Raw genomic sequence first — 55712 nt, 5'->3', positions numbered from 1 at the left:
CTGCTCCACGTTCTGGCGATCGGTCTCGTCCTGCTGCTGAGCTTCGAGGCGGTCGGGCGCTGGCTGCGCGACTACGTGACCCTGCGGGCCTCGACGCTGCTCCAGCTCCAGTTCACCCGCAACGTCGTCGGCCACGCCTTCCGGCTGCCGCTGAACTATTTCGAGCTGCGCCACCCCGGCGACTTCGTGGCCCGGGTCGACTCGATCGAGCACGTCAAGGCGTTCCTCGTCGGCGGGCTCGTCACGGCGTTCGCCGACAGCGCCACCTCGATCCTGATCATCGGGCTGATGCTCTACTACGCCCCCGCCATGGCGGTGGTGACGATGCTCACCCTCGTCGCCGTGATCGGGATGCGCTTCCTGACCTTCCCGAAGCTCAACCAGGCGACCTTCGGCTCGCTGGAGGCGCGCTCGGAGGAGCGCGCGCGGCTTCTCGACGGCCTGCGCCGCGTCGACAGCCTGAAGGCGCATAACGGCACCGAACTCTTCGCGATGCGCTGGTTCGAGAGCTTCTCGCGCTTCGCCAATCTCGACTTCCGGGCGCGCAAGGCGGGGATCGACGCCGAGCTGTTCATGCACCTCGTCATCGTCGCGAGCACGGTGGCGACCCTCTACATGGGCATCGTCGGCGTGATCGCGAACACGCTGACGATCGGCACGCTCTACGCCTTCTTCGCGCTCCGGACCGAGTTCTTCGAGCGCGTCAACCTGCTCACCAGCAACCTGATGCACCTCTCGGCGATGCGGGTGCATTTCCAGCGCCTCGACGACGTGCTCGGCCAGGAGCCGGAGGCCGGCCTGCAGGACGCGACCTTCCACCGGACGCTCAACCGCGAGGTGCGGCTGGAGAACGTCACCGTGCAGTTCGGCCGGGCCGACGAGCCGATCCTGCGCGACGTGAATCTGCGGATCGACCTCGCGGCCCACGAGACCGTGGCGATCGTCGGGGTCTCGGGCTCGGGCAAGTCCTCGCTGATGAAGATCCTCGCCAGCCTGCACGAGCCGGCGGACGGGCGCGTGCTGGTGGACGGCAGCCCGCTCGCGCAGTTCGGCAAGCGGGAGTACCGCAGCAATCTCGGCGTGGTCTTCGCCGACGACGGCCTGTTCGCCGGCACCGTGGCCGACAACCTCGCGCTGTTCGACCCGGCCGTCTCGCGGGCCGAGATGGAGGCAGCGCTCGTCTGCGTCGGCCTGCGCGACGAGATCGAGCGCCTGCCGCAGGGATACGCCACCCTGGTCTCGGAGGAAGGCGGCCTGCTCTCGACGGGTCAGCGCCGCCGCCTGCTGCTGGCCCGCGCGCTCTGCCGCCGCCCGCGCCTGCTGCTCCTTGACGAGGTCACCGCCAACCTCGACCCCACGACCGAGGCCGCGCTCGTCGAGAGCCTGAAGGGGATCCGGGCCGCCAAGGTCTTCATCACCCACAGCGAGCGCATGCTCGATCAGGTCGACCGCGTCCTGCGCATAGAGGGCGGCCGCCTCGTGGAGGATGCGCGGGCGCCGGGCGCCGGGCGGAGGATCCCGGCGCGGGCGTGAGACCGTTACCCATTGAAAGGATAGGGTCGAGCTCTCGCCAGGGTCGTTCCGGAGCGCCGTCGGCGAAGCCGGGGCGACGGCGCGGGACACGGCACCCGAGGGTCTCGATGAGGAGGGGTATGAGACGTCTTCCCGGCTCGCCTGCAGGTCCCCGGAATGAGGGCGCAGGCTCTGTCGCCGCCCGCACGGGAGAAGCCCTATCCTCGTCGGCATGATGGTGCGTGCCAAGCTCGCCACGATTGACCGGCAGGATCACCCGGACCCGACGCTGGCAACCTGCCGCAACCGGGATCTCCCTCGCCTCACTGCGTCAGGGCGACCCTGCCGGTGCGGCCGTAGGGCACGAGCCCGAAGCGCGCCTGCGCCGGCTCGTCGATCCGGCCGCGCAGGGTGAGCGCCGCCGGCTCCGGGCGCCCTCCCCCGGCGCCGCTCGCGAGCTTCACCGGCGCGGCCTCGCCGCCGCGCCGCAGGGCGGCGGTCGTCAGAGGGTCGCGCACCGCGGCGAGCGTCTCGAATCGGCGATCCGCCGACACGCTCAGGCCGACGTCGAGGAGATTCGCGGCGGCCGAGAGCTGGAGGCTCAACGCGTCGCGCTCCGTCAAGACGGCGGCGGCGGCAACCTCCGCGTCGGCAAGTTCCGCCCGCAGGTTCAGCTCGTCCAGCACGGTGCGGAAGCCCGCGCCCCGCTCCACCTCGAAGCCCCGGATCGTCGCGCGCAGGAAGGTCAGCCGCTCGGTCAGTCGCCGCAGCTGGTCCGCGATCGCCGCGCGCCTGGCAAAGGCGGTCCGGGCCGCGATGATCGTCGCCAGTTCCTGATCCTGCACTTCGTAGCCCCGCTGTCGGGCGAGCGCGGAGGCCTCGTCGATCTTCGGGAAGGCGCCGGGCTGGTAGAGAGGGATGCGCGCGACGACCCGGGCGGTGGTGTCGGTGATGCGGTCGAGCGTCGGGCTGTAGCCGAAGGTCGAGGCGTGGGTGACCTGCAGGTTCACCTGCGGCAGCACCGCGCTCACCGTCGCGCTCGCCTGGAAGGCCGCCGATTTCGCGTCGAGGCGCGCGGCGGCGAGCCCGGGATTGGCGCCGCGCACGAGTTCCGCATAGGCCAGCTCGTCGCGCGGGAGCCGGTCAGGGAAGCGCGGCGGCACCATCCGCTCCGGCTCGGTCTGGGTGACGCGCTTGAAGGCGAGGCGCGCCGCGGCGAGTTCCGCCCGCGCCCGGTCGTGGGCGGCCTCGGCCTCCTGCAGGCGCGACTGGGTCAGCGCCACGTCGGTGCGGGTGGCGTCATTGACCTCGAACTGGCGGGCGGTCGCGTCGCGGATGCGCCTGATCGCCCCGATCTGGGCCTCCCGGGCGGCGAGGATCCGCACGTCGCGCAGGACCGCGATGTAGGCGATTGCCGCATCGAGCAGAACCTGCTGACGCTGGCTCAGGGTGATGAAGCGGCCCGCATCGGTGAGCGCCTGGGCCGAGCGCAGGGTGTGCAGGCGCTGGAAGCCGTCGAAGAGCGGCAGGTCGGCGCTTATGCCGTACTGGCGGGGCGCTGCGCGCGGCGTGGAGTCGATGCCGATCTGCGTCGGCTCGACGCGCGGGCCATAGGTGAAGCGGCTGGAGAGCGGCTTGTCGCCGAGCAGCGACACGCTCGGCATGAAGGCGTCGAAGGCGCCGCGCTCGCGTGCCTCAGCGCCCTCCTGCCGCGCCCGGTCGGCGCGCAGAACGAAGCTGTTCTCCAGCGCCGCGCTGGCGGCCTGATCGAGCGTCTGGGCGCTGGCCGGCCCGGCGACGAGCGCGGCGGCGAGCCCCGCGAGCAGCACTCGCTCCCCGATCCGTGCTGTGACGATCCGACTCCGCATTCCCCGTCCCACGGCGGCAAAGCCTGAAGACCGCTCCGCTCCCCGGCCAACTTCTGTCGACCGGAGAGCATGGTCGTCTTTCATCGGGCATTAGGCTTAAAAATTCGCTGCCGCGGGCGGATCGAGTGGTGGATCGACGCGGATAATGGGTTCTGATGCACGACATGTCTGCATTCGGCGAACCCTCACGATCGGATGTAGCAGACCCCTGCGGGAATACGGCATTGCCCGACCGGCGACGCCCCTGCCCGCCCGCGGGGAGAGAGGGGCACTGCGGCCGGGAACAACGAGGCGCCGCCTCAGAGTACAGGCATCGCGCCCGCGACGGTGATCAGTGCGCCCGACGTGTAGCTGCTCTCCTCCGCGGCGAGCATGACGTAGGCCGAGGCGAGCTCCGCCGGCTGGCCGGGCCGGCCGAAGGGAACTTGGCTGCCGAAGCTCTTGACCGAATCCTCCTCCATCCCGGAGGGAATGAACGGCGTCCAGATCGGGCCCGGCAGCACGCCGTTCACTCGGATGCCCGTCTCCGCCAGGAGTTGCGCGAGGCTCAGCACGAGGTTGCTGAGCGCCCCCTTGGTGGCGCTGTAGGCCAGCAGCGACGGCATCGGGTGTTTCGAGTTCACCGACGAGGTGAAGATCACCGAGCCGCCGGGCTTGAGGTACGCGGTCGCGGCCTTCGTCACGTAGAAGGCGCCGAACACGTTGGTGCGGAAATGGTTCTCGAACACCGCGTCCTCGATCTGGTCGAGGCTTTGGTTCGGCTGCTGGAAGGCGCCGTTGTTCACCACCACGTCGAGCCGGCCGAAGGTCTCGGCAGTGCGCGCGACGATCTCGCGGGCGTAGGCCGCATCCTTGAGGTCGCCCGGCAGCAGCAGGGCGCGCCGGCCCGCCTTCTCGATCCAGGCGCCGACCGCCTCGGCATCCTTCTGCTCCTCGGGCAGGTAGGAGATCGCCACGTCCGCGCCCTCGCGCGCGTAGGCGATGGCGACCGCCCGTCCGATGCCCGAATCGCCGCCGGTGATCAGCGCCGCCTTGCCGGTGAGCTTCCCGGAGCCCCTGTAGCTCTCCTCGCCGTGGTCCGGTTCGGGTTTCATCCGGCCGGTCTTGCCGGGAAAGCTCTGCGGCTGGCCCTCGAAGGGTGGGCGCGGGTACTTGGTCAGCGGGTTGCTGTCGGTCATCGCATGTCTCCGGTTGAGTCGGGGTGCCAACCGGGGCCGCCGCGGGGCGTTCCGTGGGTTGCGGGCGTCGCAATGCCGCGAAGGTGATGCAGGGCGGCCGCGCCGGGAGCTCGATCCGGGCGGCGCGAACCGCGACAGGACGCGCCGGCGTCAGTCTCCGTGCGGCCAGGAGAAGCGGATGTTGCCGTCGCGCAGGCCGGCGAGAACCACCTCGACGCCGCCCGACCTCACCATCCATTCCAGCCGGTGGTCGCGGTACTCCCGGCGGCGGCCGCCCGTCGTGTAGTGCTCGGAGGCCGCCGCCATGCGTTCGGCCGCGGCGTCGAACTCCGCGAAGGTCTCGGCGACGGACGCGCGTTTGCGGAGGCGCGCGTGCCAGCGGGCGAGCGGGCTGCCCGCGGCCGGTCCGAGGCCGTAGTGGATGGAGCGGTTGACCACCGGGGCCGCCGCGGCATCCGCCCAGCCGAAATCGGAACCGCCGAACCACGGTGCCTCGCCGAGGCGCTCCGCCAGCCACGCCTGAAGCTCCCCGGTCTGGCGGGCGGCCCGAGCCTTCAGCCGCTCGGCCAGCGCGCCGGAGGCGCGGCGGAACCACAGCACCTCGCCGTAGCCCCAGTTCACCGCCTCGTACTGCGTGTCGCAGATGTCCTCGGTGAGCCGCGCCCGCGCGCGGGCGGCGGGGTCGGACGGCAGCAGCGGCGGCTCAGGCCAGCGTTCCTCGATGTATTCGAGGATCACCGTCGACTCGAACAGCGTCACCGCACCGTCGACGAGGACCGGGACCTCAGCTCGCGGATTGGCCTCGGCAAAGGGCCCGTCCCGCCGCCCGGTGCCAAAATCCACGGGCAGCTCCGCGGTGAAAGCGAGCCCCTTTTCGCGCAGCGCGATCTTGACCTTCTGCGCGTAGGACGAGAGCGGGTGCTCGTAGAGCAGCATGGCGCGGGTTCCGCTTGCGGGACCGGGCCGTCATCGGCGCGCCCGCTGCGGATGTCGAGCCCTGGCGCAGGACACGGATCGGTGATGCGGGAGAGCGTGCGGTGGATCTGGACAGGGACGCGGCGGCCTTCCTCGAGCGCATCGCCCGGCGGCGCACCCCGCCGATGAGCGAACTACCGGTCTCCGAAGCCCGCGCGATGTACCGGCGCCAGAGCCGGCATTTCGGCGGCCCGACGGTCGAGATGGCGTCTGTCGCGGACAGCGCGGCGGTAGGCCCGGCCGGACCGATCCCGCTCCGCCTCTACCGCCCGCAGGGGCTTGACCCCAAGCAGGCCCCTGCCCTCGTCTACCTGCACGGCGGTGGCTGGGTGGTGGGCGACCTCGAATCGCACGACAAGGTCTGCCGCCAGATCGCGGCGCGGGCCGGGATCGCGGTGGTGGCGGTCGATTACCGGCTGGCCCCAGAGCACCCGGCGCCGGCCTCAGCCGAGGACGCGGTCGCGGCTCTTCACTGGATCGCGGGCGAGGCCGCCGCGCTCGGCCTCGATCCGGCCCGGCTCGCGGTCGGCGGCGACAGCGCCGGGGGCAGCCTCGCGGCCGTCGCGGCGATCGCGGCGCGCGATTCCGGCCTTACCTTGCGCGGACAGGTGCTGATCTATCCGAGCACCGACAACCGCCTCGATCCGGACCTCTACCCGTCGCGGCGCCGCAACGCCGCGGTGCCGCCCCTGACCTGGGCGATGGTGCGCTACTTCCACGCCCGGCACCTGCCCGACCCGCGCCTCGCCCTGGATTGGCACGCCTCGCCGATCCTCGTCCCGGATGCGGCCGGCCTCGCACCCGCGCTGCTGGTCGGCGGCGCCCGCGACGTGCTGCACGACGAGGGGGAGGCCTACGCCGACCGTCTGGCGGCCGCCGGCGTGCCGGTGGAGCGGAAGACCTATCCGGGCATGGTGCACGGCTTCATCGAACTCGGCGGCGTGATCGCGGCCGCCGCCGACGCACTCGATCTGATCGCGGACTGGTTGCGCCGCCGGCTCTGAGATCAGCCGAACACGTCCCAGCGGATGAACATCGCCACCGAGACGATGGCGAAGATCGCGAGGAGGAGCGGGTTGCCGAGATAGAGCGCGGCGGCGAGCAGCCCCGCCCACGCGACCAGGATCCCGAGCATGACGGCGATGGCGACGGGGTTCATGGGCTCCATCCATGCCATTCCGGGCGGGAGACTTCCACGTCCATCTGGCATCGGTCACCCACCGGGTGGTCCGACCGTGCGCGGCAGCGGGCGGCTGACGAAGCGGGATCCCGCGAGCAGGAAGCGCCAGGGCGTCTCGACCGCCCGGGTGATCCCGATGCGCGGGCCCGCCGCCACCGTCACCGCCCCCACGCGCGGTTCGAGGCGGAAGGGCGCGCGGTCGAGCGGCAGCCCGTCCTGCACGCGCGAGACCGCGAGCGCCTGGCAGAGCCGGCCAGGCCCGGCGCAGAGCAGGCGCGGGCTCTCGGTGCCACGGCGCGCCCGCATGGACTCCAGCCCATCGGTCGGTTCCAGGGCACGAATCAGCACGGCGCTGCCCAACTCGCAGACGAGGTTGAGGCACCAGTGCATGCCGTAGGAGCGGTAGACGTAGGCGTGCCCTGGCGGCCCGAACATGCTGGCGTTGCGGGGCGTCGGTCCACCGAAACTGTGCGAGGCCGGATCGGTGCGATCGTAGGCTTCGGTCTCGACGATCAGCCCGCCGACGCCGTCGACGAGGAGCCGCCAGCCGATCAGCTCCGGCGCGACCGCGGCGGCGCTGCGCGTGAAGAAGTCGGGCACCATTGGCCGAGCTCGTGTTTCAGGGGGTGAGGTCGGCTGCCGTGAGCGTCACGACCCCGCCCTCGGCGCCGCTCCGCTCGTATCTGCGGATCGCGCCGTCGACCACCGCGTCCCGATGCGCGCGGAAGATCGTCATGGCGTTGCCGCCCGGCGGGCCGAAGGCGTCCTGAAGCGCCGCGTGCCCGACCCGGCAGGGAACCAGGATGTGACCGTCCGTGATCGTGAAGGTCAGGCAACCTGCCGCGCCCTCGTCCAGGCGCGGCTCCTCTCCGGACAGGCGCATCGGCATCTTGCTTCCTCCAGGCGGCGGTCGCGCGGGCGGCCGTTCCGAACAGCGCCGAACGGCGCCGCCGGGTTCCGCCGCCGGGTTCCGCCGCCGGGTTCCGCCGCCATGGGCGGCCGCATCGCCGCCCCGCCGGCCTGCAACCCGATGATCGGCCGCAGGGTTCGTTCCCTGACGGAGGTTCCCATGGACGACACGCGAGAAGGCACGAAGCCCGAGGATCAAACGCCCGACCGCCCGCGCCTGACCCCGCAGGGCCATGCGAGCGGCACGGAGACGGGCGAGGACAGTACCGACCCGGCTGGGGGCGCCAAGGAGGGCCAGGGCGACAAGGCCGAGGGCTGATCCGAACCGGAGCGCCTCCCGGGCCGTTTCCGGGCATGCCCGAGAGCCGTATCGCCTGGACCGCTTCTGACATCGCCGGTGTCCCGCTGCGCCGACTCGTCGGCAGACTTGGCCGGATCGAGGTCGGCTTCTGCGAGTACGACGGGTCGAACAGGCTCTGGACGTGGTGGAGCCCACTCGCCGAGGACGTCTGGGGCCATGCGCCGAGTGCCGAGGCCGCGCAGCAGCACTGCGAAATCTGGCTGCGGGAGTGGCTGGAGAACTTCCGGCCGTTCTTCGAGCGCGAATGATGTCGCGCCCGTCCGGGCGGTATCGCGGCCTACGATCCCGACCCGCTGTCGAGCCGCGCTGTCCCCGCCTGAGCAGGATCTGCCGCCGTCTCGCCCTCCGCGGCATCGACGCGCAGGACGGGGGCGCCGAGCGCCGTCATCAGCGTGCGCAACCCATCGATCCAGCGCTCCGCCTCGCCGAGTGAGGCAACCCCCTCGCGGCGAAACGTCTTGTCGGGCTCGATCGTGGCGGTGACGTCGAACAGGCCGTCAGGCCTATCAACGATCCGGCAGAAAACGCGGCGTGCCATGGGAGCATCGTACCACAACCTTCCCATGTCGGAAGGTTGTGCGCTCACTGATCGCGTCGCGGATGTTCGGGGAGCCCTGGCGCGGTGTCAGATCCGCGTCCCGTCGCTCTTCGGCGGACGGCCGCAGCGGAACTGCGTCACGCGCCAGCGCCCGTGGGCGTTCTGCCACGCCGCCATCTGCGGCTGTGCAACCGAGAGGCACTGCTGCGGTGTCTGCACCTCGTCGCTGAAGAGGTGGACCCGCGTGACGCAATGCCCCGGATTCTCGGCAAGGCAGGTGAGGAAGTAGAGCCCGTACAGCAAGACAAGTCTCCCTGAGCGTGACAGGGCGCCTCCTCCCGCAGCCGTTTCTGGTCTCCGCCAGCATTCCCGCAAGCGCCGTGCCAGTCGATGTTGGTACGAGCTTCGGCTACGGCTGAGCCGGTCGCGCCGTTCCGAGCCGGCCCCAGCAGGACGCCCCCGCATGACCGAGACTCCGCGCCGCCTCTGGATCCGCAACCCGCTCGCCATCCTGGCCGAAGGAGCGGGTGGCGGCATCGTGGTGGAGGGCACGCGCATCGCCGAGTGCCTGCCCGCCGGCGCTGAGCCGTCCGCGGCCGTCGACGCGGTCTTCGCGGCGGAACGTCACGTCGTCATCCCGGGCCTCGTGAATACCCACCATCATGCCTTCCAAACGCTCACGCGGGCGCATCCGAAGGCGATCAACAAGCCGCTCTTCCCCTGGCTGCAGGCGCTCTACCCGGTCTGGCAGCGGATCACCCCGGAAGCGTTCCGTCTGGCGACCCGGCTCGCCTACACAGAATTGCTGCTTTCCGGCTGCACCACGGCCGGCGACCATCACTACCTCTTCCCGAAGGGGCTCGAGGATTCGGTGGACGTGCAGGTCGCGGAGGCCCGCGCACTCGGCATCCGCGCCTGCGTCACCCGCGGCTCGATGAGCCTGTCGCAGGACCAGGGCGGCCTGCCGCCGGGCACGCTCGTGCAGGACGACGACACGGTCCTCTCCGACAGCGAGCGGGTCCTGAACCTGTTCCACGATGCCCGGCCGGGAGCCATGGTTCAGGTCGCGCTGGCGCCCTGCTCGCCCTTCGCGGTGACGAAGCGGCTGATGCGCGAGAGTGCCCGCCTTGCCGAGGCGCATGATTGCCGCCTGCACACCCATCTCGGCGAGACGCTGGACGAGGATGCCTACTGTCTGGAGCTGTTCGGCCAGCGCCCGGTCGCGTACCTCGAAGAGGTCGGCTGGCTCTCGCCACGCACTTGGCTCGCCCACGGTATCCACTTCGACGATGCCGAGGTGGCGCGCCTGGGGGCTGCGGGCGTCGGGATCTGCCACTGCCCGACCTCCAACATGGTGCTGGCATCCGGCCGCTGCCGGACCTGCGAGCTGGAGGCGGCGGGCAGCCCCGTGGGCCTCGGCGTCGACGGCTCGGCCTCGAACGACAGCTCGAACCTGATCGAGGGCGTGCGCCACGCCCTGATGCTGAACCGGCTGACCTACGGGGCCGAGGCGGTCACGCATCTCGACGCCCTTCGCTGGGCGACCATGGGCTCCGCCCGCTGCCTTGGCCGCGATGACATCGGCCGGATCGCACCGGGCCTGGAGGCGGACCTCGCCCTGTTCACCCTGGACGAGCTGCGCTTCTCCGGAGCGCATGATCCGCTCGCCGCCCTCGTCCTCTGTGGGGCGCACCGAGCCGACCGGGTGATGGTCGCGGGCGACTGGCGCGTGATCGACGGCGAGCCGGCCGGGGTCGATGTGCAGGCGCTGCGGGAGGCCCACGGTCGCGCCGCGCGGGAGCTGTTCGGAGAGATGTGATCGCGATCTCGGATCGCCTCGTCTCACGCCGGAACCGCACCATGCCCCCTCCCCCATAGGGAGAGGGAACCCGCGCCTGATCCGCCGAGGGTGTGGGCCTCGGTCGATGCAGTCCTGACGAGCAGGTTGAGGCATGAGTCCGCCGAGGGCCTTCTCCGTCCCCGTGCGAGCCCGCACCGGCCGAGATCTTCCACGCGCCGCCACGCTTGCAGTCCAACATCGACAGCGCATGATGAACATCGTTCACGACGCGAGTCCGACCGCTCCGGCAAGACCGCCGGCCCGCCCCGGATTTGACGCCGCCGCGCGCCCTGGTCCAACCATGGCGCAGACCGGGAGACCACCATGTTCCGTGCGTTGATGACCGCGCGGCGCTTCGCGCCGCTGTTCTGGTGCCAGTTCTTCTCGGCCTTCAACGACAATTTCCTGAAGAACGCGCTCGCATTCCTGATCCTGTTCAAGGTCGGCGAGGCTGCCGACGGCAATGCGGGGGTTCTCGTCACGCTGGCGAGCGCCGTGTTCATCGGTCCGTTCTTCATCCTGTCGGGGCTCGGCGGCGAACTCGCCGACCGCTACGACAAGGCCCTGATGGCGCGGCGGCTGAAGTTTGCCGAGATCTTCGCCGCGGGCGCCGCGGCGCTGGGCTTCGTGCTGCACTCCGTGCCGATCCTGTTCGTCGCGCTCGGCCTGTTCGGCGTGATCGCGGCGCTGTTCGGGCCGATCAAGTACGGCATCCTGCCCGACCATCTGCGCCGCGCGGAATTGCCGGCCGGCAACGCGCTCGTCGAGGGCGCGACCTTCCTGGCGATCCTGCTCGGCACCATGACGGCGGGGCTCGCCAGCGCCATGGGCGGCACGGGCCTCGCCTTCGCGGCCCTGATCATGATCTTCGCGGTGCTGTGCTGGCTCTCGGCCCGGCTGATCCCGAAGACCGGCGAGGGCGCGCCCGACCTCGCGATCGACCGCAACGTGCTGCGCTCGACCGTGGCGCTGCTGCGCGACATCTGGGGCGACACCCGCCTGTGGCGCGGCTCGGTCATCGTGAGCTGGTTCTGGCTCGTCGGCGTCGTGGTCCTGTCGCTGCTGCCGGTGCTGGTGAAAGAGCGCTTTCACGGCAGCGAGACCGTGGTCACGCTGCTCCTCGCCCTGTTCTCGGTCGGCATCGCGCTGGGCTCGGGGCTGGCGTCCTGGCTCGCCAGCGGCCGCATCGTGCTGCTTCCGACGCCGGTTGGCGCCGTGCTGATGGGCCTGTTCGGGCTCGACCTCGCCTGGACCGTCTCGCACCTGCCCCAGCCCTCGGGCGAGGCGCTCGACGCGCTCGGCTTCCTCGGCACCGCGGGGGGCCTGCGCGCGGCGATCGACTTCCTGGGTCTCGCGGTCGCGGGAGGCCTCTACATCGTGCCGCCCTTCGCGGCGGTGCAGGCCTGGACCGATAAGACCAAGCGCGCCCGGGTGATCGGCGCCGTCAACGTGCTCACCGCCGCCTTCATGGTGGCCGGCACGCTGGCGCTCGCCGCGCTCCAGGGCGCAGGCGTTTCGATCCCGAGCCTGCTGGCGATCGTGGCCGTCCTCAACCTGGCCGTTGGTGCCGTGGTCTTCGCGACCCTGCCGACGAGCCCCTTCCGCGACGCGCTCTCGATCCTGTTCCGGGCCTTCTACCGGCTGGAGGTGCGGGGCCTGGACAACGTGGAGAAGGCCGGCCCGAACGCCATCGTCGCGTTGAACCACGTCTCGTTCCTCGACGCGCCGCTCGCTCTCTCGCTCCTCGAGACGGAACCGGTCTTCGCCATCGATCACGGCATCGCGCAGCGCTGGTGGGTAAAGCCCTTCCTGAAGGTCACGAAGGCGATGCCGCTCGATCCGACCCGGCCGCTCGCCACACGCACGCTGATCAACGCGGTGAAGAGCGGCGAGACCCTGATCATCTTCCCCGAAGGCCGGCTCACCGTCACGGGCAGCCTGATGAAGGTCTATGACGGGGCGGGCCTCATCGCCGACAAGTCCAGCGCGATGGTGGTGCCGGTCCGCATCGAGGGGCTGGAGCGCACGGTGTTCTCGCGACTCGCCCGCGATCAGGTGCGCCGGCGCTGGTGGCCGAAAGTCGTCGTGACGATCGAGGAGCCGGTGCGCCTGGAGGTCGATCCCGCCCTCAAGGGGAAGGCGCGCCGGCAGGCGGCCGGGGCCGCCCTCTACGGCATCATGTCGAACCTCGTCTTCCGCACCACGGATTTCGACCGGGGCGCGATGGCCGCGCTCTGCGAGGCCGGCGAGCGCCACGGCTGGCGCCGCACGGCGGTGGAGGACCCGGTCACCGGCCGTCTCTCCTACGGGCGCCTCGTGATGGGCGCCAACATCCTGGCCCGCAAGCTGATGCCGCTCTGCCCGGAGGGCAAGGCGATCGGCGTGATGCTGCCGAACGCCAACGCGGCGGCCGCGACCTTCTTCGCGCTCAACTCCTCGGGCCGCGTGCCCGCAATGATCAACTTCTCGGCGGGCGCGGCCAACATCCTGGCCGCCTGCCGGGCAGCGGAAGTCACGCGGATCCTCACCTCCCGCGCCTTCATCGAGAAGGGCCGGCTCGGCGCGGTCGTCGAGGCGGTCGGGGCCCAGGTTGAGATCGTCTACCTCGAGGACGTGCGGGCGAGCGTCACCACCGGCGACAAGATCCGCGGCTTCCTGGCGCGCCGCGCGCCGCTGGTGGCGCGGCGCGGCGACGACCCGGCCGCGATCCTGTTCACCTCAGGGAGCGAGGGCGCGCCGAAGGGCGTGGTGCTGGCCAACCGCAACTTGCTGGCCAACACCGCCCAGGTCGCGGCGCGGATCGATTTCGGGCCCCGCGACCGGGTGTTCAACGTGCTCCCCGTGTTCCACGCCTTCGGCCTGACCGCGGGGCTGGTTCTGCCGCTGGTGTCGGGGGTCCCGGTCTACCTCTACCCGTCGCCGCTGCACTACCGGATCGTGCCGGAGCTGATCTACGGCTCGAACGCGACGGTTCTGTTCGGCACCGACACCTTCCTGCGCGGCTATGCCAAGGCGGCGAACGCCTACGACCTGCGCTCGCTGCGCTACGTCGTGGCCGGCGCCGAGGCGGTCAAGGACTCGACCCGACGCACCTGGGCGGAGAAGTTCGGCCTGCGCATCTTGGAAGGGTACGGCGTCACCGAGTGCGGGCCGGTGGTGGCGCTCAACACGCCGATGTTCAACCGCTTCGGCACGGTCGGCCGGATCCTGCCCGGAATGGAATGGCGGCTGGAGCCGGTGCCCGGCATCGAGGAGGGCGGACGGCTCGCCGTGCGCGGTCCCAACGTGATGCTGGGCTATCTGCGCAGCGACAAGCCCGGCGTGCTGGAGCCCCCGCCGGGGGGCTGGCACGACACCGGCGACATCGTGACGATCGACGGAATCGGCTTCGTCACGATCAAGGGCCGGGCCAAGCGCTTCGCGAAGATCGCGGGGGAGATGGTCTCGCTCGCCTCCGTGGAGGCGCTCGCCGCCGAGCTCTGGCCCGAGACGCCCAGCGCCGTCGCGGCGGTTCCGGACGCCCGCAAGGGCGAGCGGCTGGTACTGTTCACGGAAGCCAGGGACGCGACGCGGGCGGCCTACCAGGGCTTCGCCAAGAGCCGCGGCGCGCCCGAGATCGCGGTCCCGGCGGAGGTCGTCGTGCTGGAGCGCCTACCCATGCTCGGCACCGGCAAGGTCGATCAGGTCTCGGTCACCAAGCTCGCCGCCGAGCGCGCCCGGACCTCGGAGGCGGCCTGAGCGTCGGCTCCGGCAACGGCCGGAGCCGACGGGACCTACTTGTCGTGGTGGCCAGCCGCGATCCGGTCGGTCAGGGCCATCAGGATGCCCGAGACGACGAAGACCATGTGGATGCCGACGAGCCAGTACAGCTCCCGGTCGGAGTAGGCCTTGAGGTCCATGAAGGATTTCAGGAGCTGGATCGCCGAGATCGCCACGATCGACGACATCAGCTTCAGCTTGAGACCCGTGAAGTCGATCGTTCCCATCCACTCGGGCCAGTCCTTATGGTCCGTGTGGTCGAACTTCGAGACGAAGTTCTCGTAGCCCGAGAACATCACGATGATCAGCAGCGACGCGGTGAACGACAGATCCACCAGCGTCAGCACGCCGAGGATGGTCTGCGACTCGTTCGCCTCCAACATGTGCGAGACGAAGTGGACCAGCTCCTGCAGCAGCTTGACCAGCAGGACGACGAGCCCGATCGCCAGCGCCGCGTAGAACGGCGCCAGGAGCCAGCGGCAGGCGAACAGGGCCCGCTCGAACGTGCGTTCCAACAACTCGGTCTTCTCCCGCTCGTGTGAACGGGCGGGATGTCGCACGGGGCGGCGACAGCGGCAAGGCGAAGCTTGACCGCCGGTTTCCTCAGGCGGCGACGCCGGTCCCGACCGGGCAGGTCACGCCGGTGCCGCCCAGGCCGCAATAGCCGCCCGGGTTCTTGGCGAGGTATTGCTGGTGGTAGCCCTCCGCGAAGTAGAACGTGTCGAGCGGCCGGATCTCGGTGGTCACGTCCGGGAAGCCCTGGGCCTTCAGGGCGCCCGCATAGGCCTGGCGCACCGTCCGCGCCGTCTCCTCCTGGGCGGCGCCCTGCGTGTAGATGCCCGAGCGGTACTGCGTGCCGACGTCGTTGCCCTGGCGCATGCCCTGGGTCGGGTCGTGGCTCTCGAAGAAGGTGCGCAGCACCGATTCGAGCGGCAGCACGGCCGGATCGAAGGCCACGAGCACCACCTCGTTGTGGCCGGTCAGGCCCGTGCAGACCTCCTCGTAGGTCGGGTTCGGCGTGAGGCCGCCCGCGTAGCCGACGGCCGTGACGAACACGCCCTCCGGCAGTTGCCAGAACCGGCGCTCGGCGCCCCAGAAACAGCCGAGTCCGAGCACGATCGTCTCAATGCCCTCCGGATAGGGGCCCTTCAGCGGGTTGCCGTTGACGAAGTGCCGCTCCGCCGTCGGGAGGGGCGTCGCCCGACCCGGCAGGGCCTCGGCTTCCGTCGGCATCTCGGGCCGCTTGCGGAACAGAAACATGGGGATCTCCGATGGTCTCTCGGGCGCGTTCCCTGATATGGGGAGGCAGGCCGTCCGCGGGTAGCGCGGCCATGACGCGCGCGTTCCGCCGGATGCGGACGGGAGAGACGACGAGCATGGAGGCAGCGGGCCCTGGACGTCTGCTCGACCGCCTGCAGGGCGAATCGCATCGCGGCGATCCCTTCGCGGCAGCCGTGCGCGCGACGCGGATGCCGATGATCGTCACGGACCCGCACCAGTTCGACAATCCGATCGTCTTCGCCAACACCGCCTTCCTGGCGCTGACCGGCTACGAGCGCCTCGAGGTGGTGGGCCGCAACTGCCGCTTCCTGCAGGGGCCGGAGACCGATCCGGACGCGGTGTCGCGGATCCGCGAGGCGGTGCGGGCCGAGGCGCCGATCACGATCGACCTCCTGAACTACCGCCGGGACGGAACCACCTTCCGCAACGCCCTCTACATGGGCCCGGTTCACGACGATGCGGGCACCCTGCGCTACTTCTTCGCCTCGCAGCTCGACGTCAGCGAGCGTTACGGGCTGCTCGGCGAGATCGCGGACCTCAAGGCCCGGCTCGCCGCGGCGGAGGCCCGCCTCACGGGCGGGTGAGGAAGCCGATCGGCTCGCGGGGCGGTTGCCCGAGCCAGAGCAGCGCGGCGCCGAGTATAAGCCCGATGAGGGAGGCCGGCGCCAGGGTCAGCGGCAGCACGGCGAGGTCCCAGAGCCAGGGCGCCACCCCCTGCACGGCCGCCTGGAGGCCGGCCGCCTTGTCCTTGAACAGGGTGAGAAGCACGTCCGACAGCGAGGTCACCCGCAGGCCGTTGTTGGCGATCGAGCGTGCGCCGTCATAGACCAGGGCCACGAAGCCGCTGGCCAGGCACAGGAAGCCGAGAAACCGGCTGAGGAAGCGGAGCATCGCGCGCTGGGTTCCTGGCGATCCGGGGCGTGCCCGGTCCCTTCGACCCGGACCGGGTCCGGACGCGGTGGCGTACGGCCACGCCGGGGCCAACGCAAGACGGCCGGCGCCACCCTGCGTTGCGGCGCCGAGCCGCCCGTGCGAGAGGGGCGCGGACTTCTCTCCCACAGGACGATGCGGTGAACCCTCAGGCGGACGAGGCCGGCGCGCGGCCGGCCCTGGTGATCTTCGACTGCGACGGCGTGCTCGTCGACAGCGAGCCGATCAGCCTCGCCTGCCTCACGGCCGGGCTCAACCGGATCGGTGTCGCGATCGATGTCGAGACCGTTCGGGCGCGCTTCGCCGGGACGTCCATGCCCTCGATCATGCAGCACATCGCCGCCGATTACGGCGTCGCGGCCCCCGATGGCTTCGTCGAGGCGGTGAAGGCCGAGACGCTGCGCGCCTTCGACGCGGAGCTGCGCGCGATGGCCGGTGCCGCCGAGGTGATCGCAGCGCTCGACCTGCCGACCTGCGTCGCGTCGAGCAGCGACCCCGTGCGGCTGCGGCACTCGCTCGGCCTCACCGGGCTGCTGCCCCTGTTCGAGGACCGGGTCTTCTCCTCGGTCGAGGTGGCGCGGGGCAAGCCGTTCCCCGACCTCTTCCTGCACGCGGCCGCCCGCATGGACTTTCCACCGGAAACCTGCCTCGTCGTCGAGGACAGCGTGCCGGGCGTGACCGCCGCGCGGGCGGCCGGGATGCGGGTCGTCGGCTTCACCGGCGGCGGGCACTGGGGCCACGATCGGCTCGGGGCCGACCTCACGGCGGCCGGCGCTGAACAGGTCGTCTCCGATTATCCGGCGCTCGCCCGGATCATCGCGGACCCGCTCTGACGCGGGGCCGCAGCCCCGTCTCGACGCGCCGGGCGAGAAACCCGGCGCCAAGCTCGGCCGTAGCCCATTTTCGTGCCAGGCTAGGCCGGAATTTCAAAAGATCGTTCCGTTGACGCGGACCGGAAACGTCCACATCTTGTAGGTGTTGGAGGTTGGACTTCCCGCCTCCGACCGCGGTGATTTGAAGAGCGTAGCTTGCGCCGCGATAACAAACGCTAAAGCACCACGTGGTCGTTGGCTTTATCCAAGGCTTCGTGGTCCTTCTTCAGGAGGACATCGCGTGACCTTATCGTATGTTGGAATTCTCCACTCCCGGCCCCGTATTCACGGCCGATCTGACGGTCGCTGTCGGCGCTGAGCGTCCCGCCCAAGCGGGCTCGCTTCGTCTCACGCCCTGACCACCGCAGACATGCCGGCCCGCCGCCGGCCTACAGGAGCAATTCGCCAGATGACCCATCCGTTCGTCGCCGACCCGTTCACGGAGGCGCGCGCCGATGTGCGCGCGCAGAGCGAGACCGTTCCGACCCGCATCATCGAGGTGGGCGAGACCGCCGCAGGGATCGCAGTGCCCGAGGGGCGCGGGGTGCGCTTCTTCTCCTCTGCCCGCGCCTTCGACAGCCTCGACGGCACCCTGTTCCGCGACGCAGAGCAGGCGGCCCGCGCCGCGCGGGAGCGCTCGCGCGCCCTCGGCCGGCGGCGGCCCGCCGCCTGAACGGGACCCCTCAGCCCGCCCAGACCTCGGCGTAGAGCGCTTCGATCTCGGCCGCGCTCGGCTCGACCGGGTTGTTGGCGGGCGAGCCGGAGGCGAGAGCCTGCTTCGCCATCAGCGGGGTCAGCTCCCGCCAGCGGGCGGCGTTGAGGCCGTAGGCGGCGGGGCTCGGCACTTCCAGTTCGGCGTTGAGCGCCCGCAACTCCGCGATCAGGCGCTCGACGGCGATACCCTCGCCCTCCCCCTCCGCCGCGACGCCCATGGCGCGCGCGCAGGCCCCATAGCGGGCAAGAGCCGCGGGTGCCGAGAAGGCGGTGACGGCCGGCAGCAGCATCGCGTTCGAGAGCCCGTGCGCGACGTGGAAATGCGCGCCGATCGGCCGGCTCATCCCGTGCACCAGCGCGACCGAGCTGTTCGAGAAGGCAATGCCGGCCTGCGTCGCCCCCACCATCATCGCCTCGCGCGCCGCGCGGTCGCCGGGATCGGCCCAGACCCGGCGCAGGTTCGGCGCGATCGACCGCATCGCCGCGAGCGCCATGCCATCCGAGAACGGGTTCGCCCGCTTCGAGACGTAGGCTTCGATCGCGTGGGTCAGGGCGTCGATGCCGGTATCGGCGGTGAGCCGGCGCGGCTTCGTCAGCGTCAGCTCGTAATCGACCAGGGCCGCGACCGGAAGGTAGGCGAGGCCGATGCACAGCATCTTCTCGTCGGTCTCCGCGTCCGTCACGATCGTGAAGCGCGTGGCCTCCGAGCCTGTGCCCGCGGTAGTTGGGATCGCGATGATCGGCAGGCCCGGTGCGTCCTGGAGATGGGGCGCCTTGTAGGCGCGCATGGCGCCGCCGTGCCGCGCCAGCACCGCGACGGCTTTGGCCGTGTCCATCGGGCTGCCGCCGCCGAAGCCGACGACGCAATCGTGTTCGCCCGCCTGCAGCGCCGCGAGCGCCGCCTCGACCGAGGCGACGGTCGGGTCCGGTACCGTGTCGCTGAACACGGCGGCCTGGAGTCCCGCGCCGCGCAGGCCCTCGACGAGCGCCTCGACCCGACCGCTGCCGGCGAGATAGGGGTCGGTGACGATGAAGGGACGCTGCAGGCCGAGCTGGGCCAGGACCTCCGGCAGCAGCGCCGAGGCCCCGGCGCCGATCCGCATCAGGCGCGGCAGAGCGATCGCGTGGGCCATGGTTCCTCCGGCATGCGCGCCGCGCGTGTCCGGCGGCCTCGTCGTTGATCGGCCGCGACGCTAGACCGCCGCCGCGCCGGAGAACAGCCCCTCGGCCACCTCGACCTCGCGGGCGATGAAGGCGGCGACCGCTCGAATATGGGGTGCCTTCCGGTTGTCCTCGTGGATGTGCATGTGGAAGGCGCGGGTGAGGCTGAGCGCGTCCGGCAGCACCGGCACCAGCCCCGGATAGGTCGCGGCGATGAAGGCCGGCAGGATGCAGAGGCCCGCGCCGGCGAGCGTGGCGTGGACCTGGGCCAGCAGGTTGGTGCTGCGGATGCGCGCCACCGTGTCCGGGCCGACCACGTTGAGGTAGTTCAGCTCCCGGGCGAACAGCATGTCCTCGATGTAGCCGATGAAGGGGTGGCGTCCGAGATCGGCCACCGTGCGGATCGGCTCGGCCTCCGCGAGGTAATCCGAGGCGGCGTAGACGCTGAGGCGGTAATCGGCGAGGCGCCGCGTCACCACCCGGGCCTGCTGCGGGCTCGACAGGCTGATCACGATGTCGGCCTCCCGCTTCGACAGGCTGAAGATCCGGGCGGTCGCCAGGATCTCGATCTCCAGGTCGGGGTGCTGGCGCGTCAGCCGGTGGGCGCGGGGCGCCAGGAACACGCTGCCGAACCCGTCCGGCGCGCCGACCCGCACCGTGCCCGAGACCGTGCGGCCCGCCTCCGGCGCGACGCTCGCCGCGAGAAAGGCGCTCTCCATGGCCTCGGCGGTCGCGAGCAGCCCCTCCCCGGCTTCCGTCAGCGCGTAGCCGAGGTTGCTCCGGTGGAACAGGGACCGGTCGAGGCCGTCCTCCAGGGCCTGGATGCGGCGGGCGACTGTGGTGTGCTCGGTCCCGGTCCGATGCGCGGCCGCCGTCAGCGTGCCGGTGCGCGCCACGGCCAGGAAGAAGCGCAGGTCGTCCCAGTTGCCAGCCGCCCGCTTCCGCACGATCGCCCGCCCCCGGTTACAGTGTGCAAGAATGCACAACGGATGCGAGCGCGTCCAACTTTATCGCCCAAGGCGGGCTGCTAGTCTTCCCGGCAATCAAACGAGGAAACGACACGGGAGGCGCGCGCATGCGCACCATCGGGCATTACATCGACGGCAAGATCGTCCAGGGCGAGAGCGGGCGCTTCGCCGACGTGTTCCACCCCTCGACCGGTGAGATCCAGGCGCGAGTCGCGCTGGCGAGCAAGGCCGAGATGCGCCGCGCCGTGGAGAGCGCGGCGGCCGCGCAGGCCGGCTGGGCCGCCCAGAACCCGCAGAAGCGCGCCCGCGTGATGATGCGCTTTCTCGAGCTGATCCGGGGCTACACCCAGGAGCTCGCCGAGCTTCTGGCCTCGGAGCACGGCAAGACGGTGCCGGACGCCAAGGGCGATATCCAGCGCGGCGTCGAGGTGGTGGAGTTCGCCTGCGGCATCCCGCACCTGCTGAAGGGCGAGTACACCGAGAGCGCCGGCACCGGCATCGACGTCTACTCCCTGCGTCAGCCGCTCGGCGTGGTGGCGGGCATCACGCCCTTCAACTTCCCGGCGATGATCCCGCTGTGGAAATGCGCCCCGGCCATCGCCTGCGGCAACAGCTTCATCCTGAAGCCCTCCGAGCGGGACCCCAGCGTGCCGCTGCGCATCGCCGAGATCTTCTCCGAGGCCGGCCTGCCGCCGGGCGTGCTCAACGTCGTCAACGGCGACAAGGAGGCGGTCGACGCCATCCTCGACGACGAGGAGATCCGGGCTGTGGGCTTCGTGGGCTCCTCCTCGATCGCCGAGTACATCTACGTGCGCGCCGCGCAGACGGGCAAGCGCGCCCAGTGCTTCGGCGGCGCCAAGAACCACATGATCATCATGCCCGACGCCAATCTCGACCAGGCGGTCGACGCGCTGATCGGTGCCGGCTACGGCTCGGCCGGCGAGCGCTGCATGGCGATCTCGGTGGCGGTGCCGGTCGGCGAAAGAACCGCCGACGCGCTGATGGAGCGTCTGATCCCCCGCGTCGAGAGCCTGAAGATCGGCCCCTCGCACGACGAGAGCGCCGATTACGGGCCGCTCGTCACGCGCGACGCCGTCGAGAAGGTGAAGGGCTACATCGAGACCGGCCTGCGCGAGGGCGCGCAGCTCGCCGTCGACGGGCGCGGCTTCAAGCTCCAGGGCTACGAGAACGGGTTCTATCTGGGCGGCTCGCTGTTCGACCGCGTCACCCCCGACATGACGATCTACCGCGAGGAGATCTTCGGGCCCGTGCTCTCGGTGGTGCGGGCGCAGAGCTACGAGGAGGCGCTGGCGCTCCCCTCGACGCACCAGTACGGCAACGGCGTGGCCATCTTCACCCAGGACGGCGACGCGGCGCGCGATTTCACCGCCCGGGTCAATGTGGGCATGGTCGGCGTCAACGTGCCGATCCCGGTGCCGATCGCCTACCACACCTTCGGAGGCTGGAAACGCTCCGGCTTCGGCGACCTCAACCAGCACGGACCGGACGCGATCCGCTTCTACACCAAGACCAAGACGGTCACGCAGCGTTGGCCGAGCGGCATCAAGAGCGGCGCCGAGTTCTCGATCCCGACGATGCGCTGAACCACGACCCGCCCCCCTCTCCTTATGAGAGAGGGGACGCGCGTCCGACATGCAGGGCGCGGGGCTGCCGCAGCGGCACGACGAAAGGCCACCCGATGACGTTCGGCCTCACCGAAGACCAAGTCGCGATCCGCGAGATGGCCGCGGGCTTCGCGGCCGAGCACATCGCCCCGCACGCGCTCGCGTGGGACGAGCGCAAGCATTTCCCCGTGGAGACCCTGCGGGCCGCGGCCGCCCTCGGGATGGGGGCGATCACGGTGCGCGAGGATGTCGGCGGCTCCGCTCTGTCCCGGGTCGATTCGGCCGTGATCTTCGAGGCACTGGCCGAAGGCTGCCCGACGGTCGCGGCGTTCCTGGCGATCCACAACCTCACCGCCGGGATCCTCGACCGTTTCGGGTCCGAGGCGCAGCGCCGATCTTGGCTGCCGCGGCTCGCCACGATGGAGACGGTGTCGAGCTACTGCCTGACCGAGCCGGGATCCGGCTCCGACGCGGCGGCGCTGCGGACGCGGGCCGAGCGCGACGGCGACCACTACGTCCTCAACGGCGAGAAGCAGTTCATCTCGGGCGCGGGGGCGAGCGACCTCTACCTCTGCATGGTCCGAACCGGCGAATCTGGGCCCCGCGGCATCTCGGCGGTGCTGGTCGAGAAGGGTACGCCCGGCCTCTCCTTCGGCGCCAACGAGCGCAAGATGGGCTGGAACGCCCAGCCGACCCGCGCGGTCCGCTTCGACAACGTGCGGGTGCCGGTTGAGAACCGCATCGGCCAGGAGGGCGACGGTTTCCGCATCGCCATGGCGGGGCTCGACGGCGGGCGGCTCAACATCGCGGCCTGCTCGCTCGGCGGCGCGCAGACCGCGCTGACCAGGGTGCTCACCTATATGGAGGACCGGCGCGCCTTCGGCTCGAAGCTCACCGACTTCCAGGCCCTGCAGTTCCGCCTCGCCGACATGGCGACCGATCTGACGGTCGCCCGCACCTTCCTGCACCACGCCGCCGCAGCCCTCGACGCGGGCGCGCCCGAGGCGACGACGCTCTGCGCCATGGCCAAGCGCCACGTCACCGACGTGGGCTTCCGGGTCGCCGACGACGCGCTCCAGCTCCATGGCGGCTACGGCTACCTCGCCGAGTACGGCATCGAGAAGATCGTGCGGGACCTGCGCGTGCACCGCATCCTTGAGGGCACCAACGAGATCATGCGGCTCATCATCGCCCGCGCACTGATCGGGAGGCGCTGATGGGCGACGTCCTCCTCGAAGGCGCGGGCCGCCTCGGCCGCATCCGCCTGAACCGTCCGCGGGCGTTGAACGCCCTTACGCACGCCATGGTCGGCGAGATCGACAGCGCGCTCGACCGCTTCGCGGCAGATCCCGGCATCGCCGCGGTGCTGCTCACCGGCGAGGGCGAGCGCGGGCTCTGCGCGGGGGGCGACATCCGCTCGCTCTACGAGGGCGATCTCGCCTTCGCGGAGAACTTCTGGCGGGACGAGTACAGGCTCGACGCGCGCATCGCCCAGTTCGAGAAGCCGTTCGTCGCCGTGATGGACGGGCTGACCATGGGCGGCGGCGTCGGCCTCGCGGGCCACGCGCGCCATCGCGTCGTCACCGAGCGCTCCCGGGTCGCGATGCCCGAGACGGGCATCGGCTACCTGCCGGATGTGGGCGCGACCTGGCTGCTGCCCCGCGCGCCCGGCGAGACCGGGACGTATCTCGGGCTCACCGGTGCGCCGATGGACGCGGCCGACGCGATCTACGCTGGCTTTGCCGACGCCATGGTGCCGACGGACGCCCTGCCCCGCCTCGTCGGCGTGCTGCAGGACCTGCCCGAGGAGGCCGATGCGGAGGATGTCGCCGTGGCGATCCGGGCGCTCGCGCGGGATCCCGGACCGGGGGCGCTCGCCCGGAACCGCGCGGTGATCGACCGCTGCTTCGCCTTCGACATGGTGGACGAGATCCTGTCGGCCCTGGACGCGGAGGGCTCGGACTTCGCCGCGGAGACGCGCGCGACGCTGCGCGAGAAATCGCCCGCGAGCCTCGTCCTCACTCTCTGCCTGCTGCGCTGCGGCCGCACCGCGCCGTCCCTGGAAGATTGCCTGGAGCGCGAGTTCCACGCCTCCCTCGCCGTGCTGGCGGAGGGCGATTTTCGCGAGGGCGTGCGGGCCGCCGTGATCGACAAGGACCGGAATCCCCGCTGGAACCCCGCGACGCTGGAGGCGGTCGACCCGGCCCGGATCGCGCGATGGCTGGAGAAACGGGCGGCGCCAGTGTTTCCGCGCCACGGAGCTTGAAGGATCCGCCGCGCCGAAGGTGCGCGGCCGGGAAGCGGTGGGCGACGGCGAGCGGGGACCACCCTGCCGGAGATGTCGTCGAAGACATGGGAGGAGCGCGTGGCGCAGACCATCGGGTTCATCGGGCTCGGCAACATGGGCGGGCCGATGGCGGCCAACCTCGCGGCTGCAGGCCACCGGGTGCAGGGCTTCGATCTCGTGCCGGCCTCGCTGGAGGCGGCGCACGCGGCCGGAATCGCGGTCGTCGGCTCGGCCGCGGACGCCGCGCAGGGGGCGGACGTCGTGGTCACGATGCTGCCGGCCGGGCGGCACGTGATCGAGGTCTGGAGCGGGCTCTGCGAGAGCGTGCCGGCTGGCACCCTGCTGATCGATTCGTCCACCGTCGACGTCGAGAGCGCGCGCCGCGCCCATGCGCTCGCCGAGGCGCGCGGCTGCCTTTCCGTCGACGCCCCGGTCTCGGGGGGGACCGGCGGCGCCAAGGCGGGGACGCTCACCTTCATGGCGGGCGGCGCGGACGCGGCCTTCGCCCGGGCCGAGCCGATCCTCCGGCAGATGGGCAAGGCCGTGTTCCACTGCGGCGCGGCGGGCGCCGGACAGGCCGCCAAGATCTGCAACAACATGATCCTCGGCATCTCGATGATCGGCGTGTGCGAGGCCTTCGCGCTGGGCGAGAAGCTCGGGCTCTCGCGCCAAGCTCTGTTCGACGTGGCTTCCGTCTCCTCGGGCCAGTGCTGGTCGCTCACCACCTACTGCCCGGTGCCCGGGCCCGTGCCGACCTCGCCCGCGAACAACGACTACCGTCCGGGCTTCGCCGCCGCCCTGATGCTGAAGGACCTGCGCCTCGCCCAGGCCGCGGCGGCGACCGCCGGCGCCGCGACACCGCTCGGCGCGGAGGCGGCCCAGCTCTACGCCCTGTTCGACGCGCTCGGGCACGGGGGCGAGGACTTTTCCGGCATCATCCGTATGCTGCGCGGAACCGATGCGGGAGACGCGGGCCGATGACCTACGAGACGATCCTCACCGAGACGCGCGGGCGCGTCCTGCTGATTACGCTGAATCGCCCGAAGGCGCTCAACGCGATCAACCGGCAGCTGACGGGCGAGGTCATCGAGGCGGTGACAGCCGCCGATGCCAATCCCGACATCGGCTGCATCGTGATCACCGGGTCCGAAAAGGCCTTCGCAGCCGGGGCCGACATCAAGGAGATGCAGGCGGCGACCTACGCCGAGATGTACGCGGGCGACCGCTTCGCCGACTGGGAGCGCTTCACGGCGGCGCGTACGCCGATCCTCGCCGCGGTCGCGGGCTACGCGCTCGGCGGAGGCTGCGAACTCGCCATGATGTGCGACTTCATCCTGGCCGCCGACACGGCGCAGTTCGGACAGCCCGAGATCAAGCTCGGCGTGATGCCGGGGATCGGCGGCAGCCAGCGGCTGACCCGCTTCGTCGGCAAGTCGAAGGCCATGGAGATGTGCCTCACGGGGCGGATGATGGACGCCGCCGAGGCCGAGCGCTCGGGGCTGGTCTCCCGCGTGGTACCGGCCGCCGAGCTCATGGGCGAGGCGATGCGGGTCGCCGAGATCGTGGCCTCCATGTCCCTGCCCATCGCCATGATGACCAAGGAAGCGGTCAACCGCGCCTACGAGACCACGCTGACCGAGGGCGTGCGCTTCGAGCGCCGCGTCTTTCACGCGATGTTCGCGACGCAGGACCAGAAGGAGGGCATGGCCGCCTTCGTGGAGAAGCGGCCGGCCCAGTTCACGCACGGCTGATCAGGCATGGACGAGGGGCTGCGAGACGGCCTCACGCGGTAACGACTCCACGACAAGAGACTTTGGGAGATCACGCCGATGCCGAGCTTTCGGGAGGCCCGAGACCTGCTCCTCGCACACCGCACCGACTACGCGGCGGCCTACGCGGACTTCCGGTGGCCGGAATCGGTGCCGTTCAACTGGGCGCTCGACTGGTTCGATGCGGAGCTGGCAGGCAACTTGGAGAGCCGCGCCCGGACGGCTCTGCGCATCGTCGAGCCGGCTGCCAGCACGGACCTCGCGCTGACCTTCGGAGAGATCAGCCGCCGGTCGAGTCAGGTGGCGAACCACCTGCGCCGGCTCGGCCTCCGGCGCGGCGACCACCTGCTGCTGTTGCTCGGCAACGTGCCGGCGCTGTGGGAGACGATGCTCGCCGCGATGAAGCTGGGGGCCGTGATCATCCCCGCCACGACGCTCCTGACGGCGGAGGAACTCGCCGACCGGCTGGAGCGCGGGCGCGCCCGAATGATCGTTGCGGGGCCCGAGCAGGTGGGCCGCTTCGCCGGGCTCGATACGGCGGAGGTCCTGCGCGTCGTCACCGGCCCAGCCACGGAGGGTTGGACGGCCTACGAGGCGGCCTTCACCGAGTCCGAGAGCTTCGCGCCGGACGCCGCCACGCAGGCGGACGACCCGCTGCTGCTCTACTTCACCTCCGGGACGACCGCGAAGCCGAAGCTGGTCCGCCACAGCCACCGCTCCTACCCGGTGGGCGCCCTCTCGACCATGTACTGGCTCGGGCTCCAGCCCGGCGACGTGCATTGCAACGTCTCCTCGCCCGGCTGGGCCAAGCACGCCTGGTCCTCGTTCTTCGCCCCCTGGAACGCGGGCGCGACGATCCTGGTCATCAACCAGGCGCCGTTCAACGCCAGAGTTCTGCTCGACGCCGTCGCGGACCACGGCGCCACGACGCTGTGTGCGCCGCCGACCGTCTGGCGCCTCGTGATCCAGGAGGACCTGACCGCGCGGAAGCTCGCCCTGCGCGAGGTCTGCGCTGCGGGCGAGCCGCTGAACCCCGAGATCATCGAGCGGGTCGGCGAGGCCTGGGGCCTCACGGTGCGAGACGGCTACGGCCAGACCGAGACCACCGCGCTCGTCGCCAACACGCCTGGGCAGCCGGTCCACCCGGGCTCGATGGGTCGCCCGCTGCCGGGCTATCGGGCGCGGGTGCTCGACCTCGACGGCCAGCCCGCGAGCGAGGGCGAGGTCTGCCTCGCGCTCGACGAGCGCCCGGCCGGGCTGATGCAGGGCTACGACGACGGCGCGGGCCGCCTCTCGGGCGCCGAGGGCGCGCTCTACCGCACCGGCGACGTCGCCTTCCTCGATTCGGACGGGCGCTTCACCTTCGTCGGGCGTGCGGACGACGTGTTCAAATCTTCGGGCTACCGGATCAGCCCGTTCGAGCTGGAGAGCGTGCTGATCGAGCATCCGGCGGTCGCCGAGGCCGCGGTGGTGCCCGCCCCCGATCCGATCCGCCACACGATACCGAAGGCCTACGTCACCCTGGTGGGCGCGGCCGAGGGCGGCCGTGAGACCGCGCTCGACGTGTTCCGCTTCACCAACGCCCGCCTCGCGCCGTTCAAGCGCCTGCGCGGTCTCGAATTCGTCGCGGAGCTGCCGAAGACGATCTCCGGCAAGATCCGGCGCGTGCAGCTCCGCCGCCTGGAGCACGAGAGCCGCACCGACGATCCGTTCCGCGGCGAGGCCTTCACGCAGGCGGACTTCCCGGAGCTGCGCCAAGACGAGAGGAAGCCGGAACAGGGATAGGTCCCGGCCCGCGACGGGACGGCACGCGGCACGGTCACAGATGCTTGGCTTCCGCCGCCGCCGTGAAGCCGCAGGCGCGGTAATAGGCCTCCAGGTTCAACACCGGCGGACGCGGCCACGGCGCGAGCGCCGGCGGATCGCCCAAGGCCAGCAGCGCGTCGAGCAGCACCCGCGCGTCCCGCGTCGGCGGGATCAGGTGGCCGCCGCCCTCCGCCCGGATCCGCTCGGCCGGCGCGCCGAGATCGAAGGCGGCGACCGGGTAGCCGGCGGCGCGGATCTCGGAGAGCACGTAGGAGTAGGTTTCCGGCCAGACGCTCGGCAGGAAGACGAGGTCCGGATCCGTCTCGGCCAGCAGGCCGGCCAGCTCCTCCGGCGCGTAGAGGCCCGTGACGGCGGCGTTGCCGAAGCGCAGCAGCCGCGGCGTGTCGATCGTGTGGCCGATCACCGTGAGGAAGAGCGGCGCACGCTGGCGCGCGGCCTGCTCGCAGAGCCGCAGCAGGATCTCGTAGCCTTTGTGCTCGGCGATGGCGCCGACCACCGCGACGTGGAGCGGCGCTCCCGGCGCGCGGGACCGCCGCGGCCGGTTCGGTGCCGCCCCCGGATCGGGCTCGGGATGGGGCACCACCGCGATGCCGGAGAGGTCGAAGCGCCGGGCATAGCGCTCGGCCGTGTCCCGCGAGGGCGCGAGCAGCGCGCTGGCGCCCCGCAGCAGGCGCTCGTTGAACGCGAGGAAGCCCGGCATGTCGGTCTGGATCAGACCGGTCTGGTCTCCGAAATCGTAGTCGAGGTCGCGGTCGACGCAGATCTGACAGACCTGCGGGGGCGGCTCGCCGCAGTAGAAGCGCCGCCCGTCGGTGAGGTTCACCCGCGGGCAGTACCACTGGAAATCGTGCAGCGTCACCGCGTAGGGCCGGCGCCCGTCGAGGAGCCCCGCCAGCACGTCGCCGGTGAGGAACAGGCGGGAATGGACGTGCAGGGCGATCGCCACCCCGCGCGCTTCCAGCCCGGCGAGGACAGCCTCGACGCGGCCGGCCTGCAGGGTCAGGCTCACGCCCGCCCGGTCGACGCTCAGCTCCCAGCGCCGGTCGACCCCATCGGTATCGACGGGGCGCAGCACCGCGACCTCGTGCTCCGGTGCGCGCGGCAGGGCGCAGAGATCGGCGATGAAGCGCTTCGTACCACCGCCGAAGCCGTGGGTGAGGTGGAGCGTCAGGCGCGCGAAGCGGCCGGCGAGAAGCCGCAGCAGCACCGCCTCGCGCAGCGGCTCCAGCGGGTCGGCCCGGGTGAAGGCCTCGAGCTCCGGGACATAGTCCGGGTAGAGCGCCTCCAGCCGGGCATGGTTGACGGCGAGAAGCGCCAGCCGGGCGGCGGGCGTGAAGGAGACCGAGCCCTCGTGCATCACGAAGGTGTCGGTCGCCGCGAGATGGACCCAGCCGAGGTCGCGGGCAGTGAGGCACCACTCGACCTCCTCGCAATAACCCCGGCCCCAGTCGAGGGAGAGCGGGCCGACCTCGTCGAGCGCGGCCCGGTTGAGGTGCATGCAGAAGCCGATTCCGGTTGGAATCTCGACCGGCTCCGCCCCGTGCCCGGCGAAGGCTGCGTCGAGAGCGGCGGCATCAAGACCCAGCGGGTCCGGGTTGCGCTCGGTCGTACTCGGGAAGCTCAGAATCGTCGCGGTGTTCGACATCGGCGTCACCGAGGCGATGCCGGGCCGTACGTGGCAGTGCCGGGCGAGCCGCTCGACCGCGCCGGGCGGCAGGACCGTGTCGGCATTGAGAAGCAGCGCGTCCTCGCCGCGCGCAAGCATCGCGATCCCGCGGTTCACCGTGGCGATGAAGCCGAGATTCTTCGCGTTCCGCGCGATGGTCAGGCCCGGATAGCGCCGGGATTCGAGCTCCGCGAGGTAACGCCCGACGTCCGGATCGGGCGAGGCGTCGTCGATGAGGATCGCCCGCACGCGCCGGGGTGCGAGTTGCGGCAGCAGGGCGCCGAGGCAGAGCTTGAGATCGGCGAGCCCGTCATAGACGGGCACGATCGCGCAGACCGGCGGCGGCTGCACGGTCGGACGAACGACCGCCCCCGGCGCGAAGGCCGGCGCGGAGGCCGCCGCACTGCCGGGCTGAAAGGCGATCGCCGCGTCCGGCGCCCGGCGCTCGACGTCGTGGATCCGCGCCCGCAGGGCGCGGCGGCGCCCGAGGCTGAGGGCGGCGCGCTCCGAGCCGCGTCCGTCCGGCCCGAGCAGCGCGGTGCGCGCCTCCGCCCGATGCGCGGCAACCCGGCCGATGAGGTCGCTGCCGACCCGGCCGACGACCCGGCCGCTGCCCTCGGGACCGGCCACCAGCAGGCTCCCGGGCTCGACCGGCTCCTCGAAGGCGAAGCTCGCCCACGCGCGCCCGAAGGCGGCCCGAAGGTCGGCGCGTGCGTGCGTGGTGGCGCTGGCGCGGGTGATCCCGTCCGTGACGATCCGCAGGGTCGTGGGAGCGTCCTCGGCGGAGCGGTCGAAATACCAGCCGGAGAGGCCTTCCCGGCCCGCCGCCTCGATGTGGAATTTCGGCCGCGCCCGCCAGGGTCCGAGGTCGAGCAGGGTCTCGCCCGCCCGCACGCCGAGCCGGTACTCGGCACCGTCGAGCACGCGCGAGGGCAGCGGCAGACGGAAGCCATTCCAGCCATCCTCCCCGCCGCCCATCAGGAAGCGCCGGAAGCGGTCGAGGACGACGGGCTCGCCGGCCTCGCCGTCGATGACCAGTTGCACGCGCGGAGCGTCGCAGGCGAAGAGCGGCGAGACCCAGCCCTCCAGGCCGTAATCGCGCACACCCTCGATCCGTCCCGCGTAGCGGCCGGGCGCCAGGGTGAAACGCTGCCGCTGGGTCCGGCCGCCGGCCTGCACGCTCAAGGTGCAGGTTCCCGCCCCACGGGCGGGAAGCGGCGCGACGAGGAGCGTCGTACCCATCTCGGAGAAGACCTGCACGCCATCAACCGGATACTCAGGTGCGTCGCCCATCCGCGCGGCAATCCGCACGGCGTCGGGGGACGTGCCGGGTTCGAGCGCGACCGCGACACCACCGTTGAAGGGCGTGAACCACGCGACCGGCCCGGGATGGCGCAGCCAGCGCCGCCCATCCGTGCCCAGTCGCTTCAGCTGTTTCAGAAGATCCAAGGCCGCGCGGCTCCAAAACCTCGGCGTCCCGAGCGGGGCGCGGCTCCTCATAACGGTTCCGATCTGCCGGCGAAACGCCGCGCCTCTCGCGGCGGCCCAGGGCCGGCACCATATCAGCCACGCTCCCCATCTCACTCAGGTCCCCGCGTGCTCAGGATCGCCGTTCTCGCGCTCGTCCTCCTCTACCTCCTGCCTATCGGTGTCTCGGCTCTTCTCTACGCCGCCCGCGCGCGCGGCGACTGGCGCTCGGCCGACCGCTCCAGCGCCGGCCTGCTGCCCGATCCGCGGGCGCATCGCGCGGCCCTGGTACGGGTCTTCTCGGCTCGCACGGTGAGCTGGCGCGGGATTCTGGCGACCCATGCCTGGATCGTGGTGAAGGAGGAGGGCGCCACCGCCTACAGCCGCTTCGACTACACCGCCTGGGGCCGGCCGATCTGGGTCGACCGCTTCGTGCCGGACGGGCGCTGGTTCGGCAGCCTGCCCGAGACCGTGGTCGGCCTCGACGGGCCCGAGGCCGCGGCGGCGATCCCGCGCATCCGCGGGGTGATCGCCGGCTACCGCTACGCCGCGCCCGGCGATTACACGGTCTGGCCGGGCCCGAACTCGAACACCTTCGTGGCCGCCGTGATGGCAGCGGTGCCCGAGGTCGGCGCGAGCCTGCCCGCGACCGCGATCGGCAAGGATTTTCCCTACGACGGCCGCTGGTTCGGTCCGACGCCCTCGGGAACGGGCCTACGGCTCAATCTCGGCGGCTATCTCGGGGTGACGCTCGGCTGGGTCGAGGGGATCGAGCTGAACATCCTCGGCGCGGTCGCCGGGCTCGACCTGCGCCGCCCGGCGCTGAAGCTCCCGGCTCTCGGCCGTCTCGGTTTCTGAACCGATACGGCCGAGAGCCGGGTGCGCCGCCACACCGCGGACGCCTTCCCCTTGCGTCAAGACATCAGGGCGAAACCCGGCCGGCCCTATCACCTGCCGCGTCAGCGAGCGCGGAAGGCTGCCCGATGGTCGTCGCCCACCTGTTCCGAATCCTCAGCGCGGTCCTGTTCGCCGCGGCGCTGGTCATCGCGCCGCTCGCGAACCCGCTCCTCGTCTCGGCCTGCCTGATCCTCGGCGGCACCCTCGCGGCCTGGCGCGGTGCCGCCGATCTCGGTCTCCTAACGGGCGCCCTCGGTCTCGCCCGGTCCGTGGCCGTCCGACACCGGGCCTGAGAAGCTCGCGGAGGCTCCGCGACGCCTCACCCGCCCCGGCGCAGGACCGGGCAGGCCTCGCTGATCGCGGGGCCGAGGATGACGTCGCCCTGGTTAGGGTTGTTCACCGTGAACGGCGCCGTGCCCTGCATGCCCCAGAAGCCCTTGCCCATCTGGGGCCGGAACCAGGGATCTCCGAAATCGATGAAGCAGCGGTCCTGCACCGCCACGTAGGCGAAGCTCGCCTGTGCCACGGGCCCGCCCGCTGCCACGTCCCCGCAATAGGCCGCGAGGCTGATCGTGCCCGGGCGCTCCAGCCGCAGCGGCACCGACCGACCGGGCAGGATCGTCACCGGCGGCCCGCCGTCGCGGCTCGCCACCAGCACGAGGGCCGATCGGTTGTAGACCCGCCGCATGCAGCCGGCCGCAGCGTCGGCGCTCCACGCGCCCGCGAGGATCGCCGCCGCCGCCAGCGCGGCACTCCGTCTCCACTGCATCATGGTTGCCGAGATCCTCACGCGACAGGCCCTCCGGCGGAGGGCGCCTGCCGAGGGTGATAGCGCATCGCGGGCCGCCGCCAAGCCTGCGTGGGATTCCTTCTGCGGCCTGTGGTTGAGTCGGCCAAGGTCACGACCAGGTTCACGACCACGTTCACGATAGCGGTGGACGGTCCTCAGACCGACGCTTGACCGGGTCGACGCCGGCTCCCATCGAGAGAACGAAAGCCGAACCTGTCGCAACGGTCGCGAGTCCAGGATGCCGCCCGAGACGGACCCGATCCCGAAGCCGCGCAAGATCATCCACATCGACATGGACGCCTTCTACGCCTCCGTGGAGCAGCGGGACGACCCGGCCCTGCGCGGGCGGCCCGTCGCGGTCGGCGGCTCGCGCGAGCGCGGCGTCGTGGCGGCGGCGAGCTACGAGGCGCGCGCCTTCGGGGTCCGCTCGGCGATGCCGTCGGTAACCGCGCGGCGGCGCTGCCCGGACCTCGTCTTCGTCAAGCCGCGCTTCGAGGTCTACCGGGCGATCTCCGAGGAGATCCGGGCGATCTTCGCCGAGCATACCGCGATCATCGAGCCGGTCGCCCTCGACGAGGCCTATCTCGACGTGACCGAGAACCTGCAGGGCCTGCCGAGCGCGACCGCCGTTGCGCGGGCGATCCGGGCGGCGATCCTGGAGCGGACCGGCCTCGTCGCCTCGGCGGGCGTCTCCTACAACAAGTTCCTGGCCAAGGTCGCCTCGGACCACCGCAAGCCGGACGCGCTCTTCGTGATCACGCCCGCCATGGGACCGACCTTCGTCGAGACACTCGGCATCGGTCGCTTCCACGGCGTCGGGCCGGTGACCGAGGCGCGGATGCGCGCGCTCGGGATCGAGACGGGCCGCGACCTGCGCGAGCGCCCGCTGGAGGAGCTGAGCGCGCATTTCGGCAGCGCCGCCGCCTACTACCACGCGGTTGCCCGCGGGATGGACGACCGGCCGGTCCGGGCGCACCGCGTCCGCAAATCCATCGGCGCCGAGACCACCTTCGGCGAGGACACCGCCGACCGAACCGTCCTGGCCGACCGTCTGCAGCCGATCATCGACCGGGTCTGGCAGGCGAGCGTCGACAAGGGTGCGCGCGGGCGCACCGTGACCCTGAAGCTGAAGCTCTCGGACTTCACGCTGATGACGCGCGCCCGCTCGGCTACCCTGCCGGTCGCAGATCGTACCGGGCTCGAGCGCGTCGCCCTCGGGCTGCTCGACGAGGCGATGCCCCTGCGCCGCACCGCGCGCCTCGTCGGACTCAGCCTGTCGGGCCTAGAGCGGGGCGATGCGCCGGAACCCGCGCAGCTCGGCCTCGCGATCTGACGCTATACAACCAAAGCTCAGAGGAACGGAGGTTACGCCGACCACAGGATGTGTCATAAAAAATAACGCAGGTGAATTTCTGGCCGCGATACGATTTTTAAGGCTTGTGCGCACGCCTGTTCGAGGGACCGCATGCCTCGGCATTTCCTCAGAAAACTGGACCTGTTCACCCGGCTCTCGGCGGACGATCGTCGGGCGTTGGAGAGTGTCGTCGGCGAGAGGGTGCGTCGCATCGGCGCCCGCGAGGACATCGTCCGCGAGGGTGATGCCGCCAGCCACGTGCACCTGATCGTCGAGGGTTGGGCCTGCCGCTACAAGCAGCTGGAAGACGGCAGGCGCCAGATCGTCGCCTTCTTCATGCCGGGAGATCTCTGCGACACCTTCATCGACGTCCTGCGCGAGATGGACCAAGCCATCGGCACCCTCACCCCGGTGACCTTCGCGGAGATCTCGCGGGACGCCCTCGGCGGAATGGCGGCGCGACACCCGCGGATCCTGCAGGCTCTCTGGTGGGACACGCTGGTCTCGGCCTCGATCCAGCGGGAATGGACGGTCAATCTAGGCCAGCGCTCCGCGACCGAGCGGCTCGGACATCTCCTGTGCGAGCTGTTCATCCGGCTGCAGGGCGTCGGGCTGACGGAGGGCAACCATTGCGTGCTGCCCACGACGCAGGCCGACCTCGCCGACGCGATGGGCCTCTCCACGGTCCACATCAACCGGACGCTCCAGGAGCTGCGCGGCTCGGGCCTGATCGTGCTGAAGGGGCGCAACCTCACGATTCCCGACCTCAGTGCTCTCCAGGCCGCCTCGCTGTTCACCCCGAACTACCTCCATTTCGATCACGTCGGCCGCCATCTCGACGCCGTTGAACCCCTTGCGGTGTAGCCGGTTACGGTCATAGCGGATCGCCAAGCCAGAACGTCTCGACCAGCCGACTCTGAAACCAATGATTGACCGGACCGATCAGGAGGCCGAGAGCGCGAGGCAGGTGGGCCGCCCCGGGGCACCGGGCGATCTGCCGACCCAGGACGAGAACTTCCGGCTCCTCGTGGATACGATCCCGCAGCTCGTCTGGCGCGCGCGGGGACGGGGCAACTGGGTCTGGTCGAGCCGGCAATGGCAGAGCTTCACCGGCCAGAGCGAGGCCGAGGCGCGCGACCGCGGCTGGCTCGCGGCCGTCCACCCGGACGACCGGGCCAGCACCGAGGCCGCCTGGACCAGGGCCGAGGCCGAGGATCGGCTCGCGGTCGAGCACCGGCTGCTCCAGGCGTCCACGGGCGAGTATCGCTGGTTCGAGACCCGCGCCCTGCCGGTCCGCGGCTCCGGCGGAGAGGCGCGAGAGTGGTTCGGCACCGCGACCGACATCCACGACCTGAAGATGGCACAGTCGCTGCAGGCCCACCTGCTCAGCGAGTTGCAGCACCGGGTCCGCAACACCCTGGCCACGGTCCGTGCGATCGCCCGGCGCTCCGCCGAGACGAGCGAGAGCGTCGAGGACTACGCCATGCATCTCGAGGGTCGGCTGAACGCCGTCTCGCGGGTGCAGAGCGCGATCATCCGCAACCCGATCGGCGGTCTCAGCCTGCCGCTCCTGGTGGCCGACGAGCTCTTCGCCTACCACGCCCACGAAGGCGAGGACTTCACGATCGCCGGCCCACCGGTCGTGGTTCCTGCACGCGCCGCGGAGCGCCTAGCCCTTGCGCTGCACGAGCTTGCAACCAATGCGGTCAAGTTCGGCGCGCTGGCGCAGCAGGAGCGGGGCTCGATCGCGATCGCCTGGACGGTGGAAGACCGTGAGAAGGGCCCCGTTCTGATCCTCGACTGGACGGAAGGCGGTCTCAGTCTCGCGGGCGTGGAACCGCGGCGCTCCGGTTTCGGCATGGACGTGCTGCAGCGCATGCTGCCGCACGACCTAAAGGCGGAGGTCGTCGTTGCCTTCTGCTCCGACGGGCTGACCTGCCGCATCGCCCTGCCGCTCGACGCCGCGAAGCGGTCGCCGGCCTGAACGGGATGTGAGGCGGGGGGCGCCGACCGCGCCATCCTTTCGCCTTGCGGGCATGGCCCGAAGGGTCCACTGTCCGCCCGACCTCGCGCCGCCTCCGGGTTCCCGGTCGCGGCGCCCCAGGAGCCGCGACCCTTGTTCATGCTCGACCGACGCGTCCGCCGCACCGTCCCGGTGCTCGCTCTCGCCCTCGCCGCCGGGTTCGCGCCCGCCGTCCAGGCCGCGCAGCCGCGCGAATCCGCGCCCGTCACCGAGTACGAACCCGCCGAATCCCTCGAGGGCAATTTCCTCGCCGCCTACATCGCGGGCGCGGCCCGCGACACCGCGGCGGCGGCCACCTTCTACCGCGAGGCGGTGAAGGCCGATCCGCGCAACGCCGAGCTTCTGGAGCGCGCCTTCATCTCGATGCTGGCCGACGGCGCCCTGCCGGACGCCTTCCGGGCGGCCGAGCGCCTGACGAGCCGGGACGGCGCCAACGGGCTCGCCAACCTCGCGCTCGGCGTGCGCCAGATCAAGGCGAGCCAGTGGTCGGCAGCGCGCCAGAACTTCGCCCGGAGCGGCCGCGGCGCGGCCGCCGACCTCACCGCGACCCTCCTGACCGCCTGGGCCTACGCGGGTGCTGGTGACGGCAAGAAGGCGCTGGAGACGGTCGGGCGCCTGCGCGGCGAGCGCTACTACAACACCTTCCGCGACTACCACGCGGGCCTGATCGCCTCCGTCGTCGGCGACCAGGCAGAGGCCGAGCGCCGCCTGAAGGCCGCCTACGAGGCCGACAAGAACACCCTGCGGGTGGTCGACGCGTATGCCCGCCAGCAGGCCGCCGCTGGCCGCACCGACGTGGCGATTCAGGCCTATACCGAGTTCGAGAGCCTGATGCCGCGCCATCCGATCGTGCGCGACGCCCTCGACAAGCTGAAGGCCGGCAAGCCGCTGGGGCGCCTGATCACGACGGCGCAGGAGGGCGCTGGCGAGGTGCTGTACGGCCTCGGCTCGGCCGGCTCGACGCAAGGGGACGAGCTGCCGGCGGTGATCTATCTCCGCCTCGCGCTCTATCTCGCGCCCGAGCACGGGCTCGCGCGCCTGACGCTCGCCGACATCCTGGACCGGATGAAGCAGCCCGAGAAGGCGAACGAGGCCTACAGCCAGATCCCGGCCTCCTCCCCGCTCAAGCTCAACGCCGACATCCAGGTCGGCCTGAACCTCGAGCAGATGGGTAAGGGCGACGAGGCGTTGGCCCATCTCGACGCCGTGATGAAGGCGCACCCGGACGACATCGACGTGGTGACGGCGCTCGGCAACGTGCAGCGCTCGCGCAAGAAGTACGCCGAGGCCGCCGAGACCTACACCAAGGCGATCAACCTGATCGGCGACCGGCCGGTGCAGAACTACTGGACCACCTTCTACTTCCGCGGCACCGCCTACGAGCGCGCGAAGCAGTGGCCCAAGGCCGAGGCCGACCTGAAGAAGGCGCTGGAGCTGGTGCCGGCGAGCCAGCCCGCGGCCCGCGCCCAGGTGCTGAACTATCTGGGCTATTCCTGGGTGGATCAGAAGATCAACATCGACCAGGCCTTCACGCTCCTCAAGCAGGCGGCGGACGCCAGCCCGCGCGACGGCATGATCGTCGACAGCCTCGGCTGGGCCTACTACCGCCTCGGGCGCTGGGACGACGCCGTGCGCGAGCTTGAGAAGGCGGTCGAGCTGAAGCCGGGCGACCCGACGATCAACGACCATCTGGGCGACGCCTACTGGCGGGCCGGACGCCGCCTCGAGGGCAAATTCCAGTGGCAGCACGCCAAGGATCTGAACCCCGAGCCGGACGATCTTGCCCAGATCAACGAGAAGCTGAAGAACGGCCTGCCGGATATCGAGAAGCCGACCGCCACCGCCGAGAATCCGCCGGCCCCGGTCGCGGCCCCGCACAACCCGGAGAACCCAGAACTGCCGAAGGGTGCGCCCCAGCCGAGCGAGCCGCCCGGCGCGGCCGACAAGAAGACGGGCGGCTAGGCGCTCCCCCTGCTCCGGAAACGTGAGACCGGCGCGCTTGCCCGGACCGGGTCGGGCCCGTAAGGGCTGCCGGTCCCTACCTTCCTCGGAGCGCCCGTGTCCGCCCTCACCACCCGCGCTCCGGCCAAGATCAACCTGACCCTGCACGTGCTCGGCCGCCGAGCCGGGGACGGCTACCACGTGCTGGAGAGCCTCGTGGCCTTCGCGGGCGCGGCGGATCTCTTAAGCCTCGCGCCCGGTCCGAAGCTCGGCCTCGCGGTGAGCGGACCGACTGCCGGCCCAGCCGGGCCCGAGGACGACAACCTCGTACTGCGCGCCGCCCGCCACCTGCGGGACCATGTGCCCGCCCTGCGGGTCGGCTCCTTCCGGCTCGTCAAGCGCCTGCCGGTGGCCGCGGGCATCGGCGGCGGCTCGTCCGACGCCGCCGCCGGCCTGCGGCTCCTCGCCCGGCTCAACGATCTCCCCCTGGATCACCCGGGCGTCGTCGCGGCCGCCCGCGCGACCGGGGCCGACGTGCCGGTCTGCCTGGAGCCGCGGGCGCGGATGATGCGGGGCGCGGGCGAACATGTCGGACCCGCGCTGGGCCTCGCGCCCCTCCCCGCGGTGCTGATCAATCCCGGCGTGCCGGTGCCCACCGCGCCGGTGTTCCGGGCGCTGGGTCTCAAGATCGGCGACGACCTGCCGGGTGCCGCGCATCCGGAGATCGCCCAGGGCCTTGCGGGTCCCGACCTGCTCGCGCGCATCGGCCCGGCCCGCAACGATCTGGAGGCGCCCGCCCTCACGGTGGCGCCGGCCATCGGCGACGCGCTCGCGGCGCTCCGCGCGCAGGGCGGCTGCCGGCTCGCCCGGATGTCGGGTTCGGGCGCGACGGTCTTCGCGATCTTCGCGGACCGCCGCGCGGCCGGACGCGCCGCGCGCACGCTGCGGGCGGCGCGCCCGGGCTGGTGGGTGAGCGCGTCCTACCTGCGCTAGGGGGGCACCGCGCGGGCCAAGCCTTCGAGCGTCGGCTCCGCCGTCCGCCGCTCCACGCCGGGGAACGCAGCCCCGCCCTTTCCCGGACGCCTGGAACGCAGTGGACGGCGATCCGGAAAAAGGGCGGCGGAAAAGCCGGACGCGGATCGAGCGCGTCCGCTCAGTGCGCCCGCGCGATGCAGAAATCGACCGCTTCGAGCAGCGCGTCCTTCGTCCGGCCGGGGGCGAACGGCGCCAGGGCCTCCCGGGCCAGCGCACCGTACTGGCGGGCGCGCTCGACCGTCTCGGCGAGCACGCCGCGCCGGTGCAGGATGGCGCGGGCCTGATCGAGGTCGCCCTCGCCGATCTCGCCGTCCTGCAGGGTCCGGCGCCAGAAGGCGCGCTCCTCCTCGCTGCCGTGCCGGAAGGCCAGCACGATCGGCAGGGTGATCTTGCCCTCGCGGAAATCGTCGCCGACGTTCTTGCCGAGCGCGTCGGAGGTCCCGCCGTAATCGAGGGCGTCGTCGATGAGCTGGAAGGCGATGCCGAGATTCATGCCGTAGGCGCGGCAGGCATCCTGCTCGGCCTGCGGGCGCTCGGCCAGCACCGGCCCGACCTCGCAGGCGGCGGCGAAGAGCTCCGCGGTCTTGCCGCGGATGACGGCGAGATACTCGTCCTCGGTGGTCTCGGTGTTCTTGGCGGCGGTGAGCTGCATCACCTCGCCCTCGGCGATCACCGTGGCGGCGGCCGACAGGATGTCGAGGGCCCTGAGCGAGCCGACCTCGACCATCATGCGGAAGGCTTGGCCGAGCAGGAAGTCGCCGACCAGCACGCTCGCCTCGTTGCCCCACTTGATGCGGGCGGCCACGCGCCCGCGACGCATGTCGCTCTCGTCCACGACATCGTCGTGGAGCAGGGTGGCGGTGTGCATGAACTCGACGCTGGCCGCGAGCTTCACGGCGCCCTCGCCGCCCGCGTAGCCGCAGAGATCCGCGCAGGCGAGGGTGAGAATCGGCCGCAGGCGCTTGCCGCCGGACGAGATGAGGTGACTCGCCACCTCGGGGATCATCGCGACCTCGGATCCCGTGCGCGACAGGATCGTGGTGTTGACGCGCGCCATGCCGTCGGCGACGAGCGCGACGAGATCGTTCAGGCTCGCCTCCGCCTCGGGACGGCCTTTCTCCACGGGAACCACGACACCCAAGGTCCGATGCCTCCAGACCGTCCGGCCGCGACAGGCGGCGTCGCCCCCCTTCGCACGGGGCTCTCGGCGCCGCAACATGCGCCGATGCACGCCATCCGAGAGTCGGGGATATGGCCTCGCGCCGTCGCGGTGCCGCCGCGACCAATGCGCCGGGCCTCCAGAGCGGCCGCCCGGTGAGCGCGGAACCGGACAACCTGTTCGGCGGGCGCCTGCGCCTTTACCAGCCAGCGCGCGGCGCCCACCGCGCCGGCACGGACGCGGTTCTGCTCGCGCGCCTGATCGACCCCGTCGCGGGCGCCCACGTCTGCGATCTCGGCGCCGGCAGCGGCGCAGTCGGCCTTGCCTACGGGCTTGCCGGTGCCCGGGTGACGCTGGTCGAGCGCGAGCCCGAGATGGCCGTCCTGGCGCGCCGGAACGCCGCGCTCAACCGGGTCGAGGCCGCGATCGTCGAGACCGACCTGCTGGCGTCGGCGGCGGCGCGGCGCGCGGCCGGCCTGGAGCCGGAGAGCCAGGATATCGTCGTCACCAACCCGCCCTTCTTCGAGGATGGGAAGAGCCCTGCGCACCGGCCCTCGCCCAATGCCCTGCGGGCGGCGGCCCACAGCTTCGGGGCCGGCGACCTCGACGCCTGGATCCGCACCTGCGCCTGGCTCCTGCGGCCGGGCGGGCAGCTCGGCTTGATCCATCGGGCCGACGCACTGCCGGCCTGTCTCAGAGCTCTCGACCGCCGCTTCGGCAGCGTGACCGCTCGCCCGGTCCACGCCCGGCCCGGCCGGCCCGCGATCCGAGTTCTGATCCGGGCCCGTAAGGGAAGTCGCGCGCCCTTCGGCCTGTTGCCGCCGCTGGTCCTGCAGGAGGCGGACGGTACATCGACACCGGAGTCGTCGGCGCTTCATCGAGGAGAACCATGGCCGGCCGATCCGGCTTGAACCCTGCGCGATCGATGTTGCGTGATACCGATCTTCGGCTTTACGACGCGCACGGTTTTCGTAACTGCGCTTCTCATCTGTCATGTGCCATGATCGCGCGATCGCCACCCGCCGACAAAGGCACTTATTCAGTATGCCACGATATTTCTTCGACACCTTTGACGGCACGGTCATCCACGACGACGAGGGCCGGGTCCTGCCGGATCTCACCAGCGCGCGGCTCGAGGCTCGTCATCTCTTGCGGGACCTCCTTCTGGATGCGGCGCCAGGATGCGACGAGAGTCGGTTCCGCGCCGACATTCGCGACGAGACCGGGCGGGTCGTCGTCACGGCGACTCTTGTTCTGGCCTACGCGAGCGTCTGACGAAGCGGGCGGCGTTTCGCCCCGGCCGGCAGCCGAAGCCTTGCCCTGGCGGCGGTACGGCCCACCTGCTCGAAGCCGACCTCATCCGAGCCCCAGCCCCGATCGATGCCCTTCAAGATCCCGGCGTTCCTGCACCCCGTCCTTCCCGCCCGGTTCCGGACGCGGCCCAAGCGGGTCGCGGTGGTGCGCCTGAGCGGTGTGATCGGCGCGGTCTCGCCGATCCGGCGGGGCCTCTCGATCGCGGCCGTGGCGGGGAGCCTCGAACAGGCCTTCGGCCTCAAGGGGGTGGCGGCTGTCGCGATCGTCGTGAACTCACCGGGCGGCTCACCGGCGCAGTCCCATCTCATCCACCGGCGCATCCGGGCGCTCGCCGAGGAGAAGCGGGTGCCGGTTCTCGCCTTCGTGGAGGATGCGGCGGCGTCCGGCGGCTACATGATCGCCTGCGCGGCCGACGAGATCGTGGCCGACCCGGCCTCCGTGGTCGGCTCCATCGGCGTGGTCTCGGCGGGCTTCGGCTTCGACAAGCTCATCGCGCGTATCGGCGTCGAGCGGCGGGTGCACACGCAGGGCGAGGCCAAGGCGATGCTCGACCCGTTCCGGCCCGAGGATCCGGCGGACGTGGCCCGGCTGAAAGCGCTCCAGGCCGACGTGCAGGCGGTGTTCACCGAGCTCGTCCGGTCGCGGCGGCCGAGCCTGAAGTCCGACGAGAACCTGTTCACCGGCGCGGTCTGGACGGGACGCAGCGCGCTGGGCCTCGGCCTGGTGGACGGCCTGGGCGACATCCGCTCGACCCTGCGCGCCCGCTTCGGCGGCGACGTGCAGATCCGCCTGATCGCGGAGGCCCGCGGATCCTTCATCGCCCGGCTGCTGCGCCGGGCCGCGCCGGGCGGCACAGGCCTCGCTGACGAGGCGCTCGGCGCGATCGAGGAACGGGCCGCCTGGGCCCGATTCGGCCTGTAAGTCGCGAGATCACGAAAGGTCCGACACCCTTCGAGATCTCGGGACGAAGCCCCCAAGGGCGGTCAGCGCGTGATGCAGGCCGCGTTCGGCGTGCCGTAGCCGCTGTAGACCACCCGGACCTTGCGGTTGCACGTCTCGGGGGCCGGCGCCACGGCCGCGACCTCGACCGGCATTGTGGCCACCGGCAGCGCCACGGCGGTGGCTTCCCCAGAGGTGGCGAGGGCCTTGGTGCCGGACATCACCAGCGGGGTCGCGACCAGGGAGGCGGCGAAGAGAGCGGCGACGAGGGTGAGGTCCTTGCGCATGACTGTGTTTCCAAGGTGTCAGGCGGCTTTCCGGGGCGCCCGTCCCATCATGCCAAGTAAACGTGGCCGTGGGCTTGGCAGTTCCACGCACATCGCACCATGCGCCACATTTCAGCCACGCTTCGGTGTGGGCCCGCACGCCCGGCCCGGCGCTGCGCGCCGGGCCGGGCTCGCTTGACACCCTGCCGCACGGGCCTAAACGCTGCCCGCCCCTCCCCGCCGCGATGCAGCATGATGTCAGACGCCGATCTCGCGCCCACCCGCTCGTTCCAGGGCCTGATCCTGACGCTCCAGCGCTTCTGGGCGGCCAAGGGCTGCGTCATCCTGCAGCCCTACGACATGGAGGTGGGTGCGGGCACCTTCCACCCGGCGACGACGCTGCGGGCGCTCGGGCCGAAGCCCTGGAAGGCCGCCTACGTGCAGCCCTCGCGCCGCCCGAAGGACGGGCGCTACGGTGAGAACCCGAACCGGCTGCAGCACTATTACCAGTTCCAGGTCATCCTTAAGCCGAACCCGCCGAACCTGCAGGAGCTCTACCTCGAATCGCTCGCCGCGATCGGCGTGGACCTGAAGCTCCACGACATCCGCTTCGTCGAGGACGACTGGGAGAGCCCGACGCTCGGCGCCTGGGGCCTCGGCTGGGAGTGCTGGTGCGACGGCATGGAGGTGAGCCAGTTCACCTACTTTCAGCAGGTGGCGGGCTTCGAGTGCGCGCCGGTCGCGGGTGAGCTGACCTACGGCCTCGAGCGGCTCGCGATGTACGTTCAGGGCGTCGAGAACGTCTACGACCTGAACTTCAACGGGGGCGAGGGCGCCGACAAGGTCACGTACGGCGACGTCTTCCTCCAGGCCGAGCAGGAATACTCGCGCCACAATTTCGAGGCGACGGATTCGGCGATGCTGTTCCGCCAGTTCACCGACGCCGAGAAGGCCTGCCGGGCCTACCTGGCGGCCGGTGAGCCGGAGCAGGAGGGCGCGCGCCACCGCATCGTGCAGCCGGCCTACGACCAGTGCATCAAGGCCAGCCACGTCTTCAACCTGCTCGACGCCCGCGGCGTCATCTCGGTGACCGAGCGGCAGAGTTACATCCTGCGGGTGCGCGAGCTCGCCAAGGCCTGCGGCGCGGCCTGGCTCCGGACCGAGGCCGGCGGCCACGCCGCCGCCTGACCGCCCCCCGATACGAAATCCCGCGCCGCCGGACCGATCCCATGCCCGACCTGCTCCTCGAACTCCGCTCGGAAGAGATTCCCGCCCGCATGCAGCGGCGGGCCGCCGAGGATCTCAAGAAGCTCGTCACCGACGCGCTGGTGGAGCGCGGCTTCCTGTACGAGGGCGCCAAGGCCTTCGCGACGCCCCGCAGGCTGGCGCTGCACGTCGCCGGCCTGCCGCCCCGCGGCGAGGCGGTGCGCGAGGAGCGCCGGGGCCCGCGCGTCGGCGCGCCGGACGCCGCCGTGCAGGGTTTTTTGAAAAGCGCCGGCCTCGATACGATCGATCAGGCCAGGACCGTCACCGACCCGAAGAAGGGCGAGTTCTACCTCGCGGTGATCGAGCGGGAGGGCCGCGAGACGCTCGACGTGCTCGCCGAGATCCTGCCGCAGATCATCCGGACCTTCCCCTGGCCGAAATCGATGCGCTGGGGCGCGGCCTCCGCGCAGCCCGGTAGCTTGCGCTGGGTGCGCCCGCTGCAATCGATCGTCGCGACCTTCGGGCCCGAGACCGAATCGACCGAGGTGGTGCCGTTCGCGGTAGACGGGATCGCGGCCGGCACCGTCACCTACGGCCACCGCTTCCTGGCGCCCGCGGCGATCGAGGTGCGCCGCTTCGACGACTACGTGCAGGCGCTGGAGCGCGCCAAGGTCGTTCTCGACGCAGACCGGCGCAAGGACATCATCCTGCACGACGCCCGCGACCTCGCCTTCGCGCAGGGGCTCGACCTCGTGGAGGACGAGGGCCTGCTGGAGGAGGTCGCCGGCCTCGTCGAGTGGCCCGTGACGCTGATGGGCCGCTTCGAGGAGAGCTTCCTCGACATCCCCGCGGAGGCGATCCGCGCCACGATCCGGGCGAACCAGAAGTGCTTCGTGCTGCGGAGAGCCGGCAGCGAGGATCTGGCGCCGGCCTTCATCCTGGTCTCGAACCTGGAGGCCAGCGACGGCGGTCAGGCTATCACCGCCGGCAACGAGCGCGTGGTGCGGGCGCGCCTCTCGGACGCGAAGTTCTTCTGGGAGACCGACAAGGCGGTGAAGCTCGAGGACCGGCTGCCGAAGCTGGATTCGATCGTCTTCCACGAGAAGCTCGGGACGCAGGGCCAGCGGGTCCGGCGGATCGAGGCGCTCGCCGGAGATCTCGCCGAAGCCGTGGAAGCGGACTTCACGCTCGTGTGCCGCGCGGCACGCCTCGCCAAAGCCGATCTGGTCACTGAGATGGTGGGAGAATTTCCCGAGCTGCAGGGCTTGATGGGCTCGAAATATGCGGCACTCCAGGGCGAGGATCCGCGTGTCTGCGCGGCCATCGGCGATCACTACAAGCCTCTCGGGCCGTCCGACCGGGTGCCGACGGATCCGGTGGCGATCACAGTCGCGATCGCCGACAAACTGATCTCGCTCGCCGGTTTCTGGTCGATCGACGAGAAGCCGACCGGGAGCAAGGATCCTTACGGCCTGCGCCGGGCAGCGCTCGGGGTGATCCGGCTCATCCTCGAGAACGAGATCCGCCTGCCGCTCGGCGAATTGGCCCTCGCGGACGCCTTCGATTTGCAACCGGGCCCACCGAGAGTGTTGCAGATCGACTTGCCGGGAACGATCGAGGAGCTTGAAGCGCACTTCAAGGATGTGCCGCCCGATCTCGACCTTATGGCTGATCCGCGCGTTGACGACCTGCTCTCCTTCTTCGCCGACCGCCTCAAGGTCTACCTCCGCGATCAGGGCGCGGGCCACGACCTGATCGACGCCGTCTTCGCCCTGCCCGGCCAGGACGACCTGCTGATGGTGGTCCGCCGCGTCGAGGCGCTGGGCAAGTTCCTCGACACCGAGGACGGGCGGAACCTGCTCGCCGGCTACAAGCGCGCGGCCAACATCCTGCGCATCGAGGAGAAGAAGGACGGCCGCGCCTACGAGGCCGAGCCGGATGCCGGGCTGATCGCCTCCGCGGGCCAGCCGGAGGAGCGGGCGCTTCACGAGGCGCTGGGCATCGCCCGGGCCGAGGCCTCCTCGGCGGTCGGGGCGGAAGATTTCGAGGGCGCGATGCGGGCGCTCTCGCGGCTGCGCGCGCCGGTTGATGCCTTCTTCGACAAGGTCACGGTGAATGCCGAGGATGCGGGCCTACGCGCCAACCGCCTCGCGCTCCTCAACGCGCTGCGCGCCGCGACGCGGGAAGTGGCGGACTTCTCGCGCATCGAGGGTTGAGGGAGGCGCTTTCCGCGTTTCCGGGTCATCGCGCCCGGCCCCGCATTCTCCCTCCCCCGCAGAGGGGGAAGGGAGAGCGCGGGGGGTGGCGGGACGCGTTGGATGAATACCCCCAGGCGGATGTGGAACCCGCTACTCCCTACTTGCACTCCTCCCGCGCGCGCTTCATCGCGTCGGCGAAGCCCGCCAGCGCGTACTCGTCGCTGGTCGGGTTTCCGCGCATCGAAGTGGTGCGGACCGTGAGCTTCGGGATGCGGCCGCTCATCTCGGCGACGACGCGGGTCTCTTCGGCCGGGTTCTGCAGCCAGGCATTGTTGTCCTTGGTCACCAGACCGTAGCGGGCGGTGCCGATGTTCAGGGACGGGTCGCTCGGCGCGGCCGCCGCACCGGGCTTTCCCTGCGCGGCCGCGGGCTTGGCCGGGAAGCCCAGCATCACCGCGACCTCGTTCTGGATGTTCTCGGCCTTGCGAACTGTCACGAACAGGTAAGCGGTGTCGCGCTTGAGTGTGTTCGGCGAGCGAGCCTGCGGCTGGGCGATGGCGTAGCACACGCGGGCCTTGCCCTGCCCGTTGGTGAAGACGTTCCAGTCGCCGATCACCGCGACCGGCACCGCCTGCTGCATGCCGGGCGGCGTCGCGGGCTTCTTCTCGCGCCCGCGCCGGCCCCGACGCGGTGCGGCCTCTTCGGCCTCCTGCGCGTGCACCGTCCGAATGCCTGCCACATCGCTTAGCGGCGCCGGCAGCGGCGCGAGAAGAGCGAGAGCTCCGACCGGGAGCAGGCAGAGGGCACGGCGCATCGGCACATCCTGAACAGCATCGTCCGGCACCGCGGCTCCCGCCGGGCGCAGGGTTTAGTGACGCTTGCGCTTCAGGACGGCAAGGGGGCCGGGCGAAGGTCCCGCCCTCCCCGCCTCAGACCGCGTGGATTTCGGCGGCGTTGGCGGCCGCCATTGCGGCGACCGGCAGCGCGGGCTCGGAGACCGCGATGGTCACCGCCGGTTCGACCACGTTCACGGTCGCGGTTCGCGGCTGCGGGTCGTTATAGGGGGTGTTGTAGCCCTTGCGCACGGCGGCCCAGTAGGCGTCGCGCGCGAGTCCGGAACCGACGAGGGCCGCGTCGATCATCGCGGTCGCGAACGCCGCCATCTCGGGCGCCTCATCCGGCTTGATCCAGCTCTCGACGGTCATTGCGATCTCCGATCCACACGGCCGAGCTTCTAACAGAACGGACTTAGCTGAACGGTGAACGCGGTCGCGCCGCGAAAGTTGCGGCGCACAACGCAGGCGTGCAACTTACGCGGGTTTGACCGCCTCATCGCCGAGACGCGCGATCCAGGCCTCGGCCTGGCGGCGGACGTTCTCGGGCGCGGTGCCGCCGTAGCTGGTGCGGCTCGCGACCGAGTTCTCCACCCCGAGCACCGCGTAGACGGCGTCGGTGATGCGGGGCTCGGCCTCCTGCATCTCGGTGAGCGACAGCTCCTCCAGCCCGACGCCCTTGGCGGAGGCCGCGCCGACGAGGCGGCCGGTGACGTGGTGAGCCTGCCGGAAGGGCAGCCCCAGCTCGCGCACCAGCCAATCGGCGAGGTCGGTCGCGGTGCTGTAGCCGGAGCCCGCGGCCTTGCTCAGAACATCGGCCACGGGTTCGAGGTCGCGCACCATGCCGGTCATCGCGGCGAGGCACAGCGAGAGGGCCTGGAGCGCGTCGAAGGTGCCTTCCTTGTCCTCCTGCATGTCCTTCGAGTAGGCGAGCGGCAGGCCCTTCATCACGATGAGCAGCCCGGTGAGCGCGCCGACGATGCGGCCGGCCTTCGCGCGCACCAGCTCGGCGGCGTCCGGGTTGCGCTTCTGCGGCATGATCGACGAGCCGGTGGTGAAGCCGTCCGAGAGCCGCACGAAGCCGAACTGCGCCGAGGTCCAGATCACGAGCTCCTCGGCGAAGCGCGAGAGATGCACCGCGCAGATCGAGGCGGCGCCGAGCGCTTCGAGCGCGAAGTCGCGGTCGGCCACCGAGTCGAGCGAGTTCGCGGTCGGGCGGTCGAAGCCGAGCGCCGCGGCGGTGGCGTGCCGGTCGATCGGGAACGAGGTGCCGGCAAGCGCCGCGGCGCCGAGCGGGCACTCGTTCAGGCGGGTGCGCGCGTCCCGGAAGCGGCCGCGGTCGCGGGCCAGCATCTCGACATAGGCGAGGCAGTGATGCCCGAACGTGACGGGCTGGGCCGATTGCAGGTGGGTGAAGCCCGGCATCACGGTGCCGGCGTGCTGGAGCGCCTTGTCAGCCAGCGCCCGCTGCAACTCGGCGGCCTGGGCATCCAGCGAATCGAGCGTGTCGCGCACCCAGAGCTTCATGTCGGTGGCGACCTGGTCGTTGCGCGAGCGCGCGGTGTGCAGCCGCCCCGCGGCGGGGCCGACGATCTCGGTCAGCCGGCTCTCCACGGACATGTGGATGTCCTCGAGCTCCCGGCGGAACACGAAGCTGCCGGCCTCGATCTCGGCCTGCACGGACTTGAGCCCGGCCTGAATCGCCGCCACATCGTCGGCGGGCAGGATGCCGGCCTCGCCGAGCATCGCCACATGCGCCAGCGAGCCGCGGATGTCCTGGGGCGCGAGGCGCTTGTCGAACCCGATCGAGGCGTTGATCTCCTCCATGATCTCGGCCGGGCCGCTCGCGAAGCGGCCGCCCCACATCCGGTTGCTCATGCTCTCAACGTCCCTTCCGCGCTCACTTCAGGACAGGCAAGGCTGATGCCCAGACCTATCGTGCGCCTCGTCATCGGCGCCGGCCTCGTCACGGCCCTCGTCGCTGGGCTTGCCCTATACGGGACCGGCTCCATCACCGGCAACGGGGCCGGCCCCTGCGCGTCGTCCACGCCGAGCCTCGCCCGCGTGGCGGCGGCTTCCCGCGGCGAGGTCGCGGCGATGCAGGCCCCCGACAGTTCCCGCCCCGCGCCGGACCTCACGTTTCGGGGACCGGACGGAGCCGAGATGCGCCTCGCGGACCTGCGCGGCAAGCTGCTCCTCGTGAATCTGTGGGCGACGTGGTGCGCCCCCTGCAAGGCCGAGATGCCGGCGCTCGACCGGCTCCAGGCCGCGCTCGGCGGGCCGGATTTCGCCGTGGTGGCGATCAACCTCGACACTCGCAACACGGATAAGCCGCCGGTGTGGATGCGGGAGAATGGTATCGCGCAGCTCGCCTACTACGCCGATCCCGGCGGGCGGGTGCTGCCGGCGGTGCAGCGCGACACCGGCTCCACGGGCCTGCCAACCACGCTGCTGGTCGACGGCGCCGGCTGCACGATCGGCGTGATGAAGGGCCCGGCCGAGTGGTCGGGTGCGGACGCGCGCAAGCTCATCGAGGCCGCGCTGGGGCGGGGCTGATGGGTTCGGCGGCCGCGCCATGCCCCCTCTCCCATAGGGAGAGGGGGCATGGCGCCTCATCTGCCCTCGGGCTCCGTGACCGATGTCATCAGCCGACTAATCCCGTTCCGCCAGCCGGTCGATCAGACCCTGCATGCCCTGAGGCACCGGGGCGTTCTCCCGGGCATAGAGCGCGCGCAGCTGACGGCCGATCTCGCCGAGGCTGAGCGAGCCCTTCACGATCACCCGGTCGGCCTGCGCCTCCAGGCTGGCCTTCTCGGTGTCGGTAATCTCCTTGGCGGTGAGCACCACCACCGGGATGTCGCCGTCCGGCCGGGAGCGCAGCGCCCGCAGGAAGGCGAAACCGTCCATCTCCGGCATCATCAGGTCGAGCAGGATCAGGTTCGGGCGCTCCGCGTCGATTCGGCCGAGCGCGGCGCGGCCGTTCTCCGCCTCGTCCACCGCCCAGCCGTCGCGCTGGAGCGTGCGGCGCAGGCGGTCGCGGGCGTCCGTATCATCGTCCACCACCAGCACGCGGGCCTCGTGCCCCTCCGGGCGGTAGCGCTCCATCAGACCCTTCATCCGCTCCCAGTCGATCGGCTTGACGAAGTAGTCCGTCGCGCCGAGTGCTTGGCCCAGGCCCTGCTCGGCCACCACCGAGGTCATGATCACCGGGATGGCGGCGAGATCCGGATCGCTGCGCACGGCGTGGAGCACCGCCCAGCCGTCCATGCGCGGCATCTCGACGTCGAGCAGGATCGCGCGCGGCTTCAGGGCACGGGCGAGCGTCAGCCCGGCCCGGCCGTCGTTGGCGGTGCGGACGTGGAAGCCCTCGCGCTCCAGGAAGCGGCCGAGCAGCTCCCGGGCGGCCGGGTCGTCGTCGACCAGCAGGACGACGTCGTGCTCCTCGGGCGCGCCCGCGGGCTCGGCCTCCGACGGCTCTTCCAGCGCGGCGGCATCCTCGGGCGCGAGCGTCGCGGGCAACCGGACCGTGAAGGTGGATCCCGTCCCCGGCTCGCTCTCAACCGCCACGTCGCCGCCCATCGTCCGGCAGAAGGCCCGGGTGATCGAGAGCCCGAGCCCCGTGCCGCCGAACTGGCGCGTGGTCGATTCGTCGGCCTGGGAGAAGCGCTCGAACAGCCGCCCGACCTGCTCGGCGCTCATGCCGATGCCGGTGTCGGAGACCGCGAAGGAGAGCCAGTCGGCCTCCGCCTCCCGGTGCCGACGGACGGTCAGCGTGATCGCGCCCTCCTCCGTGAACTTCGCGGCGTTGCCGATGAGGTTCACGAGGCACTGACGGATCTTGGTCTGGTCCTGATGCATCGTGCCGAGATCCGGCTCCAGATCGAGCGCGAAGCGGTTGCGCTTCTTCTCGACGAGCGCCCCGATGGCGTCGGCGACGTCCGAGATCAGGCCTTCCACCGCGAAGGTCTCGGCCGAGGCGGTCATGCGGCCGGCCTCGATCTTCGAGATGTCGAGCACGTCGTTGATCAGGCTCAGGAGGTGACGGGCGTTCGCCTCGATCTTGCGCAGGTCCGGCAGCAACTCGGACTGGCCGACATCCTCCAGCTCCTCCGCCAGCATCTCCGAGTAGCCGATCACTGCCGAGAGCGGCGTGCGCAGCTCGTGGCTCATGTTGGCGATGAACTGGCTCTTGGCCCGGTTGGCGGCCTCGGCCGATTGGCGGGCGCGCTCGATCTCGGCCTCGGCCTCCTTGCGGTCGGTGATGTCGACATTGGTGCCGACCCACTCGCGGATCGTGCCCTCCTCGTCGAACACGGGGACGCCGCGCACCTCCATGTGGCGCCATTGGCCGTCGTGGCGGCGCAGGCGATACTCGACCTCGTAGGGTTTGCGCTGCTCGACCGAGCGCGCCCAGGTGTCGGCGGCGTGCGCCCGGTCGTCCGGGTGGACGGCGTCGACCCAGCCCCAGCCCTGGTAGGCCGACTCGCTCTGGCCCGTATAGGCGCTCCAGCGCGGTTGCGGCGGCATCAGCTCCCCGCTGGCGTTGGTGTTCCAGACGACTGCAGCGGAGGCGTCGACCAGCGCCCGGAAGCGCTCCTCGGAGTGGCGCAGGCGCTGCTCCGTGGCGCGGCGGCGCGAGATGTCGGTGTTGGTGCCGTACCAGCGCTGCACCTGCCCATCGGGCCCGCGCAGCGGCATCGCCTGGGACAGGAACCAGCGGTATTCGCCGTCCGCGCCCCGCAGCGGGAAGGTGTCCTCCCAGGACTCGCCGGCTTCGATCGCGGCCCGGTAGCGGTCGGTGACGCGCGCGATGTGATCGGGGTGGTGGACGCTGCGCCAGCCCCAGCCCTGCATCTCGGCCGCCGTCGTGCCGGTGTAGTCGTACCAGCGCCGGTTGTACCAGATGATCGCGCCGTCGGCCTCGGCCATCCAGGCGAGCTGCGGCAGGGTCTCGGCGAGATTGCGGTAATCCGCCTCGCCGATGCCGCTCTGGCCAGTGCCCGATCCTGCCGTGCCGCCGATCGACTCGTCGGCTCGGCCGCCACCTTGGCCGCCACCCTGGCGCTCACTCATTCGGGGATCCGCACGCTGAAGCAACGTCCTCCATATAGGGCGTCGGCCGGCGGGGACGCATCGGAATCGCGGCTCAGGGCGCGCGGGCGGCGCGGCCCGTGCGGAACGCGTCGAGCGCGTAGAGGGCGAGCGCCAGCCAGATCAGCGCCAGCATCACGATCCGCTGCGGCTCGACATGCTCGCCGAAGACCAGGACGCTGAGGACCAGCAGGCAGGTCGGCGCGATGTACTGCATCAGGCCGAGCGTCGCGAGGCGCAGGCGCTCGGCCGCGGCCGCGAACCAGATCAGCGGAAGGGCCGTGGTCACGCCCGTGAGGAGGAGCAGGACCAGGCCGCACGTCTCCGGCGGCAGGAACGGCTCGGGCGCCTGCCAGAGCCAGACCGCGCAGAAGGGTGCGAGGATCAGCGTCTCGGCGAGCAACCCGAGCGTCGGATCGACGCCCACCACCTTCCGGATCAGGCCGTAGAGCGCGAAGGTGACCGCGAGCGAGAGCGAGACCAGCGGCAGGTCGCCGGCCCACACGACCGCGACGCCGACGCCGCTCGCCGCGAGGGCGACCGCCACGAGTTGGAGCGGCCGCAGCCGCTCCCCCAGGACCAGCCGGCCGAGTCCGACGCTGACCAAGGGATTGATGTAGTAGCCGAGGCTTGCGTCGAGGAGATGGCCCGCCTTCACGGTCTGGAGGTAGAGCAGCCAGTTCACCGCGATCAGCAGGGCCGAGGCGACGAGCAGAGCGTGGCGCGGGCGAAGGGGGAACGGGTTGCGCAACCGGGCGCGCCAGACGAGCACCAGGGCGCCGACGAACAGGCCCGACCAGATGATGCGCTCGGCCAGGATGTAGGCCGGCGTGAAGCCATCGAGCAGCCGGAAATGCACCGGAACGACGAGGCCCCAGCTCAGATAGGCCGCGAGCGCGTAGAGGAAGCCCAAGGCACCTGCCCCCCGCCCGTCACAACCGGCGGGCGAGCGCCTCATAGACCTCGTAGCGCGGCGCCGTCAGGTGTGCGGGCGCACGCGGACGCCACTAGCGCCGGCCGGCGGGTAGGATCGGGTCGCCGCGCATCAGGGCATTCAGGCGCTCGGTGTCGAAACCGCTCGGCACCTTCGGGGCCGCCACCTTCTGGGGGGCGACCGGCGCCGCCGGCCTCGGCACGGCGATGGAGCCGGTGGCCGAGGGTTCGGGAACCGTGGCGCGCGTCACGGGCGGCGGCGCCAAGTGGTTGAGACGGTCGGCGCTGACGAAGCCGACGATCAGGGTGCTGAGACCGACGACGCAGCCGCCGGTGAGGAGACGCAGGGTACGCACGCGACAAATCCGATCACACCGGACGAGGCACCAGACCTACCCCGAGGCCGTTAACGAAGCGGAACCTGTAATCGGACGGAGGAGTCTTTCCATGGACGTCAAGGCCACCGCGAGCGACAGCGCCTTCATTCAGGGCCGCAACGCCCGCCTCTACGGCAAGCCGCGCAGCGAGTGCCCGTACACGGAGGGCACGGAGGAGCACGCTGCCTGGATGCAGGCCTACGAGGAAGCCACCGACAGCGAGGCGAACGGCTGAGGCCGCCGGGCCGGCCCGCGAACGGCCGGCCCGGCTCGCCCCCGGCTTGACCTTGGCCCGGCGCCCGGGCTTCGTGCGGCCCGAGATCGACACGAACCCGAGCGTACCCGTTGAGGAAGAACCCGAACCACGGCCCGGCCACCCGCCTCGTTCATGCGGGCCGCGACCCATCCCAGCAGCACGGCTTCGTCAACACGCCGATCTATCGCGGCTCGACGGTGCTCTACCCGACCTATGACGCGATCAAGCATCGGCGCGGGCGCTACAATTACGGCACCTCGGCGACACCGACGATGGACGCGCTTACCGAGGCCTGGACGGAGCTCGCGGGCGCCGCCGGCACGGTGGTGACACCCTCCGGCCTCGCGGCGCTGACCGTTGCGCTGATGGCCGCGGTCTCGGCGGGCGACCACCTGCTGGTGACCGATTCGGCCTACCGGCCGACCCGGCAGTTCTGCGACGGCGTGCTCGCCCGCTTCGGTGTCGAGACGACCTATTACGACCCGACGGTGGGGGCCGGTATCGCGGAGCTTATGCGGGAGAACACGCGCGCCGTACTGGTCGAGGCGCCGGGCTCGCAGAGCTTCGAGATGCAGGACGTGCCGGCGATCGCCGAGGTGGTCCATGGCCGCGGCGGCACCGTCATCATGGACAACACCTGGGCGACGCCGCTGCTCTTCCCGCCGCACGAGCGCGGCGTCGACATCGCGGTCGAGGCCGGCACCAAGTATCTCAGCGGCGGCTCGGACCTCCTGATCGGCCTGACCTCCGCCAACGCCAAGCACTTCCCGGCGGTGCGGCGCACGTTCGACCACTTCGCCATGTGCGCCGGGGCGGAGGACATCTTCCTGGCGCTCCGCGGCATGCGCACCATGAACCTCCGGCTGCGGGAGCACGGCCGCGCCGGGCTCGAGATGGCGCGGTGGCTCCAGGGCCGTCCCGAGGTGCTGCGGGTGCTTCACCCGGCGCTGCCGGACGATCCCGGCCACGCGATCTGGAAGCGCGACTTCTCGGGCGCGTCCGGTCTGTTCGGCGTGATCCTGAAGCCCTGCCCCGAGGCGGCGCTCGCCGCGATGCTCGACGGGCTGGAGCTGTTCGGGATGGGCTTCTCCTGGGGCGGCTTCGAGAGCCTCGTCATCCCGTTCGACTGCGCGCCCTACCGCACGGCGACCTCCTGGGCGCCGGGTGGCTGGGGCCTTCGCTTCCACATCGGCCTGGAGGACACGGCCGACCTGAAGGCCGACCTGGACGCGGGCTTCACACGGCTGAAGGCAGCGAGTTAGGCCGCTCCCTCCTCACTCCGGCAGCGTGAACACCGTGAGCTGCCCGCCGGGCGCGGTCGACTGCGACAGGGCGGCATAGACGCCGACCGCGCCCGACCCGTCGGCGGGGTCGGTGAGCCCCGCCGCGAGGCCGATCCCGGCCCAGCCGCCGATTCCTAAGAGCACCGCGACGTATTGCCGGCCGCCATGCATGTAGGCGGTGACGTTGCCGACGATCCCGGACGGCGTCTTCAAGCGGTAGAGTTCGCGCCCGTTGCGGGCATCGACCGCCTTCAGGTAGCCTTCCAGCGTGCCGTAGAAGACGTGGTTCAGCGCCGGGTCGTATGAGTACCAGACCCAGGCGCAACCGCCGCCGATCGGCCACTGGTCTCCCTCCCGGGACGTCAGCGACGAATCGCGGCCGACCGGTTGGCCGAGCTCGGTGGTCCTGGCGGGATCGACAAGGATGTCGTCGTCAGGGCCCATCGAGTAGGCGTGCCAGAGCCGGCGCCCCGTCGCCTGTTCGTAGGCGGTGAGGTGGCAGCGCGCGCCGTACTCGCCGCCCGCGGATGCCCACGATCAGCTTGTCCTTCACCGGCCACACCGTAGCGGTGTTGGTCTCGCCGCGCCCCGGATCGCCGTTCTTCACCGACCAGATCTCGCGTCCCGTCACCGGGTCGTGCGCGACCACGGTGGTGTCCGCCTGAGGCAGGAACAGCCGCCCGTCCGCGTAGGCGAGCCCGCGATTGACCGTATCGCGAGCACATCACCGAGTTCACGTTCGCGTCCTGGCGGGGTGTGTAGCGCCAGAGAATCCGACCGTCCCGGTCGAGGTCGAGCGCGTAGACGATGTTGGGGACGGGCGTGTGGACGTACTTCACGTGCCCGCGCAACACGCCGCGGGCCGCCCTGTGTCAATCCTACCACAGCGTGATCTGCGCCGACGCCGCCCATACTGTCGAGGCCAACGCCGTGTTCCTGGCAATGGCCCCCGAGGCGCTGGAGCGCCTGCGCGGACGGGGCTTGGCGTTTCTACACCTTCATCGGCGGCACCCAGTTCATGTTCGCCTGGGACGCCGACCCCGCCCGAATCGAGGCGCGGATCGGCGACCTGCGGGATGCGGCGGGTTGGCCCGGGTATCCCAACGGGATTCGAGCCCGAATCCCGTTGG

53 protein-coding genes and 1 pseudogene (1 of these 54 running past the window's edge) are annotated in these 55712 nt (G+C 71.1%); 30 read left to right on the top strand and 24 right to left on the bottom strand.

Annotation, left to right across the window (positions count from 1 at the left end; translation table 11 throughout):
• Positions 1–1533, top strand: the 3' portion of a protein-coding gene (locus MFF54_RS13625; protein WP_238303464.1) for a peptidase domain-containing ABC transporter. It extends 618 nt beyond the left edge of the window; 1533 of the gene's 2151 nt are visible here — the last part of the coding sequence; its start codon lies beyond the left edge, outside the window; its stop codon occupies positions 1531–1533.
• Positions 1534–1835: 302 nt separating this feature from the next.
• On the opposite strand, the gene MFF54_RS13620 is transcribed toward MFF54_RS13625, so the two are convergent.
• From MFF54_RS13620 to MFF54_RS13610, 3 genes are all read right to left on the bottom strand, one after another.
• Positions 1836–3380 carry a TolC family protein gene (locus tag MFF54_RS13620; protein WP_238303463.1) on the bottom strand — a complete coding sequence of 515 codons (1545 nt, stop codon included), beginning with the start codon at positions 3378–3380 and terminating at the stop codon, positions 1836–1838.
• A gap of 299 nt (positions 3381–3679) precedes the next feature.
• The gene (locus MFF54_RS13615) at positions 3680–4558 is read right to left on the bottom strand and encodes an SDR family oxidoreductase (RefSeq protein ID WP_238303462.1); all 879 of its coding nucleotides are present in this window, start codon (positions 4556–4558) and stop codon (positions 3680–3682) included.
• A gap of 150 nt (positions 4559–4708) precedes the next feature.
• The gene (locus MFF54_RS13610) at positions 4709–5494 is read right to left on the bottom strand and encodes a glutathione S-transferase family protein (protein ID WP_238303461.1); all 786 of its coding nucleotides are present in this window, start codon (positions 5492–5494) and stop codon (positions 4709–4711) included.
• A gap of 101 nt (positions 5495–5595) precedes the next feature.
• Between MFF54_RS13610 and MFF54_RS13605 the strand changes: the two genes are divergently transcribed.
• Positions 5596–6537 carry an alpha/beta hydrolase gene (locus tag MFF54_RS13605; protein WP_238303460.1) on the top strand — a complete coding sequence of 314 codons (942 nt, stop codon included), beginning with the start codon at positions 5596–5598 and terminating at the stop codon, positions 6535–6537.
• A 2-nt stretch (positions 6538–6539) separates the two neighbouring features.
• Here MFF54_RS13605 and MFF54_RS13600 read toward each other — a convergent pair whose 3' ends face one another.
• The 3 genes from MFF54_RS13600 to MFF54_RS13590 are packed head-to-tail and all read right to left on the bottom strand — an operon-like array spanning position 6540 to position 7596.
• Positions 6540–6692 carry a hypothetical protein gene (locus tag MFF54_RS13600; protein WP_204165243.1) on the bottom strand — a complete coding sequence of 51 codons (153 nt, stop codon included), beginning with the start codon at positions 6690–6692 and terminating at the stop codon, positions 6540–6542.
• 54 nt (positions 6693–6746) lie between these two features.
• Positions 6747–7316, bottom strand: coding sequence for a DNA-3-methyladenine glycosylase (locus MFF54_RS13595; RefSeq protein WP_238303459.1), 570 nt, complete (start codon positions 7314–7316; stop codon positions 6747–6749).
• A gap of 16 nt (positions 7317–7332) precedes the next feature.
• Complete coding sequence (locus MFF54_RS13590) at positions 7333–7596, bottom strand: DUF1488 family protein (RefSeq protein WP_238303458.1); 264 nt, start codon at positions 7594–7596, stop codon at positions 7333–7335.
• Positions 7597–7782: 186 nt separating this feature from the next.
• On the opposite strand from MFF54_RS13590, the gene MFF54_RS13585 reads away from it, so the two are divergent.
• Together MFF54_RS13585 and MFF54_RS13580 are read left to right on the top strand one after the other, a co-directional pair.
• Positions 7783–7941, top strand: a complete 159-nt coding sequence (locus tag MFF54_RS13585) for a hypothetical protein (protein WP_238303457.1) — start codon at positions 7783–7785, stop codon at positions 7939–7941.
• Between the two features lie 35 nt (positions 7942–7976).
• Positions 7977–8231, top strand: a complete 255-nt coding sequence (locus MFF54_RS13580; protein WP_238303456.1) for a hypothetical protein — start codon at positions 7977–7979, stop codon at positions 8229–8231.
• Between the two features lie 29 nt (positions 8232–8260).
• Here the strand turns inward: MFF54_RS13580 and MFF54_RS13575 are convergent, their stop codons facing one another.
• Positions 8261–8521 (bottom strand): hypothetical protein, encoded by a 261-nt coding sequence (locus MFF54_RS13575; RefSeq protein ID WP_238303455.1) that lies wholly within the window; start codon positions 8519–8521, stop codon positions 8261–8263.
• A gap of 87 nt (positions 8522–8608) precedes the next feature.
• Positions 8609–8824 carry a hypothetical protein gene (locus tag MFF54_RS13570; protein WP_238303454.1) on the bottom strand — a complete coding sequence of 72 codons (216 nt, stop codon included), beginning with the start codon at positions 8822–8824 and terminating at the stop codon, positions 8609–8611.
• 160 nt (positions 8825–8984) lie between these two features.
• Here MFF54_RS13570 and MFF54_RS13565 point away from each other — a divergent pair, with 160 nt between their 5' ends.
• Both MFF54_RS13565 and MFF54_RS13560 read left to right on the top strand, forming a co-directional pair.
• On the top strand, positions 8985–10340 hold the full coding sequence (locus MFF54_RS13565; protein ID WP_238303453.1) for an 8-oxoguanine deaminase: 1356 nt from the start codon (positions 8985–8987) through the stop codon (positions 10338–10340).
• Positions 10341–10685: 345 nt separating this feature from the next.
• Positions 10686–14099: an acyl-[ACP]--phospholipid O-acyltransferase gene (locus MFF54_RS13560; RefSeq protein ID WP_238303452.1), complete on the top strand. Its 3414-nt coding sequence runs from the start codon at positions 10686–10688 to the stop codon at positions 14097–14099.
• Positions 14100–14134: 35 nt separating this feature from the next.
• Here the strand turns inward: MFF54_RS13560 and MFF54_RS13555 are convergent, their stop codons facing one another.
• Entirely contained in the window at positions 14135–14638 is a 504-nt protein-coding gene (locus MFF54_RS13555; RefSeq protein ID WP_238303451.1) for a TIGR00645 family protein, read from the bottom strand.
• A gap of 85 nt (positions 14639–14723) precedes the next feature.
• On the bottom strand, positions 14724–15380 hold the full coding sequence (gene msrA / locus MFF54_RS13550) for a peptide-methionine (S)-S-oxide reductase MsrA (RefSeq protein ID WP_238303450.1): 657 nt from the start codon (positions 15378–15380) through the stop codon (positions 14724–14726).
• A gap of 116 nt (positions 15381–15496) precedes the next feature.
• Between msrA and MFF54_RS13545 the strand changes: the two genes are divergently transcribed.
• Positions 15497–15985 (top strand): PAS domain-containing protein, encoded by a 489-nt coding sequence (locus tag MFF54_RS13545; RefSeq protein WP_370880218.1) that lies wholly within the window; start codon positions 15497–15499, stop codon positions 15983–15985.
• Here the strand turns inward: MFF54_RS13545 and MFF54_RS13540 are convergent.
• A complete protein-coding gene (locus MFF54_RS13540) occupies positions 15972–16292 on the bottom strand; it encodes a PetM family of cytochrome b6f complex subunit 7 (protein WP_238303449.1) in 321 nt (106 codons plus the stop codon). The two genes, MFF54_RS13545 and MFF54_RS13540, sit on opposite strands and share 14 nt — an antisense overlap.
• 179 nt (positions 16293–16471) lie before the next feature.
• Between MFF54_RS13540 and MFF54_RS13535 the strand changes: the two genes are divergently transcribed.
• The gene (locus tag MFF54_RS13535) at positions 16472–17164 is read left to right on the top strand and encodes an HAD family hydrolase (RefSeq protein ID WP_238303448.1); all 693 of its coding nucleotides are present in this window, start codon (positions 16472–16474) and stop codon (positions 17162–17164) included.
• Between the two features lie 448 nt (positions 17165–17612).
• On the top strand, positions 17613–17876 hold the full coding sequence (locus tag MFF54_RS13530) for a hypothetical protein (RefSeq protein WP_238303447.1): 264 nt from the start codon (positions 17613–17615) through the stop codon (positions 17874–17876).
• 10 nt (positions 17877–17886) lie between these two features.
• Here the strand turns inward: MFF54_RS13530 and MFF54_RS13525 are convergent, their stop codons facing one another.
• Both MFF54_RS13525 and MFF54_RS13520 read right to left on the bottom strand, forming a co-directional pair.
• Positions 17887–19050, bottom strand: a complete 1164-nt coding sequence (locus tag MFF54_RS13525; RefSeq protein WP_238303446.1) for an iron-containing alcohol dehydrogenase — start codon at positions 19048–19050, stop codon at positions 17887–17889.
• Positions 19051–19110: 60 nt separating this feature from the next.
• Positions 19111–20025 carry a LysR family transcriptional regulator gene (locus tag MFF54_RS13520; RefSeq protein WP_238303445.1) on the bottom strand — a complete coding sequence of 305 codons (915 nt, stop codon included), beginning with the start codon at positions 20023–20025 and terminating at the stop codon, positions 19111–19113.
• A 128-nt stretch (positions 20026–20153) separates the two neighbouring features.
• Here MFF54_RS13520 and MFF54_RS13515 point away from each other — a divergent pair, with 128 nt between their 5' ends.
• The 6 genes from MFF54_RS13515 to MFF54_RS13490 all read left to right on the top strand — a co-directional run bounded on the left by MFF54_RS13515 (position 20154) and on the right by MFF54_RS13490 (position 27512).
• On the top strand, positions 20154–21650 hold the full coding sequence (locus MFF54_RS13515) for a CoA-acylating methylmalonate-semialdehyde dehydrogenase (protein WP_238303444.1): 1497 nt from the start codon (positions 20154–20156) through the stop codon (positions 21648–21650).
• Positions 21651–21745: 95 nt separating this feature from the next.
• Positions 21746–22888 (top strand): acyl-CoA dehydrogenase family protein, encoded by a 1143-nt coding sequence (locus MFF54_RS13510; RefSeq protein ID WP_238303443.1) that lies wholly within the window; start codon positions 21746–21748, stop codon positions 22886–22888.
• Complete coding sequence (locus tag MFF54_RS13505; protein ID WP_238303442.1) at positions 22888–23937, top strand: enoyl-CoA hydratase/isomerase family protein; 1050 nt, start codon at positions 22888–22890, stop codon at positions 23935–23937. Before MFF54_RS13510 ends, MFF54_RS13505 begins: the two co-directional genes overlap by 1 nt.
• Before the next feature lie 72 nt (positions 23938–24009).
• A complete protein-coding gene (gene mmsB / locus MFF54_RS13500) occupies positions 24010–24939 on the top strand; it encodes a 3-hydroxyisobutyrate dehydrogenase (protein WP_238303441.1) in 930 nt (309 codons plus the stop codon).
• Positions 24936–25709, top strand: a complete 774-nt coding sequence (locus MFF54_RS13495; RefSeq protein WP_238303440.1) for an enoyl-CoA hydratase — start codon at positions 24936–24938, stop codon at positions 25707–25709. The genes mmsB and MFF54_RS13495 overlap by 4 nt, the downstream gene beginning before the upstream one ends.
• Positions 25710–25787: 78 nt before the next feature.
• The gene (locus tag MFF54_RS13490) at positions 25788–27512 is read left to right on the top strand and encodes an AMP-binding protein (RefSeq protein ID WP_238303439.1); all 1725 of its coding nucleotides are present in this window, start codon (positions 25788–25790) and stop codon (positions 27510–27512) included.
• A gap of 34 nt (positions 27513–27546) precedes the next feature.
• Here the strand turns inward: MFF54_RS13490 and MFF54_RS13485 are convergent, their stop codons facing one another.
• Positions 27547–30669 (bottom strand): glycosyltransferase, encoded by a 3123-nt coding sequence (locus MFF54_RS13485; protein WP_238303438.1) that lies wholly within the window; start codon positions 30667–30669, stop codon positions 27547–27549.
• A 147-nt stretch (positions 30670–30816) separates the two neighbouring features.
• On the opposite strand from MFF54_RS13485, the gene MFF54_RS13480 reads away from it, so the two are divergent.
• Both MFF54_RS13480 and MFF54_RS13475 read left to right on the top strand, forming a co-directional pair.
• Positions 30817–31545 carry a DUF3750 domain-containing protein gene (locus MFF54_RS13480; RefSeq protein WP_238303437.1) on the top strand — a complete coding sequence of 243 codons (729 nt, stop codon included), beginning with the start codon at positions 30817–30819 and terminating at the stop codon, positions 31543–31545.
• Positions 31546–31670: 125 nt separating this feature from the next.
• Positions 31671–31877, top strand: a complete 207-nt coding sequence (locus MFF54_RS13475; RefSeq protein WP_238303436.1) for a hypothetical protein — start codon at positions 31671–31673, stop codon at positions 31875–31877.
• A 26-nt stretch (positions 31878–31903) separates the two neighbouring features.
• Here MFF54_RS13475 and MFF54_RS13470 read toward each other — a convergent pair whose 3' ends face one another.
• Complete coding sequence (locus MFF54_RS13470; protein WP_238303435.1) at positions 31904–32356, bottom strand: hypothetical protein; 453 nt, start codon at positions 32354–32356, stop codon at positions 31904–31906.
• Between the two features lie 256 nt (positions 32357–32612).
• On the opposite strand from MFF54_RS13470, the gene dinB reads away from it, so the two are divergent.
• The 5 genes from dinB to MFF54_RS13445 all read left to right on the top strand — a co-directional run bounded on the left by dinB (position 32613) and on the right by MFF54_RS13445 (position 38685).
• Positions 32613–33707: a DNA polymerase IV gene (gene dinB / locus MFF54_RS13465; RefSeq protein WP_238303434.1), complete on the top strand. Its 1095-nt coding sequence runs from the start codon at positions 32613–32615 to the stop codon at positions 33705–33707.
• Positions 33708–33839: 132 nt separating this feature from the next.
• Entirely contained in the window at positions 33840–34592 is a 753-nt protein-coding gene (locus MFF54_RS13460; protein WP_238303433.1) for a Crp/Fnr family transcriptional regulator, read from the top strand.
• A gap of 61 nt (positions 34593–34653) precedes the next feature.
• Complete coding sequence (locus MFF54_RS13455) at positions 34654–35712, top strand: sensor histidine kinase (RefSeq protein ID WP_238303432.1); 1059 nt, start codon at positions 34654–34656, stop codon at positions 35710–35712.
• Positions 35713–35850: 138 nt separating this feature from the next.
• Complete coding sequence (locus tag MFF54_RS13450; RefSeq protein WP_238303431.1) at positions 35851–37713, top strand: tetratricopeptide repeat protein; 1863 nt, start codon at positions 35851–35853, stop codon at positions 37711–37713.
• A gap of 96 nt (positions 37714–37809) precedes the next feature.
• Complete coding sequence (locus MFF54_RS13445) at positions 37810–38685, top strand: 4-(cytidine 5'-diphospho)-2-C-methyl-D-erythritol kinase (RefSeq protein ID WP_238303430.1); 876 nt, start codon at positions 37810–37812, stop codon at positions 38683–38685.
• A gap of 160 nt (positions 38686–38845) precedes the next feature.
• Here MFF54_RS13445 and MFF54_RS13440 read toward each other — a convergent pair whose 3' ends face one another.
• Positions 38846–39868 (bottom strand): polyprenyl synthetase family protein, encoded by a 1023-nt coding sequence (locus MFF54_RS13440; protein ID WP_238303429.1) that lies wholly within the window; start codon positions 39866–39868, stop codon positions 38846–38848.
• A gap of 173 nt (positions 39869–40041) precedes the next feature.
• Between MFF54_RS13440 and MFF54_RS13435 the strand changes: the two genes are divergently transcribed.
• From MFF54_RS13435 to MFF54_RS13425, 3 genes are all read left to right on the top strand, one after another.
• Positions 40042–40797, top strand: coding sequence for a tRNA1(Val) (adenine(37)-N6)-methyltransferase (locus MFF54_RS13435; protein WP_238303490.1), 756 nt, complete (start codon positions 40042–40044; stop codon positions 40795–40797).
• Between the two features lie 133 nt (positions 40798–40930).
• Complete coding sequence (locus MFF54_RS13430) at positions 40931–41161, top strand: DUF6894 family protein (protein ID WP_238303428.1); 231 nt, start codon at positions 40931–40933, stop codon at positions 41159–41161.
• Positions 41162–41266: 105 nt separating this feature from the next.
• Positions 41267–42121 (top strand): S49 family peptidase, encoded by an 855-nt coding sequence (locus MFF54_RS13425; RefSeq protein WP_238303427.1) that lies wholly within the window; start codon positions 41267–41269, stop codon positions 42119–42121.
• A gap of 62 nt (positions 42122–42183) precedes the next feature.
• Here MFF54_RS13425 and MFF54_RS13420 read toward each other — a convergent pair whose 3' ends face one another.
• Positions 42184–42426, bottom strand: a complete 243-nt coding sequence (locus MFF54_RS13420) for a hypothetical protein (protein ID WP_238303426.1) — start codon at positions 42424–42426, stop codon at positions 42184–42186.
• A gap of 231 nt (positions 42427–42657) precedes the next feature.
• Between MFF54_RS13420 and MFF54_RS13415 the strand changes: the two genes are divergently transcribed.
• Both MFF54_RS13415 and glyS read left to right on the top strand, forming a co-directional pair.
• A complete protein-coding gene (locus MFF54_RS13415; RefSeq protein WP_238303425.1) occupies positions 42658–43593 on the top strand; it encodes a glycine--tRNA ligase subunit alpha in 936 nt (311 codons plus the stop codon).
• A 41-nt stretch (positions 43594–43634) separates the two neighbouring features.
• Positions 43635–45827: a glycine--tRNA ligase subunit beta gene (gene glyS / locus MFF54_RS13410; RefSeq protein WP_238303424.1), complete on the top strand. Its 2193-nt coding sequence runs from the start codon at positions 43635–43637 to the stop codon at positions 45825–45827.
• 139 nt (positions 45828–45966) lie between these two features.
• On the opposite strand, the gene MFF54_RS13405 is transcribed toward glyS, so the two are convergent.
• From MFF54_RS13405 to argH, 3 genes are all read right to left on the bottom strand, one after another.
• Entirely contained in the window at positions 45967–46623 is a 657-nt protein-coding gene (locus tag MFF54_RS13405) for an invasion associated locus b family protein (protein ID WP_238303423.1), read from the bottom strand.
• 115 nt (positions 46624–46738) lie between these two features.
• Positions 46739–47014 carry a hypothetical protein gene (locus tag MFF54_RS13400; protein WP_238303422.1) on the bottom strand — a complete coding sequence of 92 codons (276 nt, stop codon included), beginning with the start codon at positions 47012–47014 and terminating at the stop codon, positions 46739–46741.
• A 105-nt stretch (positions 47015–47119) separates the two neighbouring features.
• Positions 47120–48520 (bottom strand): argininosuccinate lyase, encoded by a 1401-nt coding sequence (gene argH / locus MFF54_RS13395; protein WP_238303421.1) that lies wholly within the window; start codon positions 48518–48520, stop codon positions 47120–47122.
• A 45-nt stretch (positions 48521–48565) separates the two neighbouring features.
• Here argH and tlpA point away from each other — a divergent pair, with 45 nt between their 5' ends.
• Positions 48566–49198: a thiol:disulfide interchange protein TlpA gene (gene tlpA / locus MFF54_RS13390; RefSeq protein ID WP_238303420.1), complete on the top strand. Its 633-nt coding sequence runs from the start codon at positions 48566–48568 to the stop codon at positions 49196–49198.
• Positions 49199–49294: 96 nt separating this feature from the next.
• On the opposite strand, the gene MFF54_RS13385 is transcribed toward tlpA, so the two are convergent.
• The 3 genes from MFF54_RS13385 to MFF54_RS13375 form a co-directional block, all read right to left on the bottom strand.
• The gene (locus MFF54_RS13385) at positions 49295–51715 is read right to left on the bottom strand and encodes a response regulator (protein ID WP_238303419.1); all 2421 of its coding nucleotides are present in this window, start codon (positions 51713–51715) and stop codon (positions 49295–49297) included.
• Positions 51716–51788: 73 nt separating this feature from the next.
• Entirely contained in the window at positions 51789–52646 is an 858-nt protein-coding gene (rarD, locus tag MFF54_RS13380) for an EamA family transporter RarD (protein ID WP_238303418.1), read from the bottom strand.
• Positions 52647–52740: 94 nt separating this feature from the next.
• The gene (locus tag MFF54_RS13375; RefSeq protein WP_238303417.1) at positions 52741–53022 is read right to left on the bottom strand and encodes a hypothetical protein; all 282 of its coding nucleotides are present in this window, start codon (positions 53020–53022) and stop codon (positions 52741–52743) included.
• Positions 53023–53113: 91 nt separating this feature from the next.
• On the opposite strand from MFF54_RS13375, the gene MFF54_RS13370 reads away from it, so the two are divergent.
• The gene (locus MFF54_RS13370; protein WP_238303416.1) at positions 53114–53278 is read left to right on the top strand and encodes a ribosome modulation factor; all 165 of its coding nucleotides are present in this window, start codon (positions 53114–53116) and stop codon (positions 53276–53278) included.
• Between the two features lie 110 nt (positions 53279–53388).
• Positions 53389–54561: a cystathionine beta-lyase gene (gene metC / locus MFF54_RS13365; protein ID WP_238303415.1), complete on the top strand. Its 1173-nt coding sequence runs from the start codon at positions 53389–53391 to the stop codon at positions 54559–54561.
• A gap of 12 nt (positions 54562–54573) precedes the next feature.
• Here the strand turns inward: metC and MFF54_RS13360 are convergent.
• A pseudogene (locus tag MFF54_RS13360) lies at positions 54574–55439 on the bottom strand (outer membrane protein assembly factor BamB family protein); the annotation flags it as partial.
• Between the last annotated feature and the right edge of the window lie 273 nt (positions 55440–55712).

This window comes from Methylobacterium gregans (assembly GCF_022179245.1).
GTDB lineage: Bacteria > Pseudomonadota > Alphaproteobacteria > Rhizobiales > Beijerinckiaceae > Methylobacterium > Methylobacterium gregans.
The sequence above is the reverse complement of the archived record's forward strand: the minus strand, read 5'-3'. Positions and strand labels throughout refer to the sequence as shown.

Coding starts and splice junctions, on each gene's coding strand:
- MFF54_RS13620 (WP_238303463.1), bottom strand. CDS start 3,380: ATGCGGAGTCGGATCGTCACAGCACGGATCGGGGAGCGAGTGCTGCTC.
- MFF54_RS13615 (WP_238303462.1), bottom strand. CDS start 4,558: ATGACCGACAGCAACCCGCTGACCAAGTACCCGCGCCCACCCTTCGAG.
- MFF54_RS13610 (WP_238303461.1), bottom strand. CDS start 5,494: ATGCTGCTCTACGAGCACCCGCTCTCGTCCTACGCGCAGAAGGTCAAG.
- MFF54_RS13600 (WP_204165243.1), bottom strand. CDS start 6,692: ATGAACCCCGTCGCCATCGCCGTCATGCTCGGGATCCTGGTCGCGTGG.
- MFF54_RS13595 (WP_238303459.1), bottom strand. CDS start 7,316: ATGGTGCCCGACTTCTTCACGCGCAGCGCCGCCGCGGTCGCGCCGGAG.
- MFF54_RS13590 (WP_238303458.1), bottom strand. CDS start 7,596: ATGCGCCTGTCCGGAGAGGAGCCGCGCCTGGACGAGGGCGCGGCAGGT.
- MFF54_RS13585 (WP_238303457.1), top strand. CDS start 7,783: ATGGACGACACGCGAGAAGGCACGAAGCCCGAGGATCAAACGCCCGAC.
- MFF54_RS13580 (WP_238303456.1), top strand. CDS start 7,977: ATGCCCGAGAGCCGTATCGCCTGGACCGCTTCTGACATCGCCGGTGTC.
- MFF54_RS13575 (WP_238303455.1), bottom strand. CDS start 8,521: ATGGCACGCCGCGTTTTCTGCCGGATCGTTGATAGGCCTGACGGCCTG.
- MFF54_RS13565 (WP_238303453.1), top strand. CDS start 8,985: ATGACCGAGACTCCGCGCCGCCTCTGGATCCGCAACCCGCTCGCCATC.
- MFF54_RS13560 (WP_238303452.1), top strand. CDS start 10,686: ATGTTCCGTGCGTTGATGACCGCGCGGCGCTTCGCGCCGCTGTTCTGG.
- msrA (WP_238303450.1), bottom strand. CDS start 15,380: ATGTTTCTGTTCCGCAAGCGGCCCGAGATGCCGACGGAAGCCGAGGCC.
- MFF54_RS13545 (WP_370880218.1), top strand. CDS start 15,497: ATGGAGGCAGCGGGCCCTGGACGTCTGCTCGACCGCCTGCAGGGCGAA.
- MFF54_RS13540 (WP_238303449.1), bottom strand. CDS start 16,292: ATGCTCCGCTTCCTCAGCCGGTTTCTCGGCTTCCTGTGCCTGGCCAGC.
- MFF54_RS13530 (WP_238303447.1), top strand. CDS start 17,613: ATGACCCATCCGTTCGTCGCCGACCCGTTCACGGAGGCGCGCGCCGAT.
- MFF54_RS13525 (WP_238303446.1), bottom strand. CDS start 19,050: ATGGCCCACGCGATCGCTCTGCCGCGCCTGATGCGGATCGGCGCCGGG.
- MFF54_RS13515 (WP_238303444.1), top strand. CDS start 20,154: ATGCGCACCATCGGGCATTACATCGACGGCAAGATCGTCCAGGGCGAG.
- MFF54_RS13510 (WP_238303443.1), top strand. CDS start 21,746: ATGACGTTCGGCCTCACCGAAGACCAAGTCGCGATCCGCGAGATGGCC.
- MFF54_RS13505 (WP_238303442.1), top strand. CDS start 22,888: ATGGGCGACGTCCTCCTCGAAGGCGCGGGCCGCCTCGGCCGCATCCGC.
- mmsB (WP_238303441.1), top strand. CDS start 24,010: ATGTCGTCGAAGACATGGGAGGAGCGCGTGGCGCAGACCATCGGGTTC.
- MFF54_RS13495 (WP_238303440.1), top strand. CDS start 24,936: ATGACCTACGAGACGATCCTCACCGAGACGCGCGGGCGCGTCCTGCTG.
- MFF54_RS13490 (WP_238303439.1), top strand. CDS start 25,788: ATGCCGAGCTTTCGGGAGGCCCGAGACCTGCTCCTCGCACACCGCACC.
- MFF54_RS13475 (WP_238303436.1), top strand. CDS start 31,671: ATGGTCGTCGCCCACCTGTTCCGAATCCTCAGCGCGGTCCTGTTCGCC.
- MFF54_RS13470 (WP_238303435.1), bottom strand. CDS start 32,356: ATGATGCAGTGGAGACGGAGTGCCGCGCTGGCGGCGGCGGCGATCCTC.
- dinB (WP_238303434.1), top strand. CDS start 32,613: ATGCCGCCCGAGACGGACCCGATCCCGAAGCCGCGCAAGATCATCCAC.
- MFF54_RS13460 (WP_238303433.1), top strand. CDS start 33,840: ATGCCTCGGCATTTCCTCAGAAAACTGGACCTGTTCACCCGGCTCTCG.
- MFF54_RS13455 (WP_238303432.1), top strand. CDS start 34,654: ATGATTGACCGGACCGATCAGGAGGCCGAGAGCGCGAGGCAGGTGGGC.
- MFF54_RS13450 (WP_238303431.1), top strand. CDS start 35,851: ATGCTCGACCGACGCGTCCGCCGCACCGTCCCGGTGCTCGCTCTCGCC.
- MFF54_RS13430 (WP_238303428.1), top strand. CDS start 40,931: ATGCCACGATATTTCTTCGACACCTTTGACGGCACGGTCATCCACGAC.
- MFF54_RS13425 (WP_238303427.1), top strand. CDS start 41,267: ATGCCCTTCAAGATCCCGGCGTTCCTGCACCCCGTCCTTCCCGCCCGG.
- MFF54_RS13420 (WP_238303426.1), bottom strand. CDS start 42,426: ATGCGCAAGGACCTCACCCTCGTCGCCGCTCTCTTCGCCGCCTCCCTG.
- MFF54_RS13415 (WP_238303425.1), top strand. CDS start 42,658: ATGATGTCAGACGCCGATCTCGCGCCCACCCGCTCGTTCCAGGGCCTG.
- glyS (WP_238303424.1), top strand. CDS start 43,635: ATGCCCGACCTGCTCCTCGAACTCCGCTCGGAAGAGATTCCCGCCCGC.
- MFF54_RS13405 (WP_238303423.1), bottom strand. CDS start 46,623: ATGCGCCGTGCCCTCTGCCTGCTCCCGGTCGGAGCTCTCGCTCTTCTC.
- MFF54_RS13400 (WP_238303422.1), bottom strand. CDS start 47,014: ATGACCGTCGAGAGCTGGATCAAGCCGGATGAGGCGCCCGAGATGGCG.
- argH (WP_238303421.1), bottom strand. CDS start 48,520: ATGAGCAACCGGATGTGGGGCGGCCGCTTCGCGAGCGGCCCGGCCGAG.
- tlpA (WP_238303420.1), top strand. CDS start 48,566: ATGCCCAGACCTATCGTGCGCCTCGTCATCGGCGCCGGCCTCGTCACG.
- MFF54_RS13385 (WP_238303419.1), bottom strand. CDS start 51,715: ATGAGTGAGCGCCAGGGTGGCGGCCAAGGTGGCGGCCGAGCCGACGAG.
- MFF54_RS13370 (WP_238303416.1), top strand. CDS start 53,114: ATGGACGTCAAGGCCACCGCGAGCGACAGCGCCTTCATTCAGGGCCGC.